Consider the following 55,822-nt stretch of genomic DNA (forward strand, 5'->3'; position numbering starts at 1 on the left):
GCCGGATCAACGAAGAGCCACCCAAGTGATCACCAACGCCGAACCCTAACGGCAATCAGCCGAACCGATCACCACAGACATAGAAGCGTCTTGCAATTGGTGCCCCGGCAAAACCGGCCAAACGCCCCCGACGAGGGCCGCAAGTGCAAGATCAGCGGCGCGAGGGCGGGGTGGGATCAGGGGGTGGTGCGCAGCCGGTCGTCGAGTGCGGCCAGGTCCGGGACGAACCACACCTGGTCGTGCCGGTTCGACTCGGCCACCAGCGCGCGCAACGCGCCGCTGCGCTCCAGGTGGGCGGAGATGTCACCGACGATCGCCAGGCGCAGCCGGTAGTTGACGAACTTCTGCATCACGTCACCGGCGAAGCGGGTGCCGAGCGTGAAGAAGTCGGGGTCGAGCCGCTCGGCCGGCACCGCGACCACAGTCGCGCCGAGGAACGCCGCGCCGATCAGGTCCAGCGCGTCGCGCTCGGTGGCGATCGGCGGGCCGTCCGGGTCGCAGACCAGCACCTGCTCGCCGGCGCGCTCCTGCATCAGGTCAGCCACGGCCGCGCTCCCCGCCGCCGAGCAGGCCGTTGCCGCCGTCGAGCACCCCGTCGAGCAGGCGCAGCAGGTCGGCGGTGGCGGTGAGATCGCCCAGGATCATGATGGTCATGCGGTGCCGCTCCTCGTCGTGGACCGTCTGCACGCGCAGCGGACGGTCCGGGTCGTGGTGGGTGTTCACACCGGCCAGCACCAGCGTGGCGAGCCGGTCGGCGGCGGCCCGGTCGACGCCGTCGAGCCGCACGACGCTCGACACCTCCGCCCCCGGCGCCGAGGGCGGCGCCGGGCGGCCGGTCAGCGCGTCCAGGTCCGCGCGGGCGATCCGGTACTGCTTGCCGATCCGCGTGGCCCGCAGCCGCCCGGAGCGGATGTAGCCGCGCACGGTGCGCACGTGCAGGCCGAGCAGGTCAGCGACCTGATCCACCGAGTACATGTCGTTACTCATCGCACCCTATCTTAGCGATGATGGGGAACGATAGGTAATTTCACCGCCCGGCCATGTCTGCGCCACCCGGGCCGGGCATACTGCCCGCGTGCAGCCCCGTCACGGCTACCTCGACGCGCCCGCGCCGCTGGCGTTCGCCCACCGCGGCGGCGCGGCCGACGGCGACGAGAACACCGCCGCCGCGTTCGCCCGTGCCGTCGCCCTGGGCTACCGGTACGTGGAGACCGACGTGCACGCCACCGCCGACGGCGTACCGGTGGTCTTCCACGACCCGACGCTGCGCCGGGTCACCGGCGAGCCGGGTCGCATCGCGGATCTGCGCTGGGCCGACCTGGCCTCGGTACGCGTCGGCGGCGCCGCCCTGGTGCCCCGCCTGGACGAGGTGCTCGGCGCCTGGCCGCAGGTGCGGTTCAACATCGACGTGAAGTCCGACGGCGGCGTGACGCCCACCGTCGCCACGGTCACCCGGGTCCGCGCGGGCGGGCGGGTGCTGCTCGCCTCGTTCAGCGACGCCCGGCTGGCCCGGCTGCGGGCGCTGGCCGGGCCGAAGGTCGCCACCAGCCTCGGCATGCGCGGCGTGGCCCGGCTGCGGCTGGCCTCGCTGCACGGACGGCCGCTACGGCTGCCCCCGTCGGTGGTGGCCGCGCAGGTGCCCGTCGCCTTCGGGCGGGTGCCGGTGGCCGACCGGCGGTTCCTCGCGTACTGCCACCGGATCGGGTTGCAGGTGCACGTCTGGACGATCGACGATCCCGCCCAGATGCACCACTTACTTGATCTTGGTGTGGATGGCATCATGACCGATCACGTCAGCGTGCTCCGTGACGTCTATCGCAGTCGCGGCCACTGGGCCGCCTGAGCCCCCGAGGACGACCCCCGATGGCCGATACGGTCACCCCCGCCGTCGCCGACCCCGCCGGACCGGGCAGCACCCGCCGCGAGCGCACCGGCTGGTACTTCTACGACTGGGCGAACTCCGCGTTCCAGACCACAGTCATCACGGTCTTCCTCGGGCCGTTCCTCACCACGGTCACCGAACTCGCCGCCGGTTGCGAGCTGGGCGCGGACAGCTGCGACGGCGCGGTGTACCCGCTGGGCATCAAGGTCGCCGCCGGCTCGTTCTACCCGTACCTGATCTCGCTGTCGGTCTTCCTCACCGTGTTCGTGCTGCCGGTGATCGGCGCGATCGCCGACCGGTCGGCGCACAAGAAGCGGCTGCTCGCCGCCGCGGCGTTCACCGGCGCCGGCGCGACCATCGCGTTCGCGTTCGTCACCGGCGAGCGCTACCTGCTCGGCGGCGCGCTGTTCCTGATCGCGAACATCTCCTTCGGCGCCGCCGTGGTCGTCTACAACTCGTTCCTGCCGCAACTCGGCGGTCCCGACGAGCGCGACGGCATCTCCAGCCGCGGCTGGGCCATCGGCTACCTCGGCGGCGGCCTGCTGCTCGCGCTGAACCTCGTCGCGGTCACCATGCTCAGCGAGGAGGGCAACGCCCAGCGCACGCTGGACCTGGCCCGCTGGTCGATCGTGTCCGCAGGCGTGTGGTGGGCCGCGTTCACCCTGGTGCCGCTGCGCTGGCTGCGGGAGCACCCGACCGAGGCGGCCCGCCGGGGCGGCAGCGGCGTCAACGTGCTCACCGACGGGTTCCGGCAGCTCGGGCGCACCCTGCGGGAGATCAAGACGTACCCGCTGACGCTGTACTTCCTGCTCGCGTTCCTGGTCTTCAACGACGGCATCCAGACCGTCATCACCCTCGCCAGCCAGTACGGCACCGAGGAGCTGCGGCTGGAGCAGAGCACGCTGATCGTGACGATCCTGCTGGTGCAGTTCCTCGCCTTCGGCGGCGCGCTCGCCCTCGGCGCGCTCGCCAAACGCATCGGTGCCTGGAAGACCGTGCTGCTGTCGCTGGTGCTCTGGACCGGTGTGATCATCGCCGCGTTCCGGCTGCCGGCCGAGGCGCCCGTGCCGTTCATGATCCTCGGCGGCTGCATCGGCCTGGTGCTCGGCGGCAGCCAGGCGCTGAGCCGGTCGCTGTTCAGCCAGCTCATCCCGGCCGGCAAGGAGGGCGAGTACTACGGCTTCTACGAGATCAGCGACAAGGGCACCAGCTGGCTCGGCCCGCTGGCATTCGGCCTGGTCTTCCAGCTGACCTCGTCGTACCGGGTGGGCCTGGTGTCGCTGCTGATCTTCTTCGTGGTCGGCTTCGCGCTGCTGGCCGCCGTGCCGATGCGCCGGGCCATCATCGCCGCCGGGAACACCCCGCCCCGGGTGCTCTGACCCGCCGCGCCCCCGTGGATCATCGGGGGCCTGATCAGGCGGCGTCGATGGACTAGGCTGCCCCGACGTGACCGACGACGCCGCCCCCACCTGCCTGGCCCGCCCCCTGCCGGGGCCCGGCGACGACCGGGCCGCCGGCTGCGCCGCCGCCCGCGGCGTCGACGGCCGGCCGCTGCACGCCGCCGCGCTCAAGTTCTTCTGGGGACCGATGGACTGCGGCAAGTCCACCATGGCGTTGCAGATGAACCACAACCACGCCCGGCAGGGCCGCCGCGGCCTGGTCACCACCCGCATCGACCGCTCGCTGGGCCCGCAGGTCACCACCCGCATCGGCCTGGCCCACGAGGCCGTCGAGGTCACCGACGACCTCGACCTGCGCGTCCTGGTCCGCGACGCGTGGGCCGAGGGGGTACGCGTGGACTACCTGATCTGCGACGAGGCCTCGTTCTACAACCTCGAACACATCGAGCAGATGGCCGAGCTGGTCGACCGGTTCGACGTCGACGTCTACGCCTTCGGACTGGCGACCGACTTCCGCTCCTGCCTGTTCCCCGCGGCGCAGCGGCTGTTCGAACTGGCCGACGAGGTGGCCCGCATCCAGGTCGAGGTGCTGTGCTGGTGCGGCCGGGAAGGGCTGCTCAACGCCCGCGTGGTCGGCGGCCGGGTGGTCCGCGAGGGCGCGCAGGTCGTCATCGGCGACACCGTGGACACCGCCGACGTGCGCTACCAGGTGCTGTGCCGGCGCCACTACCGCTCCGGGGACCTCGGCCCGCGTGGCTGAGCGTCAGAACGGGTCTCCGCACACCCGCCAGCCGCCGCCCTCCGGCACCACAGGCAGCTCCCGCTCCTCGCTGCCGCCGCCGTCCCGGTTGATCCGCACGACCACCGTGCCGCGCGGCCGGCCCGATCGGGTCGCCACCGACACGTCGACGATCTCGTAGCCGCTGACCTGCGGAGGCGTCCGCACCCAACTGCCGAAGCCCGACTTGCTCCACCTGCCCCGGGCCTCGGCGCACAGCCGCTCGTACGCCGCGTCGGTGTCACCGGCCGCGACGTCGCGGAAGAACCCGTCGGCGGTCTCCCGCACCGGCCCGTCGGCCTGGAACACCACCTGCGCGTTCCACGCCGCCAGCCCGGCCACCCCGATCAGGCAGGTGCCCACGCCGAGACCGGCGATCAGCACGCCCGCGCGTAGCGGGCGGCGACGCCGGGCCGTGTGGTGCCACTCCCGCTGCCTGCCCATCACTGTCGACGGTAGGCAACCGGACGGTGACGCGCAGCCGGTTACGACGCGCGCTCGTACCGGACAGCAAACGGCGGGCATCGGCGGCAGACTGTCCGCATGACAGCTCATGCCGACATCGCCATGATCAGTATCGACAGCTCCGACCCGGCCGCGCACGCCGCTTTCTACGCCAAGGCGCTGGGATGGGAGATAACCCACAGCGAGGCCGAGTACGCCATGATCGTCAAGGACGGCCCGGCGATCGGGTTCGGCCTGGTGCCCGGCTACACGCCGCCGGCGTGGCCGGACGAGAGCGGCGACAAGCGTTACCACCTGGACCTCTACGTCGACGACGTGGCGGTCGCGGAGAAGGACCTGGTGGCGGCCGGCGCGACCCGGCCCGAGTTCCAGCCCGGCGGCGAGCGGTGGACCGTGCTGCTCGACCCGATCGGGCAGCCGTTCTGCCTCTGCCCCCGCCCCCAGGGCTGACCGGTCGGCGCAGCGGGCCGCAGTGCTCCGCGGCCCGCTGCGCGGCTGGTGGCGGTCAGCCGCGGCGGCGGGCCCGCGCCGCCCAGATCGCGTACGCCGGATCCCGGTCCAGGTTGTGCCGGTCCCGGTCGTAGCGGCGGGTGGTACGCGGATCGGCGTGCCCCATCGCGTCCTGCACGTCCTCCAGCGGCACCCCCTCGGAGCGGGCCGTGGTGGCGAACGCGTGACGCAGCGAGTGCGGCGACAACTTCGCCCACGCGGCGATCCCGGCCCGCTGCGCGAGGCGGCGCACCAGCCGGAACACGGCGTGCCGGTCCAACCGGCCGCCGGTGGCGGTGACCAGCAGCGGACCGGTCAGCTCCGGCACGGTGACACCCTGCGCGGCGGCCCGCACGGCCAGGTAGGCGTCGACCGCGTACGCGGTGCCCGGGGTGAGCGCGCGCCGGCGTACCTTGCCGCCCTTGCCGACGAAGCGGATGCTGCGGTGACCGCGCTCCGTGCCCAGGTCGGACACGTCCAGCGCGACCAGCTCCCCCACCCGCAGCCCCAGGTCGGCAAGCAGCGCGACGGCGGCCCGGTTGCGGGCGGCGGCCGGGCCGGTGTCGGCCTCGGCGGCGGCGATCAGCGCGTCGACCTCGTCGGGGGTCAGGCCGACGGTGGCGGAGTGGTCCCGGTCGACGCGCGGCCGGTCCGCCGCCGACACCGGGTTGGCGGGCACCGCGCCCAGCTTGACCAGGAAGTCGTACCAGCTCGACAGCGCGGACAGCCGCCGCGCGACGGTGGCCGGGGTGAGCGGACGGCCGGCGCGGCCGCGGGGTGTGGACTCCAGTTCCCGGCCGTAGGTGTTGACGTCGAGGAAGGTGGCCCGCAGCGGGTCGACTGCCTGCTCGGCGCACCACGTCAGCCATCCGGTGACGTCGCGGCGGTACGCGTCGCGGGTGTGCTCGGACAGCCGCCGGTTGCGCAGCCACGCCTCGGTGACGTCGGCCGGACCGGCGGGCAGGGCGGCGGGGCGGGCGCGGGGCAGCACCTCGGGGCGAAGCATGTGAGAAAGGTTCTCAGCCGGCGGGGTGTTTGGCGACGAGGCGCGCTGACCGCCGGTACGCCGAAGGGGGTCGGCCGGCGCTCCGGCCTCCCCCGCTTCGGGCGTGACGTGCTCAGGCGGTGGTGAGCTGACGGTGGCCGTTGCTCTCGGCGGGCGTGCTCACAGTGATCCGGCGCGGCTTGGCGCGCTCGGCGATCGGGATGCGCAGCGTCAGCACGCCGTTGTCGTAGCCGGCCTCCAGCCGGTCGGTGTCGAGCGTGTCGCCCAGGAACAGCTGCCGGGTGAACGTGCCCATCGGGCGCTCGGCGGCGACCAGTTCGACGTTCTCGCCGGTCGGGCGACGGCGCTCGGCGCGGACGGTCAGCACGTTGCGCTCGACGGTGCAGTCGATGCTGTCCGGGTCCACGCCGGGCAGGTCGAACGCCGCGTAGAAGTGGTCACCGTCGCGGTACGCGTCGAGGTGCATCACGGCGGGCCGGGCGGTGGTGCCGAAGAACTGCTCGGCGATCCGGTCGATCTCGCGGAACGGGTCGGTACGCATCAACATGACTCTTGCCTCCTCGGTTCTCCTGACCCAAGGTCTCAAGTTGAGTCCGGGTGACTCAAGTTCCTGGTTCTGTTTTAGCGCGCCTGCGCCGCGTCGTCAACTCGTCCCGCGAGCGCCTTCTCGAACCAGTGCTGGGCGTACGGGCCGCTGGTGAACGCGGGGATCTCCCGGTAGCCGTGCCGGGCGTACAGGGCCCGTGCCTCGACCAGGTCCGAGCGGGTGTCCAGCCGGATCCGCGTCGCCCCGCCCCCGGTCGCGTACGCCTCGATCGCGGCGATCAGCGCCGCCCCGCCCCCGGCGCCCCGGTGCTCCGGGCGCACGTACACCCGGGTCAGCTCGGCCCATCCCGGCTGCCACCTCAGCCCGGCGCACCCGGCGAGCCGGCCGTCGCGGCGGGCGAGCACCAGCAGCCCGGTGGGAGGGGCCAGGTCGTCGCTCGGGTCCTCGGCCAGCGCGGCGTCCACCTCGCCGGGCCGCTCCGGACGGCCGTACCAGCGGCTCACCATCTCCGCCATGTACTCGCGCAGCATCAGCGCCGCGTCCGGCCCGTCCGGGCGCACGACCTGCGTGCTCCAGCCCGTCACGGGCCGGTCCGCCAGTAGACGCCCTGCTCGCGGGTGAGCAGCATGTCGTCGATCAGGTAACGGCGCAGCGTCACGTGGTCGGCGTCGCCGCCCTCGCACCAGCGGCGCAGCGCGTCGTCCACCTCCCGTTCCGGGTAGCGCCGCCCGGGTTCGAAGGTGCGTTCGGTGATGTGCTCCAGCAGCACGCGGCGGCGCCCCCGCTGCGCGGGCAGCCGGGTCAGCGCGCCGTCGCGCAGGAACGTGCGCAGGATCGTCTCGCGCGGGTTCGCGGCCGGCGCCGCCGGGGATGCCGCACCGGCCCGCGCGAACTCGCGCAGCCGCCCGGCGTCGACCCGCAGCCCGTCACCGTCGTCGGTGAGCACCCCGGCGTCGGTGAGACGGCGGACGGCCACTGCGGCGTCGCGGGCGGGCAGGCCGGTACGGGCCACCACGGCCGGCACGTCCCGGGCGCCGAGCACGATCGCGGCGAACACGGTCCGGCGGCGCTCGTCGGCGAGCGCCCCGGCGAGGGCTTGAGCGGTCATGGCGGGCAGCCTGTCAGCAACCCGCCGGATCCGGCGAGGCGTTTTCCGGCCGCCGCTCCCCGGGTCGCCACGGCGGACGGCGGCCCGGCCGGTCCCCGACACCGACCGGCGCGACCGGTGCGTCCCGGCAGGTCAGGCCGCGAAGTCCACCTCGGCGGCCTCGACGGTGCCGGCGGTGCGCCCCGGAGCGGTCTGGAAACTCCAGTAGAGGTTGGTGTGGGCGATCACCTGCGCGGGCGGCGGCGCGCCGTAGGCGGACAGGTCTTCGGTGGTGTGCGCGTCGGCGACGAGCGTGGCGTCGTAGCCGCGGGTGAACGCCCCGTGCAGCGTCGACCTGATGCACGCGTCGGTCTGCGCGCCGGTCACGACCAGCCGGCCCACCCCGGCGGCGGCGAGCACCGGCTCCAGGTCGGTGTCCTCGAAGGAGTCGCCGTACGCCTTGTGCACCAGCGGCTCGTCGTCGCGGCGCGACAGCTCCGGCACGATCCGCCACTGCTCACTGTCGGGCGGCAGGTCGTCGCTGCGGTGCTGCACCCACACCACCGGGACGGCGGCGTCGCGGGCACGGTCGACCAGACCGGCGATGGTGGCGACCACGCGGTCACGGTCGTGGGCGCCGCCCACCACACCGTTCTGCACGTCGACGACGAGCAACGCGGTGTGCGGACGGCCGGTGAGCGTGGTCATGGCGACTCCTCGGGTGGTGACGGTCCCGGTCAACCTAGCCCCGGCCACCGACACTCCCGGGCCGCGCTCACAGCCGCCGGTGCATCACGTGCAGCCCGACCCGTCCCCGCTCCGGGTGCGCGAACGCCTCCGGCACGGTGCCGATCACCGTGAAGCCGAGCCGCCGGTACAGCTCCACCGCCGCCGTGTTGGTCTCCACCACGGCGTTGAACTGCATCGCGGCGAAACCCTGCCGCCGGGCCCAGTCCAGGGCCTCCTCGCACAGCGCCCGGCCCACACCCCGGCCGCGGGCGTCCGCCGCGACCATGAAACTCGCCGTCGCCACGTGCGACCCCGGCCCGGGCCGGTTCGGGCCCATCTTCGCGGTGCCGCGCACCGCGCCGTCGCGGTCCACCGCGACCGAGGTACGCCCCGGCGGGCGCTCCACCCACACCTCGCGCACCGTCTCCGGCGGCCACCGCGGGTCGTACGGGAACGTGTCGGCGGCGGTGATGACGTCGGCGAGGATCGGCCGGACCTGGGCCCAGTCGGCGTCGGTGTAGTCACGAATCAGCATCGGCGCGCACGCTAGCCGCCGCCCCGGCCGTCCGGCCACCGGTTTCCGCCCACCCGGCCGAGGGCGGCGGGGCATCGGCGGGCCACCCGCCGGGGCCATCATGGACGGGTGGCCGAATCAGTCGCCGACATCGATCGGAGCGAGGCCGCCGCACCCGGTGGCCCGCCGCCCGCCGGTCCGCGTACCGCCGCGCCACTGGTGGTGGGCGCGGTCCTCACCGTCGTGCTGCTGTCGCTGGCCGGCCGCTACGGCTACCACCGCGACGAGCTGTACTTCCTGCTGTGCGGCCGGCACCTCGACTGGGGCTACGTCGACCAGGGGCCTCTCGTGCCGGCCCTGGCCCGGCTGGCGGACACGATCGCGCCGGGCAACCTGGTGGTGCTGCGTACCCCGTCGGCGTTCATCGGCGGCGCGGCGGTGGTCCTGGTCGCCGCGATCGCCCGGCAGTTCGGCGCCGGCCGCGTCGCCCAGACGGCTGCGGCGGTGCTCGCCGCCGCCTCGGGCATCGTGCTGGCCGGCGGCCACCTGCTCAGCACCACGAGCGTCGACCTGCTGGTGTGGCTGGCCGCCGCGCTGTGCGTGGTGCGGATGCTGCGCACCGGCGACACCCGGTGGGCGCTCGGCGCCGGGCTCGCGCTCGGCGTCGGCCTGCTCAACAAGCCGCTGCCCGCGCTGCTCGGCGTGGGCCTGGTCGCGGGTCTGCTGATCGCCGGGCCGCGCCGGCTGCTGCGGGACCGGTGGGTGCTCGCCGGCGCGGGAATCGCCGCGCTGCTCGCCGTGCCGTACGCGGTGTGGCAGGCCGCGCACGGCTTCCCGCAGCTCGACGTCGCCGCGTCGATCGCCGACGGCGACAGCTCCTACAGCGGCCGGATCGACGCGGTGGTGCTCCAGTTCCTGATCATCAGCCCGTTCGCGGTCCCGGTGTGGGTAGCCGGGCTGGTGGCGCTGCTGCGCCGGCCGTCCTGGGCGGCGTACCGGTCGCTGGCCTGGGCGTGGATGGTGGTGGTCGCGATCGTGGTGGCGGCCGGTGGCAAGGGCTACTACGACGCGCCGCTGCTGCTGGTGCTCACCGCCGCCGGGGTGGTGCCGGTCGTCGCGTGGGCGCGGCGGGGCGCGGCCCGGGGCCGGCAGGCGCTGCTGGTCACAGCCGCCGTGCTGATGGCGGCGAGCAGCGCGGTGCTGCTGCTGCCCACGCTGCCGGCCGACCGGCTGCCCGGGTTCGTGGTCGCTGTGAACTACGACGCGGGCGAGACCATCGGCTGGCCCGAGTTCGCCGACTCGGTGGCCGCCGTGCACCGCGCGCTGCCGCCGGCTGAGCGCGACCGGGCGGTGGTGCTGACCGGTAACTACGGCGAGGCCGGGGCGCTGGCCCGCTACGGTCCGGCCCGGGGCCTGCCCCGCGGGTACTCCGGGCACAACAGCATGGCCACGTTCGGCCGGCCGCCCGACGACGCCGACGTGGTGATCGTCGTCGGCTGGTCCCGGCCGGAGCCGCTGCGTGCCTGGTTCACCGAGGTCACCGAGGTGGGCCGGGTCGACCAGCGGGTCGACGTCGACAACGACGAGAACGGCGAGCCGATCTTCCTCGCCCGGGGCCTGCGGCGTCCGTGGTCACAGATCTGGGACACCGAGGTACGCCACGGCTCCTGAGATACTTGCCGCCATGCTCTGGGGAGTCAGCGGGCCGATCTTCCTCCTCGACTACCTCGGCGCGGTCGCCGTGGCAGTCGTGATCGCCGTGGCGGTACGCGAACTGACCGGCCGCCGTACCCGTGGTGCGACGCCCGACCGGGTCGAGCTGGCGTACCTGACCGACCGGGCGCTGCTGGCCTGCCAGGTCGGGGTGGCCGCGCTGCGCCGCGCGGGCGGGGTCGACGTCGGCGAACTCGCCACCCTGCACGCGCAGGGGCCGCCTCCGGCTGGTTCGCCCGCGCTGGTGCGCGCCCTGCACACCGCGCTGCGCCGCCCGCAGACCTGGGCGGCGGTGCTCGCCGATCCCGCAGTGGGCCGGGCGCTGCGCCGTACGGTCGGGCGGCTGGTCCGCGACGGCTGGCTGCTCACCCCCGGGCAGCGGCGGCGGATCGCGCTGGGCACGGTGCCGCTGTTCGCGGTCGCCGCGGTCGGACTGACCCGGCTGGTGGACAGCGCGGTCGAGGGGCGCTCGGCGGGCGGCCCGGCCTCGGTCGCCGGGCTGCTGCTGTGCTGCCTGGCCACCGCGCTGGGTGGCTGGTGGCTGACCGAGGTGCCGGAGACCGGCGCCGCCGCCCGCCGGTTGCTGCGGCGGCTGCGCCGCGAGCACGCCGACCTGGACCCGGAGCGCCGCCCGGTCTGGCAGGGCCGGGACACCGACACGCTGCTGACCGGGATGGCCCTGTTCGGCCCCCGGCCGCTGCTCGCCGTGGACCCGGCGTTCGCCGTGCAGGTGGGCGTCGACCCGGAACGGGACCGCCCGCGCCCCGACCGCAAACCGGCCCGCCGCTGACCAGACCTCTCATTTCGGGTCGATCATGAGGTTGACGGCGTTCCGTGTCCGGTTTGCCCGGCACAACTTCATGATCGACGGAGGGCAGGCAGGCCGGGGCGCCGGCCGGGTTTCCTTGTCTTGAGCGCCGGGAAGGCTCGGGCATGGCCGAGACATTCGTGAGCGAAGACCTGAAGACACTGCAGGCGATTGCGCGCGGGGCCGGGATACAGGAGGTCGACCGCCTGTCGCCGGACCAACTGGTCGAGGCGCTGCGCCGCGCCGGGGTGACCGACGGTACGCAGGACCAGTGGCCGCCCCAGCCGATCGAGGACCCGGCCCACCTGGCGGGGCTGCCCCGCAGCTCGCTGAAGCAGGGCGACGAGAGCACCGGCGGCCGGGCCGCCGAGGAGTCGATCGGCGCCATGCCCGGCGAGTCCGGCACGGAGATCAACGACCGCACCGAACGCTGACCGTACGCGAGGAAAGGGCCGCCCCCGGTGTTCCCGGGGGCGGCCCTCCACGCTCGACCGGACGCGGTCAGTGCATGCCGGCGGCGGCAGCCGCCTCCTCGCGGGCCCGGCGCTCGTCGCCGCTGAGCGTGTTCAGCGGCTTCTCCTTGATGAACAGCACGACGATCAGGGCGAGCAGCGCGAACGGCGCGCCGATGAGGAACATCTCCGACGTGGCGATGCCGTAGACGTCCTGCACGATCCGCAGCACCGGCTCCGGCAGGGCGGACAGGTCCGGCACCTCGGCCGAACCGCCGCCGGCCGCGACCGGGCCCAGCCGCTCCACGGTCAGCGAGGTCACCCGGTTCGCCAGGACCGCGCCGAGCGCGCTCACGCCGACCGCGCCGCCCATGCTGCGGAAGAACGTCAGCACCGAGGTGGCCGCGCCGAGTTCGGCGGCCGGTACGTCGTTCTGCGCGGCCAGCACCAGGTTCTGCAGGAGCATGCCCACGCCGACACCCAGCACCGCCATGTACACCGACAGCACCGGCACGCTCGTGTTCGCGTCGATGGTGCTCAGCAGCAGCATGCCGACCGTCATCACCGCGGCGCCGGCGACCAGGAACATCTTCCAGCGGCCGTACTTGGTGATCAGCTGACCCGCCACGGTCGAGGAGACCAGCAGGCCGAGGACCATCGGCAGGCTCATCAGGCCGGCCGCGGTCGGCGACTTGCCCAGCGAGGTCTGGAAGTACTGCGACAGGAACACGGTGCCGCCGAACATCGCCACGCCCACGAGGATGCTCGCGATCGTGGTGAGACTGACGGTGCGGTTACGGAAGATGCCGAGCGGGATGATCGGCTCCTCGGTGCGGGACTCGACGAACACGGCGAGCGCGAGCAGCGCCAGCCCGCCGCCGACCAGCAGCGCGGTCCAGCCGGACGCCCAGTCGAACTTGTTGCCCGCCAGCGACGACCAGATCAGCAGCGTGGACACGCCCGAGGTGATCAGGAGGGCGCCGAGCCAGTCGATGCGGACCTTGCGGCGCACCACCGGCAGGTGCAGCGTCTTCTGCAGCAGGGCGATGGACAGCAGGCTGAACGGCACACCGATCAGGAAGCACCAGCGCCAGCCGAGCCAGGACGTGTCGACCAGGACACCGCCGATCAGCGGGCCGGCGATGGTGCCGACACCGAACACGGCGCCGAAGATGCCGGCGTACCGGCCCAGCTCACGCGGCGGGATCATGGCCGCCATGACGATCGTGGCGAGCGCTGTCATGCCGCCCGCGCCGATGCCCTGGATGACCCGGCTGAGCAGCAGCACCTCGACGTTCGGGGTGAAGCCGGCGACCAGCGAACCGGCCACGAACAGGCCGAGGGACAGCTGGATGAGCAGCTTCTTGCTGTAGAGGTCGGCCATCTTGCCCCACAGCGGCACCGTCGCGGTCATCGCGAGAAGCTCGCTGGTGACGATCCAGGTGTAGACGGTCTGGCTGCCGTCGAGGTCGGCGATGATCCGGGGCAGCGCGTTCGCCACCACCGTCGAGGCGAGGATCGCCACGAACATGCCGACCATCAGGCCGGACAACGCCTGGAGGACCTCCCGGCGTGACATCCGCGTACCCGTCTCGGCGGGCGGAACAGTGGCGGTGGTCATCGAACTCCTTGTCGTGTGCACCGGCGAGTGGCCGCGCGACGGCGGCGGCCGGTAGGAACGGCTCAGGCCGAGGCGTACGGATCGGGCAGGCCGGCGGCGACGGCGGCGAACGCCTCGGCGGTCAGTTCGCGCAGCGTCGTCGTGTCGGGTCGCTCGACCCACTGCATGAGGGCCGTGCGGAAGACCGCGCCGGCGACAGTGGTGACGAGCGTCGGGTGGCCGTGGCACGGGTCGACGCCCAGCCGGGCGGCCACCGCCGCGACGATCACCTGCTCGGTCTCGGCGTTGCCGCTGATCAGCCGCGGAAGAAGCGACGGGTTCGCCGCGATCACCCGCAGGCGCAGCAGCCACACCTCGCGGTCGGCCTCGACGGCCTCGACCACGTCGTCGAAGGCCAGCCGCAGCGCGTCGAACGCGGACAGCTCCGGCGGGGCGGCGACGATGCGGGCGGCAAGCACCTCGCGGTCGGTCGGCTGGTCGCCGAGCAGCGCCTCGTCCTTGCTGGGGAAGTAGTTGAAGAAGGTGCGGGCCGACACGTCGGCGGCCTCGCTGATCTCCTCCACCGTCACCTGGTCCAGGCCGCGTTCGGCGACCAGGCGCAGCGCGGCGGCGCTGAGCGCGGCGCGGGTCTGGCGCTTCTTGCGGTCACGCAGGCCGGGGCGGCTCTGATCCGGGGTCACGCGACGACACTACGAGCAATCTTGCAGACAGTGCAAACTTTTAGTGAGTGAAGTGACGGGCGCCGCATCGCACCGGCGCCGGAAAACGGGTTGAGGGCGGTTCCGGACTTCCCGTACGTTTCCCGCACTCCTGTCGCAGCGAAGAAGGACGACTCCGCGTGACCCCTCCTGCTCTCTAGAACCTGACACGTTCCCCACGCCTGTAGCCGGCCGTTGCGCGCCGGCTCCCCGGGCTGCCCTCGCGCGCCCGGCCACAGCGTCCGAGGCCGCGCGTGATCGGCCTCGCGTCAGGTCTTCAGAGATCAGGTCTCCATGTCATCCCAACCGCATATCGTGCTGCCCTGGGTCGTACGCCGGACCCGCCTTCCGCTGCTGTCGCTGCGCTGCGCCGTCTGCCGGGCCGAGTCGGCCACCGCCGCCAAGGGCCGGTTCCGCGTCAACGCCAACGGCAAGCTGCTGGACGTGTGGCTGCTCGTCCGGTGCGTGTCCTGCGACCGCACCGTCAAGCTCACCGTCCGCGAGCGGGCGACCGTCAGCTCGTTCGATCCCGCCGAGCTGCACGGCCACCACGTCAACGATCCCGCCCTGGTGGCGGCCACACTGCTGGATCCGGCGTTCGCCCGGCGCTGCCGCTTCACCCTGGACTGGACGGACGCGTGGACGCTGGACGCGCCCACGGTGCCGCTGGACCGGTGGCCGGTCCAGGTGGACGTCACCTTCGAGGATCCGGTGCCGGTACGCCCGGACCGGCTCATCGCTCGCCGGTTCGGCCTCACCCGGTCCGAGGTGCTGCGCCGGGTCAAGTGCGACATCCCGCTGAAGCGTCCGACGAGCACCGCCTTCACCTTCACCGTGCTGGCGGAGGACTGACCGGGGCGTGGTTGCGGCGGCACCCGGCCGCCGCGACCACGCATCACCCGCCGCTCGCCGTGGCGAGTTCGGCCTCGATCAGATCGGCGGCCCGGTCGGCGCCGCCGACGGCGCGGGCCTGCCGCTTCAGCTGCGCACTACGCGCCACCACGGCGGGGTCCGCGGTGAGGGCGAGCAGCGTCTCGCGCAGCTCCGCGGCGGTGACGGTGGCCGAGTCGACGACCCGGGCGACGCCGAGGGATGCCAGCTGCTCGGCGTTCGCGAACTGGTCGGCCGCCTGCGGTACGGCGATCATCGGCGTCCCGCAGTAGAGACCTTCGCTGCTGCCGCCCATGCCGGCATGGGTGACGAAGGCATCCGCCTGCTCCAGTACGGCCAGCTGCGGCACCCACCGGTGCACCTCGACGCTGTCCGGAACGGGGCCGAGCTCGGCGGGATCGACGTGCTTGCCGATCTGGAGAACCGTGTGCCAGCCGGGCAGGTCACCGAACGCGGCGATGCAACGGCGGTAGAACTCGGGCTGCCGGGTGAAGGCGGAGCCGAGCGAGACGAGCAGCACCTTGTCTGCGCGCTCCGGTCGTACCCAGGAGCCCTGGTCGGAGCGGTCGCCCAGGACCGGGCCGACGAAGCTGTAGACCGACCGGTCCACGCGGTCGGCGTTCGGCTGGAGCGCCTCCGGCGGCAGGACGAGGCTGCGCACCGGCCGCCCCTGGAACGCCATGCTGTCGGTGACCGACGAACCCTCAGCGGTCAGCCACGCCGTGAACCGCTGGTAGTAGTCGGCGCCGCGCGGATCTGCCCGCATCGCCTCCACGGCGGGTGCCATCTCCTGCTCGTAGCCGTCCCAGGCGACGAACGTCGAGGACAGCTGGACGGCCGGAATCCCCCACTGCTCGCCGAGCAGCCGCGCCGGCGCGCCGGCGATGTCGTAGAGGAACAGGTCCGGCCGGTCGTCGGCGTAGGCGGTCCGTAGCTGCGGCAGCATGGCGACGGCGTCGTCGAGGAAGAGCGTGAGCTGCGCGATCGGGTCGTCGATGCCGGCGCCGCCGTCGGCGGGCAGCGTCGAGGCGTACGGCTTCAGCTCCGCGCCGGTGGTCCGGACGACCTCGGCGAAGGCGGGATCGTTGGCGTAGGTGACCCGGTGGCCGCGCCGCACGAGGGCACTGATGATCTCCAGGCTCGGGTTGACGTGGCCGTGGAACGGAATGCTGACCATGGCGATGTGCGGCACGTGATCTCCTGATCTCCACTGAGACGAGACGTCGCGTCTCGCTTGCCAAAGAAAAGCACGAGGTGACCGCGCCCGTCAAGACGCTACGTCTCGTCTCGCTGTAGGCTGTCGCTGTGACTCCGCAGCCCACCCGCCGCAACGAGCAGTCCCGCCGCGCGATCCTCGCCGCCGCGCTGGAGCTGCTGGCCGAGACCGGCTATCCGGCCCTGACCGTCGAGGCGATCGCCGCCCGCGCCGGAGTCGGCAAGCAGACCATCTACCGCTGGTGGCGCGGCAAGGGCGCGGTCATCCTGGACGCGCTCGCCGACGACATGCCGGAGGTCATCGCCCTGCCCGACACCGGTGACCTGCGGGCCGATCTGCGTGAGGTGCTCCGGGCCACTGTCGCCGAGTTCGCCGATCCGCGGCTGTCCGCGACCACCCGTGCCGTCACCATCGAGACTCTCGCCGACGAGGAGCTGGCCGACCAGGCGCGCGACCGGCTGCTCCGCCCCCAGCTGAACGCCGTCCGCGTACGCCTGGAGGCCGCCCGCGAGGCCGGCCAGGTACGCCCCGACGCTCCCCTGGACCAGGTGGTGGAGCTGCTGTTCGGCCCGCTCTACCACCGCTGGCTGCTGCGCAACGGCCCACTGACCGACGACTACGCCGACGGCATCGTCGACCTGGTCGTCGCCGCCGTCACCCCGTCAACGAGCACCCGCGGCTAGCCAGTCGTCGAAGCTGGTCGGCGCGATGCGTACGCCGTCGCCCGGCAGCAGCACGTTGCCGGACATCGAGGTGCCGAACACGCCCGACCACGTCGGAACAAGCCGGATCCGGCGGCCCCGCGCCTCGTGGGTGCGCCGGGCCATGTCGACGAGATCCTCCGTCGCGGGTCCGGCGATGTCGGCGTGGTGTCCCTGCGGTTCACCGACGGCGACCTCGGCGAGGATGTCGGCGACGTCCCGGGGTGCGATCGGCTGCACCAGCAGCGGTGCGACGGTGGCGACGCCGTCGCGTTCGGTCCAGCCGGTGACCATGGCGGCGAAGTCGTGGAACTGGGTGGCCGGGACGATCGTCCACGGCACCGGCCCGCCTGCTACCAGTCGCTCCTGTTCCCGCTTGCCCGCGTAGTGGGCGTTGTCGTCGACCCGGTGGATGCCGACGATCGACAGCAGCACGTGGTGCCGTACGCCGGCGCGTCGCTCGGCCGCCAGCAGGTTGCGCGTGAGGCCGCCGAGGTACGCAATCGTCTCGGAACGATCGCCTGCCGCCACGTTCGTCGTGTCGACGACCGCCTCTACGCCGGCGAGCGCCTCGTCCAGCCCGGTGCCCGTCGTCAGATCCACGCCCAGAGAGCGGCTGATGCGCACGACGTCGTGGCCCTGCCGCTCCAACGCGGCGACGGTCAGTGCCCCGATCCGGCCCGTCGCTCCCGCAACCGCGATCCGCATCGCCATCTGCCTCCTCTCGGATGCGTCCGCCTCACCGTAGTCGGCGAAACGGGCCGAGGCGCTCCCGCATCGCGTGCGCGCACATAACTGTCATTATGGTGCACCACCTATTCGTCCTATTTGACCGCTCGTATTAGGCAATTGGTGTTACCGGTAATCCGGTAATTAGCGTCGGCGAAACCCTCGGCGAGCCGGACGGTGGCAGCTCCCGCACTGCTCGACAATCCACGTGTGGCGAAGACTTCCCTCGCGCGACAGACGGCCGGCTTGCCTCCCGCACTGCACTACTACGTGGTGTACGACGATGTCGGCGCGCCGGAAGGGCTGTTGGTCGAGGAGTTCCTGCTCGCGGCGGACCACTCCTCCGCCGGGCTGGTGAGCGGTGGCTGGACTCGTTCCGAAGGCCGCTGGCACGAGGCGTCGGCCACCAGCCGGCGCCTACGCGTGGACGCCGCGTTGCGCAAGCGGGTGACGTCCGTCGGCCGGTCCGCGGCGGCGGCGCTCTATCGGGACCTCTGCGGTGAGGACCTGCCGGACGAAGGCGCGCTGCGGGAGTACTTCGGCACCCCTCCGGCTCCGCCGCCGTCCCCCTTGCGGTTGAACGACTCCGGGCCCCGGCCAGGGTTCCGCGAGACGCGCGTCTACCGGATCCTGTTCGCCGGCGAGTTGAGCCCGGACGGTCTCGCGGCACTCAGCGAGGCCTGGCAGATGCCGATCACCGGCGACCCGGCGGATCCCGAGACGCGCATCCTGGGCACGGTACGCCGTCAGGTCTCCGGCGACGCCTTCCGCTGGGATCTGCTCCGGGTCGCCGCAGGTGCCGCCTGGGCACTGGACGTGGCCTGCGACCTTCTCGGGGAACGCGACGAAGCGGTCGGTGTGCTGCTGCACGGTCTGACGACGCAGGTGCGCCGGCAGGGGATGGTTCCCGTCACGGTCGACCGGTTCCGCTGACGCCCCGCCGGTGAACTCAACGGCCGCGCGCCCTACCTCGCGAACGGCCTGATCACCTCGAAGGGCTCGGGGAACCGCACGGGGATCCGGGTCTCCTCACTCTTACGGTCGAGGAACGCCTTCGTCACGGCGAACCTGTCGAAGATCGCCGGCAGCGGGCGCAGCCTGCGGTCCAGCGACACGAAGAAGTTGTCCCAGTGGATCGGCACGATGAGGCCGGGCCGCGTCGCTTCCACCACGTGCCGCCAGTAGTCGCTCTGGAACCGCTGCGGCTGAACCCCCAGGGCGCCGATCGCGAGGTAGAGGACGTCGACGTCGAGTCCGTCGAACTTGCCCGGCACGAAGTTGGCACTCGGATGGATCAGCAGTGAGCCGCCGGGGTGGGTGATGAGGAAGGACAAGCACCCGCCGTCGCGGTAACTGCTCGCCCGTACCGGCGGGACCAGCGGCTCCTCGATCGTGCCCGGAAACCTGTTGTCCGGGCTGTGGACGCCGGCGAGCACGCGCACGGTGAACGCACCGATCCTGTGCTCGTCGCCGTCCGCGATGCACGTCATCGACTCCTCGGCGAGACCCGCGCCGCGTCCCATGTTGAGAGTCGACGCGGAGCCGAACAGCCGTCCGCCGAGATGCTTGACGACCTCGGGGGCATCCATGGCGTGGTCGTAGTGGGAGTGGGAGACGAAGAGGGCGTCGAGAAGGGTGACGCCGGCTCGGGAGAGAGCGCGGGTGATCCGCCCGAGGTCGGGGGCGACGCGGCCCAGTGCGACGCGGAGCAGTGAGGGCCTGCTCAGGAAGCCGTCGATCAGGATGCCGGACGTCCCGTCGGACAGGTAGACGGTCGTGGTGCCGAAGAAGACGGCTTCGACAGACGCCCCGCTGGAGCCCATGCGCAGATGGTAGTGCGCCCATGGGCTCCAGCGGCGGTACCGCGGGGGCCGAGGATCAGCGCGCCGAACTCGCCGGGGAGTCGGCGCCGTCGAGCGCCCCGGCGCCCCGGGTGCTGCGCAGGCTCCACCCGATCGACACCGCGATCGTCACCACGATCACGCCGAGGGTGACCGGGATGGGCAGCTTGCCGACCGGCGTCTCCGAGAGGATCAACTTGACGCCCGCGAAGGCGAGCAGGACGGCCAGGCCGTAGTGCAGGTGCACGAAGCGGCGCAGCAGCCCCGCGAGGCAGAAGTAGAGGCTGCGCAGGCCGAGGATGGCGAAGGCGTTGGCGGTCCAGACGATGAACGTGCTGGTGGTGATGGCCAGGATCGCGGCGACACTGTCGACGGCGAAGATCAGATCGGTGGCCTCGACCGCGATCAGGACCACGAACAGCAGAGTCGCCACCCGCTTGCCGTCGACCCGGGTGAAGAACCTGTCGCCGTGATAGGCCGGGTCGGTCGGCATGACCTTGCGGACCAGCCGGACGACGGGGTTGCGGTCCGGCGGGGTCTGCTCGTCGTGGCGGAACGCCATCTTGTATCCGGTGTAGACGAGGAACGCGCCGAACACGTACGCGGTCCAGAAGAACGTCTCGAGCAACTCGGCGCCGACGAAGATGAAGACCAGCCGGAAGACCAGGGCGCCGATGACACCCCAGAACAGCACCTTGTGCTGGAACGCGGCCGGCACGGCGAAGTAGGTGAAGATCAGCGCGAAGACGAAGACGTTGTCGATCGACAGCGCCTTCTCGATCAGGTAGCCGGCGTAGTAGGTGCCGGCCACGTCACCGCCCTGCCAGGCCCAGAGGACGACACCGAAGAGCAGGCCGGCGGCGATCCAGATGCCGGACCAGACCGCTGCCTCACGGAAGCCGATGACGTGGTTGTCGCGGTGCAGGAACAGATCGACGGCGAGCATCGCCGCGATCGCCAGCATGAGTACGGCCCAGATCCACCAGGACACGGACATGACGAAGGGGACCTTTCGCCCGGGGCCGGCACACCCGAGGTGTTCCGGCGCTGCTGGACGAAGGTCTCCCCGGGCCACCCGTAGCGGTGGCTGCACCGCCGGGATCCGGATGGGCCGGGCCCGTACTGACGGCGGTGCGTGGATCGTCGGGTACTCCCCCTCGAACTACGATCGATTATTCACGAAGCACAGTTCGTGCGTCAAGGGGGAGCCGGCCGTCGATAGGGTGACCGGATGGACGAAGACGCACGACGCCGGCACTCGTCGTCGTTCGGCGCGGAGGCCACCGCGTACGCCGAACACCGCCCGGACTATGCGCACACCGCCCTGCGATGGGCCCTCGAACCCGCACCCGGCGTGCGGGTGCTCGACCTCGGCGCGGGCACCGGCAAGCTCACCGCCACCCTGGCCGAGGTGAGCGACGACGTCACGGCCGTGGAGCCGGACCCGGCGATGCTCGCCGAACTCCGCCGCACACTGCCGGACGTACGTGCGCTCGCCGGCAGCGCCGAGGCGATCCCCCTGCCGGACTCCTCCGTCGACGCCGTCGTTGCCGGCAATGCCATGCACTGGTTCGACATGGCCGTGGCCGGGCCGGAGATCGCCCGGGTCCTCGCGCCCGGCGGAGTCCTGGCCGGACTGTGGAACGTCGTGGACGACCGGGTCGACTGGGTTGCGGGGCTCGCGGCGGTCAGCGGAAGCGCCGCCATCGGCCCCCGGGACACGCCCGCGAGCTGGCGCGCCGCGACGGCGACCATGCACCTGCCGAAGACGGGCGAGGCCCGGTTCGGCTCGCCCGAGCAGGCGGAGTTCCCGCACGGGCAGCGCCGTACCGCCGATTCGCTCGTGGCGACGCTCGCCACCCGGGCCGGGATGCTGGTCATGCCGGAACGGGAACGCACGGAGGCGCTCGACCGCATCCGCGCCTACCTGGCGAGCCGGCCGGAGACGGCCGACGGGGAGTTCACGCTCCCGATGCTCACCTGCGTACTGCGGGTGCGGCGCAGGTGAACGGCGCGGACGTCCGGTCCGCCGCCGCCGCGATGACCGCCGTGCTGCGGCCCACCGCCGGCCGCGACTGGACGGTACGCGCGGGCGACCTGGACTGGTCCTGCTGGACCGCCGCCGCGCACGTCGCGCACGACCTGGCCGCGTACGCCGGTCAGGTGTCCGGCCGGCCCGACGGCGGCTACCTCCCGTTCGACCTGCGGGTACGCGCCGACGCCGCGCCCGCCGAGGTGCTCACTGTCGCGGCGGCCGCGGCCGGGATGCTCGCCGCCACCATCGACGCGGCGAGCCCGGACGACCGGGCGTGGCACTTCGGGCCGTGCGATCCGGGCGGGTTCGCCGCGATGGGCGTGGCCGAGATCCTGCTGCACACGCACGACCTGACCCGAGGGCTCGGCCTGGACTGGTCGCCACCTGCCGAATCGTGTGCCCGCGTGGTGCGCCGGCTGTTCCCCGACGCGCCGGGCGGCGACCCGGTGCCGGTGCTGCTGTGGCTGACCGGCCGCGCGCCGCTCGGCGACCGGCCGCGGCGTACCGCGTGGACCTGGCAGGCGGCGCTTCCCTGAGCGCTCTCAGCGACGCCACCAGCGCCAGCGACGGCGCGGGCGGGCCGAGGCGGCACGCTGCGGCTCCGGTGCCGTGACGCCCGGCGCGGCGTGTTCCCGATCGGCGCGCCAGCGGCGCACCGCCTCGTCGACGTTCACCGGGCGGACCACCACGCGTGGCCCGGTCGGGGTACGCAGCCAGGCCACCACCTCGGTGTTGAGCGCCGCCACGTACGACCGGACGGCCTCCTCGGTGGGCAGGTCGCGCAGCTCGGCCGGGAGCTGTTCGATGCGGCGGCGCAACTGGAGCGGGGTGGGCAGCAGCAGGTCGGACGGGATCTGCTCGCGCTCCATGAAGCTGCGGATCCACCAGCCCTCGTCGTAGGGCATGTCACGCCCCGGGATGGGCTTGCCGGCGCCCGGCAGGTTGTCGAACTCGCCGCGCTCCTGGGCCGAGCGGATCTGCGCCTCGACCGCGGCCTCCCAGTCTGTCGTCACCGCCGTCACCTCCCGTACCCACGGTATCCGCCGCCGTCCGACAAGGGTCAGCGTCGCGCGGGGCCGGGCTGTTCCCGGGCGCCGGGCAGGACTGCGGCGTAGCGTGCCCCCGGGGAAAGGGGTGACGGCGTGCGCGACTGGCTCATCGGACTCGCGGTGGCGGCGGCCTGCCTGATTGTGAGCTGGGCGGTCCTGGTACTGCTGGCCCGGCGCCTGCCGCCGGGGATCCTGCGCGATCTGGCCGCGTTCGTGCCCGACTGCGTGACAGCGGTACGACGGCTTCGCCGCGATCCGCGGGTGCCCCGCCGTGCCCGCGTCGCGATCGTGGTCGCCGGAATCTGGGTGGCCAGCCCGATCGACCTGATCCCGGAGTTCCTGCCGGTGATCGGCCCGCTGGACGACATCGTGGTGGTGGCGCTCGCGTTGCGCTACGCCGCCCGGCAGGTGCCCCGGCAGGTGCTGCTCGACGCGTGGCCGGGCGAGCCGCGGCTGCTGCTGCGCCTGCTCGGCCCGTGAGAGCAGCGGCGGGCCGGTGTCAGGGCAGGTGGCGGACGTGCCGGTGGCCGTCCCGGGGGAACGGCGCGCGGGCCGGCAGCACCTCGGCGAAGACGTACCCACTCTTCTCCGCCACCCGGCAGGAGGCCGGGTTGTCGACCTGGTGCAGCAGCTCCAGGCGGGTCAGCCCGGTGGCGGCGAACCGGGCGAACGCCCACGCGGTGACCGCCTCCACCGCCCGTGGCGCGACGCCCCGCCCGCGTGCCGGCGCCGCCGTCCAGTAGCCGATCTCGGCGGACGGGCGTCCCGGGCGGACATCCTTGAGCACCACGCAGGCCGCCACCCGGTCCTCCTCCAGCACCGCGAACATGAACCGGTGCCCTGCCGCCCAGCCCTGGTGGCTGCGACGCAGGAACACCTGCGCCTGCGCCGGACCGGTCACCGGATGCCTGGTCCAGGCGCGCAGCACCGGATCCCGGTACGCCTCGATCAGCGCGCCGGCGTCGCCGTCGCGCCACGGGCGCAGCAGCAGGGCGGGTGCGGTCGGGGTGGCCGGCGCGGACAGCACGATCGACATGCGGCAAGTATCACCGCCCTCGACCCGATCACGTGACCCGCGCAACACCCCACCAGCGCCCCACGGGCACCCGTGGACGGCGGCAACCGGCGTAGGGTCCGGTTCACGGTCGGCAACGGGGAGGCGACGTGGTCACTGTCGGCGCGGTCCTGGGAATCGCCCTTGTGGCGCTCGGTCTGGTGCTCACACCCGGGCCGAACATGGTCTACCTGGTGTCCCGGTCGGTGACGCAGGGGCGGCGGGCCGGGCTGGTGTCGCTGCTCGGCGTGGCCGTCGGCTTCCTGGTCTACCTGGCCGCCGCAGTGGCCGGTATCGCCACCGTGTTCGTGCTGGTCCCGCCGCTGTATACGGCGGTGAAGCTGGCCGGCGCGGCTTACCTGCTGTGGCTGGCCTGGCGGACGCTGCGCCCCGGTGGCACGTCGGCGTTCACCCCGGCGCCGCTGCCGCCGGACCGGCCCCGGCGCCTGTTCACCATGGGCCTGGTCACCAACCTGCTCAACCCGAAGATCGCCATCCTGTACGTGTCGCTGCTGCCGCAGTTCGTCGACCCGGCGCGCGGGCACGTGGCGGTGCAGAGTCTGCTGCTCGGCCTGACCCAGATCGTCGTGGCGCTGACCGTGAACGCGCTCATCGTGCTGAGCGCCGGTTCGGTGTCGGCGTTCCTCACTCGCAGGCCGGGCTGGGCGCGCGTGCAGCGGTGGGTGATGGGCACGGTGCTGGCGGCGCTCGCGGTGCGGATCGCCGCCGACCGCTCCCGCGCCGCCGTCGCCACCCCCTGACCCGGGTACGCACCTCAGCGCCCGAGGACGTCCCACCACCAGAGCCGCGTCACGGGGTCTCCTCGCGTACCACCGCCACGCCGCCCGGCGCCACCGTCAACTCGCCGTCGACAGCCGCGCCGGTGAGCAGTTCGAACCCGGCAGCCGGCACCCGCTGCGGCCGGTCGGTGTGGTTGAGCAGGTAGAGCACCCCGTCGTGGCGGCGTACCGCCTCCACACCCTCGGGCGCGCCGGGGCAGGCCGGGGCCACACCGGCGAGCCGGGCCGCCTCCGCGAGCAGCCGCCGGTACGTGTCGTCGTCGGGGCGGGTGGAGACGTACCAGGCGTACGCGTCGCCGACCCGGTTCCGGGTGATCGCGGGACGGCCCGCCGGCACTCCCCCGGCGTACGCGCTGACCGTCTCCGCGCCGGCCGGGTGCACCGTCTCCGACCAGATCCGGCCGGTCCCGCCGCCGGTCAGCGGCACGTGTTCGTCGTCGGCGAGGGGGTGGAACTCCTCCACCCGCACGCCGAGCAGATCCCGGTACGCGCCCGGGTAGCCGCCGAGGCGTACCCGGGCGTGCTCGTCGGCGACGCCGCTGAGCCAGGTCACCAGCAGATGCCCGCCGCCGTGGACGTGCCGGCGTACCCAGTCGACTGTGGCGTCGGAGGCGAGGTAGAGGGCGGGGAGCACGAGCAGCCGGGCGCCGTCGAGCGGAGCGCCGGGCGGCACCACGTCGGCGGTGACGCCCGCGTGCCACAGCGCCCGGTGCACGGCGGCCGCCTCGCCGGGGTGGTCGAGTCCGTCGCGGGGCATCCCCGGGTGCCGCAGCGCCCAGCCGCTCGCCGCGTCGTACGCGATGGCCACCGCCGCCTGGACGCGGCCCGGCGCGGTCCCGGCGAGCCGGCCCAGCGCGGCGCCCAGGTCGGCGGCCTCGCGGAACACGCGGGTGTCCGGCCCGGCGTGCGAGACGACTGCGGAGTGGAAGCGTTCCGCGCCGCCGGCCGGTGCGCGCCACTGGAAGAACATCACCCCGGCGGAGCCGCGCGCGACGTGGGCGAGGCTGTGCCGGATCATCCGGCCGGGTTCCTTGGTGTGCATGCGCCCGGCGGTGTGGATCTGGTTGGGCGCGCTCTCCATGAGCAGCCACGGCACCGGCCGTCCGGCGCCGTGGCGGGCCCAGCCGCGGGCCAGGTCGGCGGCGAACGCGGTCTGCTCCTCGCCGCCCAGGTCGGTGGCGGACGGGTAGTGGTCGATCGCGACCAGGTCGACCTCGCGCGCCCAGCGGGCGTGGTCGACCGGCACCCAGTCGCCGAGCACGTAGTTGGTGGTGACAGGAACCGCCGGGTTCGCCGCGCGCAGCAGGTCCCGTTGCTCGGTGTACGCGGACAGCAACGTGTCGGACCAGAAGCGGCGGAAGTCGAGCAGCTGGCCGGGGTTGGCGAGGTACTGGGTGGCGCGGGGGGTGCCGACCTGCGCCCAGTCGGAGTAGTGCTGGCTCCAGAAGCTGGTGACCCAGGCGTCGTTCAGCGCGTCGAGGTCGCCGTACCGGGTGGTGAGCCAGTGGCGGAACGCCGTCTCGGCGTGCGGGCAGTGGCAGGTGGTGCCGTACTCGTTGTGCACGTGCCACAGCGCGAGCGCCGGGTGGTGTGCGTAGCGGGCGGCGAGCACCTCGGCGATGCCGCGGGCGGCGTCCCGGTACGCGGGCGCGGCGGCGCAGTAGGTGTCCCGGCTGCCGTGGTGCAGGCGTACGCCGTCGGCGGTGAGCGGCAGGGCGTCCGGGTGGCGCAGCGAGAACCAGGGTGGCGGCGACGCGGTGGGGGTGGCCAGGGCGGCCCGGATGCCGCCGGAGTGCAGCAGGTCCAGCACGTCGTCGAGCCAGTCGAGTGTGTAGCGGCCGGGTTCGGGTTCCAGCCGGGACCAGGCGAACACGCCGACGGTGACCAGGTTGACCCCGGCGGCGCGCATCAGGGCGACGTCCTCGCGCCACACGTCGGGCGGCCACTGTTCCGGGTTCCAGTCGCCGCCGTAGCAGAGCCGGCCGTCGTCCCACAGCGCTTTAGTTGGCATCCCGGCCAAAATAGGAACAGGTGAGACGGAAAGTCAATGCCGTCGATCATTGACAGTTAGTTGGGCTTCCAAAGAAACTGGCGGGACCGCCCGTGGACGCCGCGAGGAGACGCCCATGCCGTACCGCCCGCCGCTGGTCCCGTACGAGACGTTCGTGGCCGACCCGCCCGACCTGCCGGTCCGCGCCCCCGGCGAGGAGGGCGCCGACGACGTGCTGCGGGCCGAGGTCGCCGCGACCGATGCGCACGGCGTCACGCTCACCGCGACCTGCGCGTCCGGCCGCACGCTCGCCGCGCGCGTCGAGGCCGCCGGGGACGGGATCATCCGGGTACGCCTCGCCGACGACCTCTCGGTCCGCAGCCGGTCCGCACGGGCACTGACGCTGGTCCACCCGCAGCCGCACCCGGCCACGGTGACTGTCACCGACGGGCGCGTCCGGGTGGGTGCCGGTGGCGTGGTCGCCGAGGTGCGCCTGGACCCGTGGGGGTTGCGCTTCCTCACCCCCGACGGTCGGCTGCTGCTAGCCGCCGACGGCGGCACCCGGGACATCAGCGGTCGCCGCCGCACGCTGCCGCTCGGCCGCTCCACAGTCGACGGTGAGCCGGTGGCCTGGCACGAGAGCTTCGTCGCACCCGGCGACGAACGGTTCGTCGGCTTCGGCGAGAAGTTCACGCCGCTGGACAAGCGCGGCCAGCGACCGCTGATGTGGAACTTCGACGCGTTCGGCGGCGAGTCCGACCGCTCGCACAAGAACGTGCCGTTCTACCTGTCCGACCGCGGCTACGGCGTCCTCGTCGACAGCGGACTGCCGGTGCAGTTCGACGTGTGCGCGAGCACCCACAGCAGCGTGCAGATCCTCGTCCCGGACGACCTGCTCGACTACTACGTGCTGGCCGGGCCCACCCCGGAGCGGGTGCTCGACCGGCTCGACACGCTGACCGGGCGGCCGTACCTGCCGCCGAGATGGGCGTTCGGCGCCTGGATCTCGTCGGGCTTCTTCCCGGACAGCCAGCAGCGCGTGCTGGAACGGGCCCGGCGCATCCGCGAGCGGGACATCCCCTGCGACGTGCTGCACCTCGACTGCTACTGGCAGGTCGCCGGGCACTGGTCGGACCTGCGCTGGGACGCCGACGCCTTCCCCGACCCGGACGGCATGCTCAAGGACCTCACCGAGCAGGGCTTCCGGGTGTGCCTGTGGATGAACCCGTACCTGATGACCGGCAGCCCGCTCTACGCCGAGGCCGAGGCCGCCGGGTACTTCCTGCGCCGCCCCGACGGCGGCACGTACGTCGCCGACACCTGGCACGGCAGCTACCCGGAGTGCGCCATCGTGGACCTCACGAACCCCGCGGCGGTGCGCTGGTTCCAGGGCCTGCTGCGGCCGCTGCTGGCGCAGGGCGTCGCGGCGTTCAAGACCGACTTCGCCGAGGGCGTACCGGCCGACGCGGTGGCGCACAACGGCATGACCGGCGTGGAACTGCACAACGTGTACGCGCTGCTGTTCAACGACGCGGTCGCCGACGTCACCGAGGAGGTCGCAGGGCACCGCACGGTGTGGGCGCGCTCGTCGTACCTGGGCGGGCAGCGGCACAGCGCCCAGTGGAGCGGCGACGTCAACGCCACCTGGCCCGGCATGGCCAGCACGCTGCGCGGCGGCCTGTCCCACGGGCTGTCGGGCGTGCCGTTCTGGAGCCACGACACCGGCGGTTTCCACGGCACCCCCGAACCGGACCTGTACGTGCGCTGGACCCAGTTCGGCGCGCTCTCCCCGCTGGTACGGCTGCACGGCACCACCAGCCGCCTGCCGTGGGAGTTCCCGCCCGAGGCGGAACGGCACGCGGTGGACGCGCTGCGGCTGCGCTACCGGCTGCTGCCGTACCTCTGGTCGGCGGCGGTGGCGAGCGCCCGCACCGGCGGCCCGATGCTGCGGGCGCTGCTCGTCGACACCCCGGACGACCCGGCCGCCTGGACCGCCGACCTCCAGTACCGCCTCGGCCCCGACCTGCTGGTGGCGCCGGTGCTCGACCCGTCGGGCGAGCGTGCCGTCTACCTGCCGGCGGGCGACGACTGGCTCGACGCGTACACGGGGCAGCGGCACCCCGGCGGCCGGCACCTGCGGGTGAGCGTGCCGCTCGATCGGCTGCCGCTGTACGTGCGGCACGGCGCGCTGATCCCCACGGTGGCGCCCGCGGCGACGGTCGGGACCGGCGCGTTCCGGGACGTCACGCTGGTGGCCTGGGGCGGCGTGGACGGCGTGGACGGCGTGGTGCACGACCCCGACGGCGACACCACGATCACCGCCGTGCGCGACGGGGACACGCTGCGTGTACGCGTGGACGGGCCGCTGGACGTACGGCGGGTCAGCGTGGTCGGTGAGGATCCGCCGCGCCGGGTGGTGCTCGACGGCGAGCCGGTCCCGGTGACGCCGTTCGCGCCGTGGTTCGGCGGCGGAGACCGGCCGGCCGGAATCTCGCCCATTTAGTTTAAGCTGTAGCCGAACTCGGGCCGGGCGCAGGAGGCGGGCAGTACGTGATCAGCATCGACCGGCCGACGGCCGACCTCGGCGACGTGCGGGTGACCAACCGGGCCGCCGTGCTCCGGCACGTCCGCCGGCATGCCCCCTGCTCCCGGGCCGACGTGGCCGCGCACACCGGGCTGAACAAGGCCACCGTCTCCAGCCTGGTCGCCGAGCTGATCGAGCACGGCCTGCTGCGGGAGACCGGGCTGACCGAGAACCGGGTGGGCCGCCCGGCCACCATGCTCGTGCTCGACGGCTCCCGCTACGTCGGGCTCGGCCTGCGCGTCGGCGCGGACGAACTGGTGGCGGTCGCCGCCGGACCGGGCGGCGACCCGGTGCTCACCTGGCGACGGGCGTTCCCCGCCGCCACCGCCGGTCCCGAGGAGACGGTGAAGGCGCTCGCCGCGCTGGTCCGGCGCGCCGTCACCCGGATCGGCGCCGACCGCACCGTGCTCGGCCTGACCGTTGCCGTACCAGGGCTGGTGGATCCCGACGGCGACGTGCCGGCCGCCCCGGCGCTGGGCTGGCGCGGCGTGCCGCTTGCGGCGTCGGTGCGCCGCGCGCTACGCGACCCGGGTTTCCCCGTCGCCGTCGACACCGAGGCCAACCTCGCCGTGCTGGCCGAGCGGCGGCACGGCCCGTACGCCGCCACCACCGATCTGGTGCACCTCACCGGCGGCCCGGCGATCGGCGCGGGCCTGATCAGCGGCGGCCGGCTGCTGCGCGGCGGCCGGGGCTTCGCCGGGGACGTCGGGCACCTGCCGCTGGCCGCTGACGGCCCGGCCTGCGACTGCGGGCGGCGCGGCTGCCTCACCGCGCTGCTCGGCGTGGACGCGGTGATCCGCCGGCTGCTACCAGACGCCGGGCCGGTCACCGACCACCTGCCGGAGATCGAACGGATCCAGGCCCTGGCCCGCGCCGGGGACGAGCCGGTACGGACCGGGCTCACCGAGATGGGCCGGCTGCTCGGGCAGGCCGTGTCGGTGCTGTCCGGGCTACTCGACCCGGAGGCGGTGGTGGTCGGCGGTCACCTGGCGGCGCTCGCGCCGTGGCTGCTGCCGGCCGCCCACGCCGAACTCGCCGCCCGCACACCGGTCCCACCCGGCGTGCGGCTGGAGGCCAGCACGCTCGGGTCCGCAGCCGGCGCGCTGGGCGGGGCCACCGCCGCAATGGCCACAGTGGAGGCGGGACGCCTGCCCGCCGGATGACCCCTTGACCGCACCCGCCGGAAGGTGTCAACCTCGGTAGCGCCGCGTTCCGGGACCGGGCAACCTGCGAAGCGGCGTGTTTTTCGGCGGTTGTCGAAGCGCTTCACCACCGCTCCGGGCCGACACCGCCGACCCCCACCACCACCCCTTTTCGCGTACGCGCCGCCGCATCACCGGCTCGTTAGTCGAAGCGCTTCGACGAACGAGCGGCAGCACGTACGCCGACCGGAGGCGCCCACCATGACCGACCCCGTCCCCCACCGTCTCGACGACCTGCTGGCCCGGCTCACGCTGCCGGAGAAGCTCGGCCTGCTGCACCAGTGGCAGGCGCCGGTGCCCCGGCTCGGCCTGCGCGCGTTCCGCACCGGCACCGAGGCGCTGCACGGCGTCGCGTGGCTCGGCACCGCCACCGTCTTCCCGCAGGCGATCGGCCTGGCCGCGACCTGGAACCCGGACCTGATCCGGGCGGTCGGGGCCGCCGTCGGCGACGAGGTGCGGGTCAAGCACCGGGCCGACCCGGACCGCGTCGGTCTCAACGTATGGGCGCCGGTGGTCAACCCGCTGCGCGACCCCCGGTGGGGGCGCAACGAGGAGGGCTGGTCCGAGGACCCGTGGCTGACCGGCCGGCTCGCCACCGCGTACGCGCTGGGGCTGCGCGGCGACCACCCGATCCGGCTGCGGACCGCGCCGACGCTCAAGCACTTCCTCGGCTACAACAACGAGACCGACCGGGCCACCACCTCCAGCGACCTGCCGCCCCGGGTGCTGCACGAGTACGAGCTGCCCGCCTTCCGCGCTCCCCTGGCCGCAGGCGCGGCGGTGGCGGTGATGGCGTCGTACAACCTGGTCGACGGCGTACCGGCGCACCTGAGCCCGCTGATCGAGGGTGAACTGCGCGGCTACGCCGACGACGAGATCATGGTGGTCGGTGACGCCGGTGCGGTCGGCAACATCGCCGGCGTGCAGGAGTACCTGCCCGACCACGTGGCAGGCTTCGCCGCCGCGCTGCGTGCCGGCATCGACAGCTTCACCGAGGACGACGAGGACACCGCCCCCACAGTGGAGCGCCTCACCGAGGCGCTGGCGCGCGGACTGATCGAGCCCTCCCACGTGGACCGGGCGGTACGGCGGATCCTGTCCGTGCGGTCGCGGCTGGGCGACCTGGCCCCGGACCCCCACGACGACGTGCCGCCGGACACGCTCGACAGCCTCGCCCACCGGGAACTCGCCCGCGAGGCCGCCCGCCAGTCGGTGGTGCTGCTGCGCAACGACGGCCTGCTGCCGCTGCGCCCCGGCACCCGGGTCGCGGTGCTCGGCCCGCTCGCCGACACCGTACTCACCGACTGGTACAGCGGCACCCCGCCGTACACGATCAGCCCGTACGCCGGGTTGCTCGGACGCCTGCCCGAGGTGACCACCCACCCCGGCACCGACCGGATCACCCTGCACGTCGGCGACCGCGCGGTACGCCACGACGGCGGCCCGCTGGCGCTCGGCGACACAGCGGCCGAGTTCGACGTGGTCGACTGGGGGCAGGACGTGGTGGCGCTGCGCGCCGTGGACACCGGCCGGTACGTCGGCGCCGACGACACCGGCGCCCTCGTCGCCGACCGCGACGGACCCGGCGGCTGGGTGGTACGCGAGACGTTCCGCCTGCACCACCGGCCCGACGGCACCGCGCTGCTGCACCACCTCGCCACCGGTCGGCACGTCGGCGTCGCACCGGACGGACGGCTGAGCGTCGCCACCGGCGACCCGGCCGTGTTCACCGTGACGCTGCTCGTCGACGGGGCCGCCGCTGCCGCCGCGCTCGCCGCCGAAGCCGACGTGGCGGTGGTGGTGCTCGGCAACCACCCGATGGTCAACGGCCGGGAGACCGAGGACCGGGCCGACCTGGCGCTGCCCACCGGCCAGGCCGAGTTGCTGCGGGCCGTGCACGCCGCGAACCCGCGTACCGTGCTGGCGCTGACGAGCAGCTACCCGTACGCGGTGGGCTGGGCGCAGGAGCACGTGCCGGCGGTGCTGTGGAGCGCCCACGGTGGACAGGAGCACGGCAACGGGCTGGCTGACGTGCTGCTCGGCGCCGCCGACCCGGGCGGGCGGCTCACCCAGACCTGGTACGCCGACGCCGCCGAACTGCCCGACCTGCTCGACTACGACGTCATCGGCGCCGACGCCACGTACCTGTACCACCGGGGTGAGCCGCTGTACCCGTTCGGGCACGGGCTCAGCTACGCCACGTTCGACTACGCTGACCTCCGGTTGAGCACCACCACGGCGCGCGCCGGCGAGGAGGTGGAGGTGAGCGTCGAGGTCACCAACACGGGCCGCCGCCCGGGCACCGAGGTCGTGCAGCTCTACACCCGGCAGCGGCGCTCCCGGGTCAAGCAGCCGCTGCGGCAGTTGCGCGACTTCGCCCGCGTCACGCTCGACCCGGGCTGCGCCGCCCGGGTGACGCTGCGGCTGCGTACCGCCGACCTGGCCTGGTGGGACGAGACCCGCGCCGCGATGGTGGTGGAGGACGCCGTCCACTCCGTGCTGGTCGGCCGGTCCGCGCGGGACATCCGGCTCGCCGGCGCGCTGACAGTGACCGGCGGCGACGCCACCGCCGAGCCGGCGGGCTCACGAGTGGGGGCGGTCCGGTGAGCGGGCGGACCCCGGGTGAGCAGGTCACCATCGCCGACGTGGCCCGGCACGCCGGAGTGGCCGCCAGCACCGTGTCGTACGTGCTCAGCGGCAAACGCACCATCTCGGCCACCACCCGGGGACGGGTGCTCGCCAGCGTCCGCGCGCTCGGCTACCACCCGCACGCCGGGGCCCGCGCGCTGGCCAGCCGCAAGGCCAACGTGATCGCGCTGGTGCTGCCGCTGCGTACCGGCATGCAGGTGCCAGTGGTGATGCGGTTCGCCACCGCCGTGGTCACCACCGCCCGCCGCTACGACCACGACGTGCTGCTGGTCACCGCCGACGAGGGACCTGCCGGGCTGCACCGCATCGCCGGCAGCGCGCTCGTCGACGGCGTGCTGCTGATGGACGTGGAGCTGGAGGACTCCCGGGTGCCGCTGCTGCGCGAGCTGGCGCTACCCGGCGTCCTGATCGGACACCCTGCCGACAGCACCGGGCTGGCCTGCGTGGACCTCGACTTCCGGCGCGCCGGTGAGCTGTGCGTGGAACACCTGGCCGCCGCCGGGCACCGGCGGATCGCGCTGCTCGGCGCCCCCGCCGCGGTCTACGACCGGGGCACCGGGTTCGCCCACCGCACCCGCGCCGGGGTACGCGCCGCGGCCGAGCGGCTCGGCGTCGACGCGGTGACCCGGCCCTGCGAGGAGGGACCGGCCGCGGTACGCCGGGACCTGGAGGCGCTGCTCGCCGACCACCCGGACGTCACCGGGCTGGTCGTGCAGAACGAGTCGGCGGTCGGGCCGGTGCTCGCCACGCTGCCGCTGCTGGGACGCCGGGTGCCCCGCGACGTGTCGGTGGTCGCGATCTGCCCGGACGAGCTGGCCGAGCAGTCAGGGCTCACCTGCGTGCCGGTGCCCGCCGAGGAGGTCGGACGGCAGGCGGTGGCGTTGCTGATGCGGCGCCTGAACGGCGAGCCGGTGCCGGAGGTGACGCTGCTGGAACCGCACCTCACCGTGCGGGACACCAGCGCCGGCCGGTGACGGCGCACCGCATCCACGACACCGTACCGGCCGACGACTGGACGGACGCGTTCCTCACCGGCAACGGCGAGCTGGGACTCATGGTCCACGGGCGGCCGCACGCGGAACGGATCGTGGTGAACCACCACCGGCTCGTCCTGCCGAACGGCACCCGGGACGCCCGCGCGCCCGAGCTGGCCGGCCGGATGCCGCACATCCGCGCGCTGGTGCTCGCCGGACGCCGGGCCGAGGCCGCCCGGCTGCTCACCGGCGGCCGGGAACTGGAGTGGACCCAGTCGTTCCACCCCGGGTACGCGCTCACAGTCGACGCCGCGCCCGGACCGGTACGCGACTACCGGCGCGACACCGACTTCACCACCGGGGAGGTGACCGTCGACTGGTCGGGCGGGCGGCGGCGCTGCTTCGCCTCCCGCGCCGACGACGTGGCGGTGCTCCACCTCGACCAGGGCGACTGCGTGGTCGGGGCGACGGGTGAGCTGCCCGGCAAGCCGGCCGACGTGGTCTACGAGCACGCCGCGTACCGCCGCGACGGGCTGGTGTTCCTGCGGGTCCGCGCCCGCTATCCGGACGCCGGCGGCGCGTACGGGTTCGAAGGGCTGACGTTGCTGCGCGGCGACGTGACCGTCGACGGCGACCGGGTGCGGGTACGCGGACCGGCGCTGCTCACCACGCTCGTGGACCGGCCCGGCGCGCCGCCGTGGCGTACCCGGGCCTCGGAGGGGCGGCTCGCCGCGCTGACCGGCGACTACGACACGCTGCTGGCGCGGCACGTGCTGCGCCATCGCGGCCCGTACACCCGGGTCGGCCTGGACCTCGGCGTGCCCGCCGCCGACCGGGCGCTACCAGTCGGTGAGCTGCTGGCCCGGCAGGCCGCCGCGCCGGACCGGCTGGACCCGGCGCTGCTGGAACGGCTGTTTCACTCCGGCCGGTACCTGCTGTTCAGCGCCAGCGGGGTGCTGCCGCCCCGGCTGACCGGGCTGTGGCTGGGCTCCTGGGACGCCGCGTGGGCCGGTGACTTCACCACCGACGCGAACCTGAACCTGCAACTGGCGGGCGCGAACGTGGGCGCGCTGCCGGAGGTGACAGCCGCGCACGCCCGGCTGGTCGCCGCGCAGGTGGACCACTGGCGCGCCAACGCCCACGCGGTGTACGCGGCGCGCGGGCTGCTGGCACCCAGCCGCACCGACGGCGAGCACGGGCACCTGTTCCACGTCCACCCCGACTGGCCGTTCACCGCGTGGCTGGCCGGCGCGGACTGGCTGCTGCACCCGCTGCACGAACACCACATGGTCACCGGTGAGCCGCTGGGCGAGGTGGCCGGCTGGCTGGCCGAGGTGGCGGACTTCTTCGCCGACGTGCTGACCGTCGTGGACGGGCGGCCGGCGCTGGTGCCGTCGTACTCGCCGGAGACCGGCCCGTACGACGACACCGGCCGGGTCGCGCCGGTCGCGGTCAACGCCACGATGGACGTCGCCGCCGCCCGGCACGCGTTGCGGCTGGCCGCCGAGGTGACCGGCACGGACCGGTGGGCCGGGGTGCGGCCGCCCGGCTACCTGGTGGACGGGCGCGGCGCGCTGGCCGAGTGGGCGTGGCCGGGCAGCACCGGCGACGAGGACCACAGGCACGTCAGCCACCTTTATCCGGTGTGGCCGCTGGACGAGATCGACCCGGACGACACCCCGGAGCTGGCCGCCGCCGCGCACCGGGCGCTGACGCTGCGCGGCGACGAGAACCGGTCCGCGCACGGCAGCCTGCACCGGGCGCTGGCGGCGGCCCGGCTGCGCGACGGCGAACTGGTCGCGGCGAACCTGCGCAAGATCCTCGGCGCGGACATTTTCTTCCGGTCGCTGATGAGCGCGCATAACCCGGGCCGGACCACGTACAACGCCGACGCCGCGCACGCGCTCCCGGCGGTGCTGATCGAGTCGCTGGTGCAGTCGCGCCCGGGAACGCTGCGGCTGCTCCCCGCGCCGCTACCGGGCCTGCCCTCGGGCAGGCTGCGCGGCATCACCTGCCGGGGCCGGGTCACCGTCGAGGAGCTGACCTGGACGCCGGGGCAGGTGCGGGCGCGGCTGGTGTCGCCGGTGGCGCAGCGCGTAGTCGTGCACGCGCCCGGCGGCCGCCGTGCGGTGACGCTGGCCCCGGACCGGCCGTACGAGATGGTGTTCGGCTAGAGATTGTCGGGCTGGTGCAGCGCCGGGTGGCTCTGTCCCGGCGCGGCGTACCAGGGCGGGGCGTCGTCGGTGAGCGCGGTGCCGATCCGCAGCCGCGCCCAGTCGTCCAGGTCGGGCAGCGCGTCCGGCGCGAACCAGGCCACCGCCAGCGACTCGTCGCCGTCGGCCGCCGGTGCCCCGCCGACCGCCCGGCAGCGGAACCAGATGTTCAGGTATTCGCAGGCGTCGCCGTTGGGGTAGACCACCGGGTGGGTGGCGACACCGGCGAGCCGGTCGATCGCCACCTTCACGCCCGTCTCCTCGTGGACCTCCCGCACCAGCGCGTCGGCGGGCTGCTCGCCCGGGTCGACGGTGCCCGCCGGGACCGACCAGCGGCCGTTGTCGCCCCGGCGGGCCAGCAGCACCCGCCCCGCGTCGTCGGTGACCACGCCGCTGACGCCGTACAGCATGAGCAGGTCGTGGCCGACGTGGCGGCGCAGCCGGGCGATGTAGGGCGAGACGGCCATGGCGAGCAGGCTACCGGCGGTCCTGCCGGTGCCGCCGGACCATGCCCTCGGCCAGCGCCGCGCCGTCCAGGTCACCGGCGGCCAGCCTTGTGGCGACGGTACGGCGCACCATCCGGTCGGCCAGCGCCGGAGCGTGCCGGGCCAGCGCCAGTTCGATCCGGCCGCGCCGGGTGGTGGCGACGTCCCGTGGCGCGCGCCGGGCGGTCGCGGCGCGCAGGATCGCGGCCACCACCCCCTCGACCGGCTCCGGGCGGGACACCCCGCTCAGCGACAGCCCGGCCGCCACGGTGCTGTCGTGGATCGGGGAGGCGACCATGCTCGGGTAGACGACGCTGACGCCCACGTGGGTGCCGACTTCGTGGCGCAGCGCGTCGGCGTACGCGACGAGCGCCCGCTTGCTGACCCCGTACGCGGCGGCCAGCGGCAGCGGCAGCACCGCCATCCGGCTGGCCACGAAGATCACCCGGCCGCGGGCCGCCTCCAGGGCCGGCATCGCGGCGGCTGTGGTGCGCCAGGCGGCGAGCAGGTTCACCTCGATCTGGCGGCGTACCACCTCGTCGGGCGGCAGCTCGGCGGGCGCGGGTCCGCCGACACCGGCGTTGTTGACGAGCAGGTCCAGCCCGCCGAGCCGGTCGACGGCCGCGGCCACCGCCGGTGGCGTCGCGGCCGGGTCGGTCAGGTCGACGCCGAGCACCGGCGGTGTGACGTCGGGGTCGGCGTGCAGGTCCAGCCCGACCACGTGAGCGCCGGCGGCGGTGAGCGCCGCGCCCAGGTGCTGCCCGAACGTGCCCCGGGCGCCGGTGACGAGCACCCGCCGTCCGGCCAGCCCGCTGCCACGGCCCGGCGCGTTCACTCCGGTCCGCTCACGGCCTGCCGCGCTCATCGGGCCGCTCCGGCGCGGCGCCGGCCGGCGGCCAGTTCGCGGCCCAGTTCGGCCAGGTAGACGTCGAAGTCGACGCGCATGTGCGGGCGGCGCTGCCCCCACCGGGCGGTGGCGGCGCGCAGCTCGTCGCGGCAGGCGGCGGCCTGCCGGGCCGGATCCGGTGGCGTCCAGGTGCCGGCCAGGCGCGCGGCCACCAGCCGGGCCTGCGCCTCGACCAGGGGGAACGCCGCGCCGGTGGACTGCATGAGCCCGACGAACGCCAGCCCGGGGGCGTCCAGGTGGAACACGTGCCGGTACAGCGGCAGCCGGTCGGCGCCGTCGCCGAGCAGCGCCGGGTCGAGGAACGGCACCTCCACCCGGTAGCCGGTGCACCAGACGATCAGGTCGATCTCGTCGTGGCGGCCGTCGGTGAACTCGACCCGGTCGCCGTCGAAGCGGGCGATGCCGGGCCGGGCCTGGATGTCGCCGTGGGTGATCCGGGACAGCAGCGCGTCGGACAGCGTCGGGTGGTCCTGGAGGAAGCCGTGCGCCGGTGCGGGCAGCCCGTACCGGGTAGGCGGGCCGACCGCAGTGGTGATCATGGTCTGGCTGATCCGCTGCCGCAGCCGCCACGGCAGCCGCCGGGCCAGCGCGCCGTTGAGCGTGTCCGACGGGCGGCCGAGCAGGTACTTGGGCACCACCCACACGCCGCGGCGCAGCGACAGCAGCGTGCGTTCGGCGGCGTACGACGCGTCGACGGCGATGTCCATGGCCGAGTTGCCGCCGCCGACCACGAGGACCCGTCGCCCGGCGAGCTGTTCCGGGCCGCGGTAGTCATGGCTGTGCATCTGCTCGGCGGTGCACTCGCCCGGGTACGGCTCGGGTCGCTTCGGCACCCGGTTGTGCCCGTTGGCGACCACCACCGCCTCGACGTCGACCTCGACCGGGCCGTCCGGGCCGGTGGCCCGCACCCGCCAGCCGTCGCCGGTGCGGGTGACCCGCTCGACGGTGTGCCGCAGCCGTACCGCCTCGCGCAGCCCGAACCGGTCGGCGTAGTCGCCGAGGTAGCCGGCGACGCGGGCGTGGTCGGGGTAGTCGGGCCAGTCGGCGGGCATCGGATGGTCGGCGAACTCGGTGCGCCCCTTGCTGGTGTTCAGGTGCAGCGTCCGGTACGCGGGCGAGCCGGGGGCGCCGTACACCCAGAGGCCGCCGAGCGTGTCCGCCGCCTCGAACGCCACCGCCGGGACACCGGCGTCGGCGAGCGCCTTGAGCGTGGCCAGCCCGGCGGCTCCGGCGCCGACGACAGCGACCCTGGGTGTGGCCATACCCGCCTCCTTAATCCAACGACTGATGGATAATCCCTGGAGCGCGGGCCGGCGTCAAGGGCGGGTGTCTCCCGGGCCGCCGGCGTAAAGGGCGTCGAGGAACCGGTGCACGAACGCCCGGAACTCCCGGCGCTCCCGCGCCCCCGAGCCGGCCCCGGCGGCGAGCGCCACCACGTGCCCGTGCACCGCCCAGACCAGGGAACGCACAGTCACGTGCGGGGTCGGCTCGGTCAGCGCGCCGGCCCCGGACGCCGCCACCAGCAGCTCCTCGACCAGCCCGTACAGCGGGGCGGCGTAGCGGCGGTCCAGCTCGCCGTGCCGCTGCGGCTCCAGCCAGCGGCGCAGCCACAGCGCGGTCGTCTCCGGCCGGTCCTCCAGGAAGTCGACGAACACGTCCACCAGGTCGTGCAGCGCCCGCAGCGCGTCCTGCGGGCCCGCTGCCAGGGCCGCCCGGGCGCGTTCCCCTGCTGCCTCGATGACCTCCCGCTCGGCGCTGAACACCCGGGCGAAGCAGGCCTCGTAGAGCTGCGCCTTGGTGCCGGTGTGGTGCACGACGGTGGCCGCGTCCACGCCCGCCGCGGCGGCGACGTCGCGGACGCTCACCGCGTCGAAGCCCCGCTCGGCGAACAACGCGGTGGCGGCGGCGAGCACCAGGTCACGGGTCGGCCGCTGGTCGTCGCGGCGGGGCCGGCCCGGACGGCGGCGAGGCATGGTCATCCGGCCATTGTTACCCCTACAATCCAGCAACCGTTGGATTGGGGGCGGCGCGCCCCGAGGACAGGAGACCGCCATGACCGGGCTGGATCAGCGCTCCGACGCGGTCACCCTGCCGCGCGGCCCGCTCGTCGGGTTCGCCACCGGCTCACTCGGCATGGGCGTCTGGGTCACCGTGCCCGGGCTGCTGCTGCTCTACTTCCTGACCGACGTGCTGGCGGTCGCGCCGTGGCTCGCCGGGCTCACGCTGCTGCTGCCGAAGATCGCCGACGTGCTGCTGCACCCGTGGATCGGGCACCGCTGCGACGTGGAGCAGGCCCGCCGGGGCCACCGCCGCCGGCTGCTGCTGGCCGGATGCGCGCTGCCGCTGGCGTTCGCCGCCCTGTTCGCGGTGCCCGGCGACCTCACCGGCGCCGCCGCGGCCGGCTGGGTGGCGGTCTTCTTCGTCGCCGGCAACCTGCTGTTCGCCGCGTACCAGGTGCCCTACCTGGCGACCCCGGCGGACCTGCGGATCGGCTACCACGAGCGGACCCGGCTGATGGCGTTCCGGATGGTGGTGCTGACGCTCGGCATCCTGGTCTCCGGACTGCTCGCGCCGCTGCTGGCCGGCGGCGACGACGCCACACGCGACGGCTACCTGCGGATGGGCGTGGTGCTGGCGGCCGGGATGCTCGCCGCGATGCTGGTCGGCGTCGCCGGGATCGGCCGGCTGCGCCGCACCGCCGCCGACACGGCCCCGCCGCACGGCCCGGGCGGGTGGCGGGCGCTGGCGGCGAGCCTGCGGGACCGGCAGTTCCGCTGGCTGGTCGGCGCGTACCTGGCCATGTCCACCACCACCCACCTGGTGCTCGCCGGGGTGCCCTACTACGCCGAGTACGAACTGGGCCGCCCCGGACTCACCACCGTGCTGGTGGCCGCGTTCGTCGCACCCGCGCTGCTGGTCACCCCGGGCTGGCTGGCGGTGGCGCGGCGGATCGGCAAGCAACGTGCCCTGCTCGCCGGGCAGGCCGCGTTCGCCGCCGGGTCGCTGGTGCTGGCGATCGGCCGCCCCGCCGGACTGCCGGTCCTGGTGGCCGCCGTGGCGGTGCTCGGGGTGGCGTTCGCCGGCATGCAACTGCTGCCGTTCTCGATGCTGCCCGACGTGATCCGCGCGGCAGGCGGCACCGAGCGGGCCGGCACGTACACCGGGGTGTGGACCGCCACCGAGGCCACCGGCGCCGCGCTCGGCCCCTACGCGTACGCGCTGTGCCTCGCCGCCGGCGGGTTCGTGGCCTCGACCGCCGGGCAGACCGTGACCCAGTCCCCGGCCGCGCTGGACGCGCTGCGCTACGGCTTCGGGCTGCTGCCCGCCGCCGTGATGGTGGTCGCCGTGCTGCTCCAACGCCGCTACACCCTCGACGGCGCGGCCCGGGCGGACGCCGCCGGATAGACTTCGCCCCCGATGGACGCCGAGCCCGCCACCGACACCCGACCCTGCGCCCACTGCGGACGCGACGTGCCGCAGCGCGTCGGCGCGGGCCGCCCTTTCCGCTACTGCCGGGACAACGACGGCGCCTGCCAGCGGGCCGCCCGCAACTCGCGGATGCGTCACCGCAACTCCCCCGGCCTGCCCGGGCAGGTGGCGCGCACCTGGGAGGCGGTGGACCGGCTCGACCAGATCGTGGAGACGCTCACCGAGGCGCTGCACGCCGAACTGTCACCGGCCGGTGTGGAGCGGCAGCTCGCCGAGCTGCGCGCGGAGACGTCGGCGCAGGTCGCCGCCGCGCACGCCGAACGCGACGAGGCCCGCCGTGAGGCCGAGGACGCGACCGCCGCGGCGGCCCGCGACCGGCAGCAGGCCCGCGCCGCGTACGCCGACCGCGACACCGCCGCCGACCGCGCCGAACGGGCGGAGGCCACCGCGTCCGCCGCCGCCGAGCGGGTCGCCGCGGCCGAGGACGCCCGCGACGCCGCGCGCGCCGAGGCGGGTGCCGCGCAGGCGCTGCGGGTGCAGGCCGAACGCGACCGCGACGCGGCCCGGCACGAACTGCGCACCGTACGCACCGAACGTGACGCCGAACGCCGCCGCGCGGCCGAGTTGACCGCCGAGCGGGACGCCGCCCGGGCCGACGCCGAGCGGGCCACCCGATCCGCCACCGAGGCCCTGGACCGGGCCGAACAATCCCGCGCCGAGGCCGACCGGGCGCGCGCCGACGCGCAGGCCGCCCAGGGGCGGGCCGCCGAGGCGGAGCGCGCGGCCCGGACCGCCGCCGAACGTGCCGACGCCGAGGCCGCCGCCGCGCGGCAGGCCCTCGCCGAGCGGGACCGCGCCGTCGCGGCACGCGCCGACGCGGAGGCGGCGCTGGAACGAGCCCGCGCCGAGGCGAGCGCGGCGATCGAGGCCGTCCGTGCCGAGGCTGCCGCTTCCGTCGAGCGCGCCCGTGCCGACATGGCCGCCGCGGTGGAGCAGGCTACGGCTCGTACCGCCGAGCGGGATGCGGTCGCCGCGGAGCTGGCCGACGCGCGGCGGGCCGCGAGCGCCGCCGAGGCCCGGGCGGCCGACCTGGCCGCGCGGACGGCGGTGATCGAGGCCGACCGGGACGCCGCGCAGCGCCGGGCCGGGCAACTCGCCGACCAGGTGAGCGATCTGGCGACGGCGCTGGCGCGGCTCGGCACGCGTACCGGCTGAGGCGGCCACGGGCTGGGAACGGGGCAGCGCCGCACCCGGTCGGGCGGCGAGGATCGGGGCATGGGAAAGACGTACGAGCGCATCGACGGGCGGCTGCGGGACTTCATCGAGGCGCAGCCGATGTTCTTCGTGGCCACCGCCCCGCTGTCCGGTGACGGCACCGTCAACCTCTCCCCGAAAGGGCTGCGCGGCTGCTTCGCGGTGCTCGACGAGCACACCGTGGCGTACCTGGACTTCGCCGGCAGCAACGCCGAGACCATCGCCCACCTGCGGGAGAACAGCCGGATCACGCTGATGTGGTGCGCGTTCGCCGGCCCGCCGAACATCGTGCGGGTGCACGGGCGCGGCGAGCCGGTGTTCCGCGACGACCCGCGCTGGTCCGGCCTGCTGGCCCACTTCCCGGACATCGACCCGGGTCCGCACGGGCTGCGGGCGATCATCGTGGTGCGCGCCGAGCTGATCCGGGACACCTGCGGCTACGCGGTGCCGTTCATGACCTACGACGCCGACCGTGACCTGCACGAACGGCGGTTCGCCCGGGAGGACGACGTGTCGCTGAGCGCGTACTTCGCCGGCAAGGACCACGTCGCCACCAGCATCGACGGGCTGCCCGGCCTGCCGTTGCCGCTGCCGCCGACCCCGGCGGGGTGAGCGCTGTCAGTGGATGCCGGCCATCAGGTGCCGGATCTGGCGGGTGAACATCACCGCGGCCAGGCCCAGCACCACCGAGGCCAGCCCGAAGGTCAGGAAGTAGACCGGCTGGGACCAGGTGCCGGCCAGCCGGGCCACCTGACCGCCGATGGCGTCGCCGACGGCGGTGGCGAGGAACCACAGGCCCAGCATCTGGCTCGCGTACTTGACCGGGGCGAGTTTCGTGGTGGCGGACAGGCCGACCGGGCTCAGGGACAGCTCACCGGCGACCTGGATCGCGTACACCGCGACCAGCCACAGCGGTGAGACCAGGTCGCCGCCGACGGCGGCCTGCGCGGCGGCGGCCATCAGCACGAACGACAGGCCGTTGAGCACCAGGCCGACGGCGAACTTCGTGGGCGTGGACACCCGATGGCCGAGTTTGAGCCACAGCGCGGCGGCCAGCGGCGCGCCGATGATGATGAGGATCGGGTTCACCGACTGCAACCAGGACGCCGGGAACGTGAACCCGCCCACCGACCGGTCGGTCTGGTCGGCGGCGAAGATGTTCAGCACCGACCCGGCCTGGTCGTAGATGAGCCAGAACGAGGCGGCGAACAGGAACAGCCACACGTACGCCTTCATCCGGCTGCGTTCGGTGCCGCTGATCTCCCGGTCGGTGAGGATCCGCGCGAAGTAGCCGACTGTCACCAGCACCGTCACCACTGTGAGCAGGTTGACCACCGTGTCGACGGTGAACCAGCCGGCCACCAGCAGCACCAGCAGGACGGCGAGCACCACGACGCTCGCCACGCCGACGCGGGTCAGCGCGCGCCGCCGGTCGGCGCCGAGCAGCGGGTCCGCCGGGCGGGCGCCGGCTTCGCCGAGGTTGCGGCGGCCCAGCACGTACTGGAGCACGCCGAAGGTCATGCCGACCGCGGCGGCGCCGAACCCCAGATGCCAGTTGATCTTCTCGCCGAGGAAGCCGGTGATCAGCGGCGCGATGAACGCACCCAGGTTGATGCCCATGTAGAAGATGGAGAACCCGGCGTCGCGGCGCGGCGAGTCCCGCTCGTACAGGTCACCGACCATGGTGGAGATGTTCGGTTTGAGCAGGCCGGTGCCGAGCACGATCAGCGCCATGCCGGCGAACACGCTCCACCCGGTGGGGATCGCCATCACGTAGTGACCGGCGGCGATCACCACGCCGCCCCACAGCACGCTGCGCCGCGCGCCGATCAGCCGGTCGGCGACCCAGCCGCCGGGCAGCGCCATCAGGTAGACCATGGCGTTGTAGGTGCCGTACACGGCGTTGGCGCTGGACTCGCCGAGGTCCAGCCCGCCGTCGGCGACCGCGGCGGTCAGGTACAGCACGAGGATCGCCCGCATGCCGTAGAAGCTGAACCGCTCCCACATCTCGGTGAGGAAGAGCGTGGACAGCGCGCGGGGGTGACCGAAGAAGGTCTTCCCGGCTGGTGGTCGGGCCCCGACCGGCGCGTCACTGCTCATCGTCACCTCCGGCACGCAAACAGGTGGGTAACATCCCCGTTGACAGGCGAAACACTCCACCGATTCGGCCCGGCCGGGGACGACCCCGCCGGGCAGCTGTCATGGCCGGTTACCCTTGACACTCCCGACCCGCGTACGGCCCTGCCGCCGCGGGCCGGGGAATGGGCGAGCGGTGACCGGTCGTTACACCTGAAGACCAGCACCACGAACGAGGGGAAGTCGATCATGGGCGAGCGCATGCTGCGCGGTAGCCGGCTGGGAGCGGTCAGCTACGAGTCCGACCGCAACACGGAGCTCGCGCCGCGTCAGACCCGCGAGTACCTCTGCGCCAAGGGCCACCAGTTCGAGGTGCCGTTCGCCGTCGACGCCGAGGTCCCGACGACCTGGGAGTGCAAGTTCGACGGCAGCGTGGCCCGTCTGGTCGACGGCACCGAGCCGGAGCAGAAGAAGGCCAAGCCGCCGCGTACCCACTGGGACATGCTGCTGGAGCGGCGCTCGATCGCCGAGCTGGAGGACATCCTCGCCGAGCGGCTCCAGGAGGTCCGCACCCGCCGCGGTCGTGCCTGAGCATCTCCCGCAATGACCGAAAACGCCCCCGGGATCACCCGGGGGCGTTTTTCGTTGCCCGGGCAGGCACGGCCCCGCCACTTCGGGGAGGTGGCGGTATCGAGCGTGCCTTGATGGCGCCACCTCCCCGAACTTGTGCCGATCATGGGAGGGCGGGTTGGTTGTGGGTGGCTGATCCGCCGCGCGTGGGCCGATCCGGGTGCCGGGCCGGTGAACGGGCCGCCAGCCCGGGGAGGCGGCGGGGTCGGGCGCGGTCTGATGGCACCACCTCGGCGAAGTGGAGTCGATCAAACTGACGGCGCAGCGGGGCGCGTCAGCGGTCGACGATCTCGCCCTCGATGGCCTTGCCCGGGTCGGTGACCGGCTGCGGCGACGGCGCGGGACCAGGCGACGGGGCCGGCGCGGGCTCCGGGGTCGGCTGCGGCGCACCCCGGTACACGCGCACCCGGCGCGGCCCGAACAGGTCACCGGCGACCATCGACGACACCCGGCGCTCGGTGGCCCGGCGCACCCCGCCACCGGCCAGCCGGCGCAACGGCGGCACCAGCAACAGCAGGCCCACCACGCCACTGACCAGGCCCGGAAGCGCCAGCAGCAGCGCGCCCAGCAGACCGACAAGCCCATCGGTCACCTCCGGGCCCGGCGGCCGGCCGGCCTGCGCCGCCGCGCGGAAGCCGCGCCACGCCCGCATGCCCTCGCGGCGCAGCAGCACCAGACCCAGCAGGGACGCCCCGAACACCAGCAGCACCGCCACGCCGAACCCGACGGCCCGGCCGACCAGCACGAAAACGGTCAGCTCCAGCAGCGCGAGCAGCAGCAGGGCCGGTGGTACGTACTTCAGTCCTCGGCGCATCTCACCTCATCAGCCCGGGGTCATCACGCCCCTCAAGCATGACACGCCCTCGCTCAAGGCCAGCGCGCGAGCGCATCCGGGCGGGCGGACGCGGTCGCCAGGCGGTCCCGCACCCCCCAGCGGGTGACCCGCCACAGCGCCTCCGCCACGATCAGCGGGCTCATCTTGCTGTCGCCGTGTTCCCGCTCGGCGAATGTGATCGGCACCTCCACGATCCGCACCCCGGCGCGGTGCGCCAGCCGCGACAGCTCCACCTGGAACGCGTACCCCTGGGAACGCACCGAACCCAGGTCGATCGCGTCCAGCGCGCTGGCCCGGTACACCCGGTAGCCGCCGGTGGCGTCGCTGACCGGCATGCCCAGCGCCAGCCGCGCGTACAGGTTGCCCACCCGGGACAGCAGCAGCCGCCGCCACGGCCAGTTCAGCACCCGCGCGCCGCGCGTCCACCGGGAACCGATCACCACGTCGGCGTCGCGGGCGGCGTGCAGCAGCGCCGGCAGGTCCTCCGGGGCGTGCGAGCCGTCGGCGTCCATCTCCACCACCGCGTCGTAGCCGCGTGTGCGCGCCCAGGCGAACCCGGCCAGGTAGGCCGCGCCGAGTCCTTCCTTGCCGGCCCGGTGCAGCACGTGCACCCCCGGGTCGCCGTCGGCGATCGTGTCGGCGATCGCGCCGGTGCCGTCGGGGCTGTTGTCGTCGGCGACGAGGACGTCCACCGCCGGCGCCGCCTCGCGTACCCGGGCGACGATGCGCCCGACGTTGTCGGCCTCGTTGTAGGTGGGGATGACCACCAGGACCCGCCCCACCCCGGGATGGCCGACCGTCCGCCTGTCGGCTGCCACGCCCACCGTCGCACCGCCTCTCGTCGGCTCAGCCGGGAGCGACCTCCCGGCGGCGGCGCAGCACGGCCGCACCGGCCAGGGCCGCGACCGCCAGCGCCGTCAGCGCCACCTCCGGCCACACCCCGGCAGTGGTCGCCGGGGTACGCCCGTTACCGAGTTCCATCTGCCGCACCACCACCGCGGCGGTGTTGAACCCGGTCGCACCGTCTACCCGCCCGTCCGGGGAAACGAACCCGGACACACCGACCGTGGAGGCCATCAACGCGGCCCGGCCGTGCTCCACGGCCCGCAGCCGCACCATGGCCAGCTGCTGGCGGGCCTCGGCCACGTCGAACGTGGCGTTGTTCGTCTGCACCACCAGCAGCTGCGCGCCGCCGATGACGGTGTCCCGGACGATGCCGTCGTAGGCGACCTCGAAGCAGATCACGTCGCCGAGGACCGCCGGGCCGGTGTTCAGCACGCCGGGACGGTCACCGGCTACGAAATCGGACCGGACCCGGTCGACCTGGGAGCTGACCTTGCGGGCGACGGAGCGCAGCGGCACGTACTCGGCGAACGGCACCGGATGCCGTTTCGTGTACACCTGGTCCAGATCCGGGCCGGTGCCCGGCCGCCACAGCAGCCCCGCGTTGCGCACCTCACCCCGGCCGGGCCCGACCAGCACCGCACCGACCAGGATCGGCGCGCCGATCGCGTCGGCCGCCTGGGAGATCCGCTCCCCCGCGCCCGGGTTGCGCAGCGGGTCGATGTCGCTGGAGTTCTCCGGCCACACCACCACGTCCGGACGGTCCTGCCCGCCCTCGGCGACCCGACGCGCCAGCTCCAGCGTCGCGTCGACGTGGTTGTTCAGCACCGCCTGCCGCTGCGCGTTGAAGTCCAGCCCGAGGCGCGGCACGTTGCCCTGCACGATCGCGACTGTCACGGTGTCGCCCGCGCCGCGTACCCCGGTCGGCACGGCCGTACCGGCGGCGAGCAGCGCCACCAGCGCGGCGGTGAGCCCGGCGACGGGCCGCCACTGCCCGGGCGCACGCCGCCAGTCCCGCCACGCGGCGGTGACCAGCAGCCCACCGGCGACCGCGACGGCGAACGTGACCAGCGGGGCGCCGCCGAGCGCCGCGAGCTTCAGCAGCGGCGACGTGTCCTGGCTGAACGCCAGCCGCCCCCACGGGAACCCGCCGAACGGGGTGCGGTCACGCAGCGCCTCCTGCCCCACCCACAGCACACCGGTGAGCAGCGGCCACGCCGCCCGGTGCCGGTCGGCGAGCGGCGACACCCAGGCGGTGGCGGCGCCCAGCAGCGCCAGATAGGCGGCCTGCAACAGCGACAGCAGCGCCCACGGCAGGTAGCCGGTGTGCAGGTTCGTCCACTCCAGCAGCGGCGCGAACAACGCCACCCCGGTCAGGAAGCCCAGCCCCGCGCCGGCGCGCAGCCGCCGCCGGTGCACCGCGGCGGCCAGCAACGCCACACCGACCGGCGCGAGCGGCCACCACCCGTACGGCGGGAACGCCAGCAGCAGCGCCACCCCGGCCAGCACGGCGGCCGGCACGGCGAGCGTCAGCGGCAGGGGACGCGCGCCGCCGTCACCGGGTGCCCCGTCGGTGGCACGCGGCTGTTCCCGGTCCAGCGTCGTCACCGGCTTCTCCCCACGATCACGGGCCGAAGGCTACCCGCCCGTACCGGTCGTCGGCCCGCGCCCCTGCGCCGCCGATCGGACAACAGCGCCCCGGCGGGCGGAGCCCGCTGCCATGCTCGGCAGCATGAGCGCTGAGCGGGGACGAGGTCGCATCCTGCCGACACCGCGGCCCTGCCCGAGTCGCCCCGGCAGACCTGGGCGACGTGGCTGCCGCTGGCGTTGTGGCTGGCCGCGCTCTGCATCGAGTACACCTCGGGGGGCCTCGCCCCCAGCGCCGGGCTGACAGTCGTGTCCGCCGCCCACTGGGCGGAGCGGTACGCCCTGATCCTGCTCATCGCGCTCGGCGAGTCGATCATTTCGCTCGGGCTGGGGCCGAAGCTGAGCGCCGGCCTGCCGGCCACGTGGCCGGTGATCGTGGCGTCGGTGCTCGGCGTCACCATCATCGCGGCGCTGTGGTGGCTGTACTTCGACAGCCTGGCGCCCGCGCTGGAGCAGCGGCTGCACCGCACCCGCGACGTCCGCGCACGGGCGGCGCTCGCCCGCGACGCCTACGCCTACCTGCACCTGCCGCTGATCACCGGGATCATCCTGTTCGCCCTCGGCCTCAAGCGTTACCTCGCCGTCATCTCCCACCCGCGCGGTGATCCCTGGCGGGAACACGCCGCCGCTCTGGACAACCGGGTGCTGTTCGCCGGGTTGGTCATCTACGTGTCGGGGCTGCTGGCGCTGGGGGTGCGCGCGACGCACCGGATCTCGGCGGTACCCACCGCCGTGGTGGTCGCGATGGCTGTGGGACTGCCGTGGGCCGGCCGGCTGCCTGCGGTGGCCGCGCTGGCGATCCTGGCGGTGGCCAGCGTCTCGGTGGTCCTGCTGGGCCTGCGGTCGAGTGACCCGTGGCGCAGCCGGGTGCGCCGGACCGCGTTGGACGAGCAGGTCGCCGCCGAGCAGGAGCAGTCCGAATGGCGGCGGCACCACCTGTGACCGGCGGGTGGGGAGTGTGGGCGCCACCGGCGACAGGCGACAATCGGGCGCATGCGGTTCGGTGTGCTGGGCGCGACCCAGGCGTACGCGGCCGACGGCAGCGTACTGCCCGTCGCCGGCGGGCGGCTGCGCGCGCTGCTGGTGCTGCTTCTCCTCGACGCCGACCGCACCGTTGCGCCGCAGCGCCTCGTCGACGGCGTGTACGGCGACCGGCCGCCCGAGCAGGCCACGAACGCGCTGCAGTCGCAGGTGTCGCGGCTGCGGCGGCTGCTGCCCGGCGCGCACATCGAGTTCGGCCCGGCCGGCTACCGGCTGGCGGTGGATCCGCAGCGGGTGGACGTGCACCGGTTCACCGGGCTGGCCGCGGCCGGGCGGGCCGCACTCGCCGCCGGTGACCCGGCCGGCGCAGCGGCGCTGCTGCGCGACGCGCTCGGCCTGTGGCGCGGCGAACCCCTCGCGGACGTGACGGACGCGCCGTTCGCCGACGCCGAGGCCGCCCGGTTGCGCCAGGCACGCCTGGCCGCGGTCGAGGACCGCGTCGAGGCGGAGCTGGCGCTGGCGCTGGCCGGGGCGCCGCTGATCGCCGAGCTGCGGGACCTGGTGGCGGCGCATCCGCTGCGGGAACGGCTGCACGGGCAGCTGATGCGGGCCCTGCACGGCGCCGGCCGCCGCGCCGAGGCGCTCGCCGTCTACGCCGACGCCCGCCGGGTGCTCGCCGAGGAACTGGGCACCGACCCGTCGGCGGAGCTGGTCGCACTGCACACGGCGCTGCTACGCGACGACGCCGCACCGCCCGCCCGGCTGCCCAGCCCGCTCACCAGTTTCGTCGGCCGGGAACCGGAACTGCGGCGGGTCCACGAGCTGCTGGGCGCGGCGCGGCTGGTCACCCTGCACGGCCCGGGCGGCGCCGGCAAGACCCGGCTGGCCACCACCGTCGCGTCCGGCCACGACGGGCCGGTGTGCCTGGTGGAGCTGGCCGCTGTGGCACCCGGCGCGCCGGTCGCGCCCGCGGTGCTGGCCGCGCTGGACCTGCGCGACGCCGGCCTGCGCACCCCCGGCGGCCCCGCCGACCTGACCGGCCGGCTGGTGGCGGCGCTGGCCGACCGGCGGCTGCTGCTGGTGCTGGACAACTGCGAGCACGTGATCGACGACGCGGCCCGGCTGACCGGCCGGCTGCTCGCCGCCGCGCCCGGGCTGCGGGTGCTCGCCACCAGCCGGGAACCGCTGGGCCTCACCGGCGAGGCATTGTGCCCGGTCGGCGGGCTGCCCGCCCCGGACGGGCCGGCCGCACCGCCGGCGGCCGCCGCGTACCCGGCGGTGCGGCTGTTCACCGACCGGGCCGCCGACGTGTCGCCCGGGTTCACCCTCGACGACGCCACCACCCCGGCGGTGCTGCGGATCTGCCGTACCCTCGACGGGCTGCCGCTGGCCCTGGAGCTGGCCGCGGCGCGGCTGCGGGCCCTGCCGGTGACGCAGGTCGCGGCCCGGCTGGACGACCGGTTCCGGCTGCTGCGCCGCGGTGACCGCACCGCGGCGCCCCGCCACCGCACGCTGGAGGCGGTCGTCGGGTGGAGCTGGGACCTGCTCGACGAGCCGGAGCGGCGGCTGGCCGCCCGGATGAGCGTGTTCGCCGGCGCCGCCGACCTGGCCGCGGTGCAGGCGGTGTGCGCGCCGGACGCCGGTGACGTCCTCGACGTGCTCACCGGCCTGGTGGACAAGTCGCTGGTGGAGGCCACCGGCGGGCGCTACCGGATGCTGGAGACGATCCGCGAGTTCGCGGCGGCCCGGCTGGCCGAGCACGGCGAGACCGGGCGGGTGCGCGACGCGCACGCCGCGTACTTTCTGGACCTGGCACAGGCCGGCGACGTGGCCCTGCGCGGCGGCGGCCAGGAACGGTGGCTGCGCCGCCTCGACGCCGCCCGCGACGACCTGCACGCGGCGCTGCGGCACGCCGAAACCACCACCGGGTTGCGGCTGGTCGCGGCTCTGGCGTTCTACTGGTGGCTGCGGGGCCTGCGCGGGGAGGGCGCCGCGCTGGCCCGGCGACTGGTCGACCGGCTCGACGGCCCGCCCGACGGCGTGGCCGAGGAGTACGCGCTGGGCCTGCTGATCGCTGCGCTCGCCGGTGGCGGCGAGCGCAGCGAGGTCGACGCCGCGTCGCGGATCCTGTGGACCCTGGCCCGGCCGCCCCGGCATCCGTTCCTGCTGTACCTGTCCGGCATGGCCAGCGGTCCCCCGTCGCCGCAGGACGCGGCAGCGCTGCACGAGCAGGCCGTCCGGGACCGGCTGCTCGGCACCGACCCGTGGAGCCGGGCACTGGGCCTGCTGGGCACCGCGATGGTCAGTCTCCTGCACGGCCGTCACGCCCAAGCCCGCGCCGACCTCGACGGTGCGCTGGCCGGCTTCCGGGCCCTCGACGACCGCTGGGGCATGATCGTGACGCTGTCCACCCACGCCGAGGCCGCCTACCGCACCGGTGACGTCGCGTCGGCGGCCGCGCCGATGGCGGAGGCCCTGGAGCTGGCCGAGCAGCTCGGCTCCACGCTGGACCTGGCGGAACTGCTGCGGACCCGCGCCGACGGGCGGCTGGCAGCCGGTGACCTGACCGGCGCGGCCGAGGACTTCCGGCGGGTGCGGCGCATCGCCGGGCCGGCCGGCGCGCCGGAGCTGGTCGCCGCCGCGTACCTGGGGCTCGGCGAGATCGCCCGCCGCGACGGCGACCCGCAGCGGGCGCGGACGCTGTGCGAACGGGCGGTCGCGGAATGCCCGTCGGGCTGGTTCGGCGCCGATGTGGTGCGGCTCGCGGCGCTGGTGACGCTCGGGCAACTCGCCGACGCCACCGGCGACCCGGCTGCGGCCCGCGCCCACTACCGGCAGGTCCTCACCGCCGGCGTCGGCGTGTGGGACGTGCCGGTGGTGGCCGCCGCCGCGGACGGGCTGGCCGGGCCGCTGCTGCGCGACGGCGACCACGAGTCGGCGGCCCGGCTGCTGGGCGCGGCGGCGCTGCTCGCAGGCACCGGCGCGGCAGACGCCCCGGCCCGCACACCCACCGCCGTCACGCTGCGGGAACACCTGGGTGAGGCGGCGTTCGCCACCGCGTACGCCCGGGGCGCGGACCTGCCCCGGCAGCGGGCGCTGGCGCTGGTCGACGGGCGCTGACCGGCGCGGCGCCGCCCGGTGCGCGCGCGGTACGCGCCCGGTCAGCGCCGCCGGTGACGCTGACTCCCATGACCGACGACGCGACGGCCGTACTGGCCGACGGGATACGAAAAACGTACGGACGCACCACCGCCCTGGACGGCTTCGACCTGGCCGTTCCGGCCGGCACCGTGTACGGGGTGCTCGGCCCGAACGGGGCGGGCAAGACCACAGCGGTGCGGATCCTCACCACGCTGCTGCGTTTCGACGCCGGCCGGGCCAGGGTGGCCGGGTACGACGTCGCCACCGACCCGGACCGGGTGCGTGCCGCGATCAGCCTGACCGGCCAGTACGCGGCGGTCGACGAGGTGCTCAGCGGACGGCAGAACCTGGTGCTGTTCGGGCGGCTGCGGCGGCTGTCCGCGCGCCGGGCCCGCCGCCGCGCCGAGGAGCTGCTGGACCGGTTCGGTCTGACCGAGGCCGCGGACCGGTCGGCGGGCGGCTACTCCGGTGGGATGCGCCGCCGCCTGGACCTGGCGGCCAGCCTGGTGGTGCCGCCGCGGGTGCTGTTCCTCGACGAGCCGACCACCGGCCTGGACCCGCGCAGCCGCAACGGCCTGTGGACGGCGGTGCGGGAACTGGTCGCCGACGGCACCACTGTGCTTCTGACCACCCAATATCTTCAGGAGGCCGACCACCTCGCCGACCGGGTGTGCGTCATCGACGCCGGCCGGGTCGTGGCCGAGGGCACCCCGGAGCAGCTGAAGGCCCGCATCGGCGCCGACCGGCTGGAACTGGTGGTCCGCGACGCGGCGGACCTGCCCGCCGCGGCGGCGGTGGTGGAACGCGCCACCGGCGCGACCGCGACTGTGGACGCCGAGCTGCGGCGCGTCGACGCGCCGGTGGCCGACCGGATCGCCGTGCTCACCGCCGTGCTGCGGGCCCTCGACGACACCGGGATCGCGGTGGACGACGTCCTGGTCCGCCGCCCGACGCTGGACGAGGCGTTCCTACGGCTCACCGGCGGTCACGCCGACGCGCAGCGGGTGGGGGTGGCGTCGTGAGGGCGCTTGCCGACGGGTGGCTGATGGCCGGGCGGAACATGCGGCACGTGGTTCGTGCCCCGGAGGAGATCATCCTCTACTTCAGCCTGCCGATCATGTTCGTGCTGGTGTTCGGCTACGTGTTCGGCAGCGGCATGTCCGTGCCGGGCGACGGCAGCTACCGGGAGTTCCTGCTGCCGGGCGTGTTCGTCATGACGATGCTCTACGGCCTCGGCGCGACCGCGTCGGCCATCGCTGTGGACGCCGGCCGGGGCGTGGTGGACCGGTTCCGGTCGCTGCCGATGGCCCGCTCGGCGCTGCTGTCCGGCCGCGCGAGCGCCGACCTGGTACGCGCGTGCCTGGAGATGACCACGCTGGTGGTGTGCGGGCTGCTGGTGGGCTGGCAGTGGCGCGAGGGCGTCGGCCCGGCGCTGGCCGCGGTGGCGCTGATCCTGCTGCTGCGCGTCGCGATGACCTGGGTGGGCATCCTGTTCGGGCTGCTCGTGCCGAACCCGGACACGGTCGCGGTGGTGGTGTTCCCGCTGGCGTTCCCGCTGACCGCGCTGTCCAACGTGTTCGTGGCGCCGGAGCTGATGCCGGACTGGCTGGGCGCGATCGCCGCCTGGAATCCGCTGTCGGCCACAGTGGCGGCGGCCCGGGACCTGTTCGGCAACCCGGGCCTGGGCGGCGACTCGTGGCCGGCCCGGCACGCGCTGGAACTGGCGGTCGCCTGGCCGCTGGCGCTCATCGCGGTGGCCGCCCCGGCGGCGGTGCGCCGCTATCGGCGGCTGGGCCGCTGACGAGGGCCGGCCGCTGACGGGGGTATCGGGGGGATGAAATCGGGGCGCGGCCTAAGCCGCGCCCCGATGCTCCCAGGCCCTTCCCGGCCGGTGGGGCGAAGACGATCGGCGCCGACCTTCGGACCGACCCGACGTGGACTGGCTGCCCCCGCCTGGCCGTTGTCTACTGGCCGTGCCTCTCACCCTGCCCGTACACCGGTAACCGCGGCCGGTTCGCGCCGCCCCGCCGACCCCCGCCCGCTGGACCTGGCCGCCGCAACCTTCCGGTCGCTCGGCCAGCGGACGAAGGGACGAAGCGAACAACAGCCGCTTCCCGTGGTAGGACTCAAAGACGGTACGGCGTAGACCCCCGCCGCTGTCAACCCACCCGGGCCTGTCGTGTGTTGCGACACGGCGTGTCGCGTCGGCGCGTCTCGATTCCTGAGGCTGATTCAGGCGCCGAGATGGTGCCGCAGCATCGCCGCCGCCGCACCCGGATGCTCCTCGGCGAGCAGCCCGGCGGCGGCCAGCACGTAGTCCACGTCGACGACCGGCCGGGCCGCCCGCGGCAACGCCCACCCCCCGGCGTGGTCGGTCAGCACCGCGTCGAGCACCGCCGCCGCGTCGCCCGGCTCGGCGTGCCGCAGCACCCCACCGGAGCCGACGAGCAGCTTCACCTCCCGCAGGTCCCGCCCGGCCCGCTCCCCCGTCGCCGCACCCCGCGCGTGCCGCCGCAACGCCACAGTCGCCGCCAACGAGGCGATACGCCGGTCCACGGCCCGCTCGCCGTCACCGGCGGGCAGGAACCCCGGGTCGGCGGCCCGTACCGCCGCCGCGACCGTCAGCTCCGCCTCCTCGGCCGCGTCGAGCAGCCGCTCCTCCACCGCGGCGCGCACCACACCCGGCGCGCTCCACCGCATGCCCAGGTCACCCTCGACGGTACGGGCCCGCCACAGCGTCCCGGCGACCTCCTGACTCGGGCCGCTGTCCCGCTCGTCGGGGGTGAGCACCGAGTACACGTCGGTGGTCGCGCCGCCCACGTCCACCACTGCCAGGTCACCGCCGAGCGTCCCGGCCAGGACCTCCACGCCGGTGAGCACCGCGTCGGGGGTGGCCGCGCGGACCAGCCGCGCGAACCGCGTACCCCGGGACAGCTTCTTGCCGCCGATGACGTGCCGCAGGAACACCTCCCGGATCGCCGCCCGCGCCGACGCCGGCTCCAGCACCCCGATGCGCGGCAGCACGTTGTCGGCCACCGTCACCGGCACACCCGCGCCCGCCAGCAGCGCGTGCAGGTCGGCACGCACGTCGGCGTTGCCCGCCAGGACCACCGGCACCCGGAAGCGGGCCTTCGCCAGCCGCGTCGCGTTGTGCGTCACCGTCTCGGCGTCGCCGCCGTCGGTGCCGCCCACCAGCAGCACCACGTCCGGGCGGGCCGCCCGCAACGCCGCCACGTCCACCCCACCGAGCCGCCCGGCCGCGACGTGCACCACGTTCGCGCCCGCCGACAGACCGACCCGCCGGCCCGCCTGAGCGGTCACCAGCGGCTCGTAACCCACCACCGCCAGGCGCAGCCCACCCCCCGCCGACGAACACACGTACCAGGGCACCTCAGCGACCCCGGCCGACGCGGTGGCCGCACCGACCGCGGCGTCCAGGCCGTGCAGCACATCCGTGCCCACCGTGGTGGGCGCCGA

Annotated in this window: 54 protein-coding genes (1 of these 54 cut by a window edge); 27 read left to right on the top strand and 27 right to left on the bottom strand. The window is 74.3% G+C overall.

Annotated features, from left to right (window positions below):
• Nucleotides 1-176: 176 nt before the first annotated feature.
• Both FB454_RS26405 and FB454_RS26410 read right to left on the bottom strand, forming a co-directional pair.
• Nucleotides 177-545 carry a DUF4180 domain-containing protein gene (locus tag FB454_RS26405; protein ID WP_114920407.1) on the bottom strand — a complete coding sequence of 123 codons (369 nt, stop codon included), beginning with the start codon at nt 543-545 and terminating at the stop codon, nt 177-179.
• Entirely contained in the window at nt 538-987 is a 450-nt protein-coding gene (locus FB454_RS26410; protein WP_486485460.1) for a helix-turn-helix domain-containing protein, read from the bottom strand. The genes FB454_RS26405 and FB454_RS26410 overlap by 8 nt, the downstream gene beginning before the upstream one ends.
• A gap of 88 nt (nt 988-1,075) precedes the next feature.
• On the opposite strand from FB454_RS26410, the gene FB454_RS26415 reads away from it, so the two are divergent.
• The 3 genes from FB454_RS26415 to FB454_RS26425 all read left to right on the top strand — a co-directional run bounded on the left by FB454_RS26415 (nt 1,076) and on the right by FB454_RS26425 (nt 4,042).
• Entirely contained in the window at nt 1,076-1,843 is a 768-nt protein-coding gene (locus FB454_RS26415) for a glycerophosphodiester phosphodiesterase family protein (protein WP_013286331.1), read from the top strand.
• Between the two features lie 20 nt (nt 1,844-1,863).
• Entirely contained in the window at nt 1,864-3,261 is a 1,398-nt protein-coding gene (locus FB454_RS26420) for an MFS transporter (protein ID WP_013286330.1), read from the top strand.
• Nucleotides 3,262-3,355: 94 nt separating this feature from the next.
• Complete coding sequence (locus tag FB454_RS26425) at nt 3,356-4,042, top strand: thymidine kinase (protein WP_369830071.1); 687 nt, start codon at nt 3,356-3,358, stop codon at nt 4,040-4,042.
• 3 nt (nt 4,043-4,045) lie between these two features.
• Here FB454_RS26425 and FB454_RS26430 read toward each other — a convergent pair whose 3' ends face one another.
• Nucleotides 4,046-4,504 carry an Rv0361 family membrane protein gene (locus FB454_RS26430; RefSeq protein WP_145823708.1) on the bottom strand — a complete coding sequence of 153 codons (459 nt, stop codon included), beginning with the start codon at nt 4,502-4,504 and terminating at the stop codon, nt 4,046-4,048.
• A gap of 99 nt (nt 4,505-4,603) precedes the next feature.
• Here FB454_RS26430 and FB454_RS26435 point away from each other — a divergent pair, with 99 nt between their 5' ends.
• Nucleotides 4,604-4,975, top strand: a complete 372-nt coding sequence (locus FB454_RS26435; RefSeq protein WP_013286327.1) for a VOC family protein — start codon at nt 4,604-4,606, stop codon at nt 4,973-4,975.
• Between the two features lie 55 nt (nt 4,976-5,030).
• On the opposite strand, the gene FB454_RS26440 is transcribed toward FB454_RS26435, so the two are convergent.
• The 6 genes from FB454_RS26440 to FB454_RS26465 form a co-directional block, all read right to left on the bottom strand.
• The gene (locus FB454_RS26440; protein WP_013286326.1) at nt 5,031-6,020 is read right to left on the bottom strand and encodes a tyrosine-type recombinase/integrase; all 990 of its coding nucleotides are present in this window, start codon (nt 6,018-6,020) and stop codon (nt 5,031-5,033) included.
• A gap of 112 nt (nt 6,021-6,132) precedes the next feature.
• Nucleotides 6,133-6,567: an Hsp20/alpha crystallin family protein gene (locus FB454_RS26445; RefSeq protein ID WP_013286325.1), complete on the bottom strand. Its 435-nt coding sequence runs from the start codon at nt 6,565-6,567 to the stop codon at nt 6,133-6,135.
• A 74-nt stretch (nt 6,568-6,641) separates the two neighbouring features.
• Nucleotides 6,642-7,151: a GNAT family N-acetyltransferase gene (locus tag FB454_RS26450; RefSeq protein ID WP_486485461.1), complete on the bottom strand. Its 510-nt coding sequence runs from the start codon at nt 7,149-7,151 to the stop codon at nt 6,642-6,644.
• Nucleotides 7,148-7,675, bottom strand: a complete 528-nt coding sequence (locus FB454_RS26455; RefSeq protein WP_013286323.1) for a DUF2087 domain-containing protein — start codon at nt 7,673-7,675, stop codon at nt 7,148-7,150. Before FB454_RS26455 ends, FB454_RS26450 begins: the two co-directional genes overlap by 4 nt.
• Nucleotides 7,676-7,807: 132 nt before the next feature.
• Entirely contained in the window at nt 7,808-8,362 is a 555-nt protein-coding gene (locus FB454_RS26460; RefSeq protein WP_013286322.1) for an isochorismatase family protein, read from the bottom strand.
• 67 nt (nt 8,363-8,429) lie between these two features.
• Nucleotides 8,430-8,918, bottom strand: a complete 489-nt coding sequence (locus FB454_RS26465) for a GNAT family N-acetyltransferase (RefSeq protein WP_013286321.1) — start codon at nt 8,916-8,918, stop codon at nt 8,430-8,432.
• Nucleotides 8,919-9,026: 108 nt separating this feature from the next.
• Between FB454_RS26465 and FB454_RS26470 the strand changes: the two genes are divergently transcribed.
• From FB454_RS26470 to FB454_RS26480, 3 genes are all read left to right on the top strand, one after another.
• Nucleotides 9,027-10,568 carry an ArnT family glycosyltransferase gene (locus tag FB454_RS26470; protein ID WP_145823709.1) on the top strand — a complete coding sequence of 514 codons (1,542 nt, stop codon included), beginning with the start codon at nt 9,027-9,029 and terminating at the stop codon, nt 10,566-10,568.
• Between the two features lie 13 nt (nt 10,569-10,581).
• Nucleotides 10,582-11,400: a TIGR04222 domain-containing membrane protein gene (locus FB454_RS26475; protein ID WP_013286319.1), complete on the top strand. Its 819-nt coding sequence runs from the start codon at nt 10,582-10,584 to the stop codon at nt 11,398-11,400.
• A gap of 143 nt (nt 11,401-11,543) precedes the next feature.
• Complete coding sequence (locus FB454_RS26480; RefSeq protein ID WP_013286318.1) at nt 11,544-11,852, top strand: hypothetical protein; 309 nt, start codon at nt 11,544-11,546, stop codon at nt 11,850-11,852.
• 67 nt (nt 11,853-11,919) lie between these two features.
• On the opposite strand, the gene FB454_RS26485 is transcribed toward FB454_RS26480, so the two are convergent.
• Together FB454_RS26485 and FB454_RS26490 are read right to left on the bottom strand one after the other, a co-directional pair.
• Nucleotides 11,920-13,491, bottom strand: a complete 1,572-nt coding sequence (locus FB454_RS26485; protein ID WP_123110140.1) for an MDR family MFS transporter — start codon at nt 13,489-13,491, stop codon at nt 11,920-11,922.
• Between the two features lie 62 nt (nt 13,492-13,553).
• Nucleotides 13,554-14,171 (bottom strand): acyl-CoA-like ligand-binding transcription factor, encoded by a 618-nt coding sequence (locus FB454_RS26490; RefSeq protein WP_030272272.1) that lies wholly within the window; start codon nt 14,169-14,171, stop codon nt 13,554-13,556.
• Nucleotides 14,172-14,504: 333 nt separating this feature from the next.
• On the opposite strand from FB454_RS26490, the gene FB454_RS26495 reads away from it, so the two are divergent.
• Nucleotides 14,505-15,041, top strand: a complete 537-nt coding sequence (locus FB454_RS26495; protein WP_235437602.1) for a DUF1062 domain-containing protein — start codon at nt 14,505-14,507, stop codon at nt 15,039-15,041.
• Nucleotides 15,042-15,084: 43 nt separating this feature from the next.
• On the opposite strand, the gene FB454_RS26500 is transcribed toward FB454_RS26495, so the two are convergent.
• Entirely contained in the window at nt 15,085-16,257 is a 1,173-nt protein-coding gene (locus FB454_RS26500) for a macrolide family glycosyltransferase (protein ID WP_486485467.1), read from the bottom strand.
• A 128-nt stretch (nt 16,258-16,385) separates the two neighbouring features.
• Between FB454_RS26500 and FB454_RS26505 the strand changes: the two genes are divergently transcribed.
• The gene (locus FB454_RS26505; protein WP_013286313.1) at nt 16,386-16,979 is read left to right on the top strand and encodes a TetR/AcrR family transcriptional regulator; all 594 of its coding nucleotides are present in this window, start codon (nt 16,386-16,388) and stop codon (nt 16,977-16,979) included.
• Here the strand turns inward: FB454_RS26505 and FB454_RS26510 are convergent.
• Complete coding sequence (locus tag FB454_RS26510; protein ID WP_145823767.1) at nt 16,959-17,705, bottom strand: NAD(P)H-binding protein; 747 nt, start codon at nt 17,703-17,705, stop codon at nt 16,959-16,961. The genes FB454_RS26505 and FB454_RS26510 overlap by 21 nt on opposite strands.
• 231 nt (nt 17,706-17,936) lie before the next feature.
• On the opposite strand from FB454_RS26510, the gene FB454_RS26515 reads away from it, so the two are divergent.
• Nucleotides 17,937-18,659, top strand: coding sequence for a hypothetical protein (locus FB454_RS26515; protein ID WP_145823711.1), 723 nt, complete (start codon nt 17,937-17,939; stop codon nt 18,657-18,659).
• A gap of 32 nt (nt 18,660-18,691) precedes the next feature.
• Here the strand turns inward: FB454_RS26515 and FB454_RS26520 are convergent, their stop codons facing one another.
• Both FB454_RS26520 and FB454_RS26525 read right to left on the bottom strand, forming a co-directional pair.
• Nucleotides 18,692-19,549 (bottom strand): MBL fold metallo-hydrolase, encoded by an 858-nt coding sequence (locus FB454_RS26520; protein ID WP_013286310.1) that lies wholly within the window; start codon nt 19,547-19,549, stop codon nt 18,692-18,694.
• A 55-nt stretch (nt 19,550-19,604) separates the two neighbouring features.
• A complete protein-coding gene (locus tag FB454_RS26525; protein ID WP_030272281.1) occupies nt 19,605-20,564 on the bottom strand; it encodes a TerC family protein in 960 nt (319 codons plus the stop codon).
• 234 nt (nt 20,565-20,798) lie between these two features.
• On the opposite strand from FB454_RS26525, the gene FB454_RS26530 reads away from it, so the two are divergent.
• Entirely contained in the window at nt 20,799-21,575 is a 777-nt protein-coding gene (locus FB454_RS26530; protein ID WP_145823712.1) for a class I SAM-dependent methyltransferase, read from the top strand.
• A complete protein-coding gene (locus FB454_RS26535; RefSeq protein WP_145823713.1) occupies nt 21,572-22,138 on the top strand; it encodes a maleylpyruvate isomerase N-terminal domain-containing protein in 567 nt (188 codons plus the stop codon). Before FB454_RS26530 ends, FB454_RS26535 begins: the two co-directional genes overlap by 4 nt.
• Nucleotides 22,139-22,144: 6 nt before the next feature.
• Here the strand turns inward: FB454_RS26535 and FB454_RS26540 are convergent, their stop codons facing one another.
• Nucleotides 22,145-22,615 (bottom strand): DnaJ family domain-containing protein, encoded by a 471-nt coding sequence (locus tag FB454_RS26540; RefSeq protein WP_145823714.1) that lies wholly within the window; start codon nt 22,613-22,615, stop codon nt 22,145-22,147.
• A gap of 129 nt (nt 22,616-22,744) precedes the next feature.
• Between FB454_RS26540 and FB454_RS26545 the strand changes: the two genes are divergently transcribed.
• The gene (locus tag FB454_RS26545) at nt 22,745-23,131 is read left to right on the top strand and encodes a YkvA family protein (RefSeq protein WP_013286305.1); all 387 of its coding nucleotides are present in this window, start codon (nt 22,745-22,747) and stop codon (nt 23,129-23,131) included.
• 19 nt (nt 23,132-23,150) lie between these two features.
• Here the strand turns inward: FB454_RS26545 and FB454_RS26550 are convergent, their stop codons facing one another.
• Nucleotides 23,151-23,687 carry a GNAT family N-acetyltransferase gene (locus FB454_RS26550; protein WP_145823715.1) on the bottom strand — a complete coding sequence of 179 codons (537 nt, stop codon included), beginning with the start codon at nt 23,685-23,687 and terminating at the stop codon, nt 23,151-23,153.
• Between the two features lie 128 nt (nt 23,688-23,815).
• Between FB454_RS26550 and FB454_RS26555 the strand changes: the two genes are divergently transcribed.
• On the top strand, nt 23,816-24,466 hold the full coding sequence (locus tag FB454_RS26555) for a LysE family translocator (RefSeq protein WP_071095032.1): 651 nt from the start codon (nt 23,816-23,818) through the stop codon (nt 24,464-24,466).
• Between the two features lie 49 nt (nt 24,467-24,515).
• Here FB454_RS26555 and FB454_RS26560 read toward each other — a convergent pair whose 3' ends face one another.
• Complete coding sequence (locus tag FB454_RS26560) at nt 24,516-26,516, bottom strand: beta-galactosidase (RefSeq protein ID WP_145823716.1); 2,001 nt, start codon at nt 26,514-26,516, stop codon at nt 24,516-24,518.
• A gap of 115 nt (nt 26,517-26,631) precedes the next feature.
• On the opposite strand from FB454_RS26560, the gene FB454_RS26565 reads away from it, so the two are divergent.
• From FB454_RS26565 to FB454_RS26585, 5 genes are all read left to right on the top strand, one after another.
• Nucleotides 26,632-28,998: a TIM-barrel domain-containing protein gene (locus FB454_RS26565; protein WP_145823717.1), complete on the top strand. Its 2,367-nt coding sequence runs from the start codon at nt 26,632-26,634 to the stop codon at nt 28,996-28,998.
• 47 nt (nt 28,999-29,045) lie between these two features.
• A complete protein-coding gene (locus FB454_RS26570; RefSeq protein ID WP_030272292.1) occupies nt 29,046-30,242 on the top strand; it encodes an ROK family transcriptional regulator in 1,197 nt (398 codons plus the stop codon).
• Nucleotides 30,243-30,482: 240 nt separating this feature from the next.
• A complete protein-coding gene (locus FB454_RS26575) occupies nt 30,483-32,888 on the top strand; it encodes a glycoside hydrolase family 3 C-terminal domain-containing protein (protein WP_145823718.1) in 2,406 nt (801 codons plus the stop codon).
• A complete protein-coding gene (locus FB454_RS26580; RefSeq protein WP_013286298.1) occupies nt 32,885-33,904 on the top strand; it encodes a LacI family DNA-binding transcriptional regulator in 1,020 nt (339 codons plus the stop codon). Before FB454_RS26575 ends, FB454_RS26580 begins: the two co-directional genes overlap by 4 nt.
• On the top strand, nt 33,901-36,078 hold the full coding sequence (locus FB454_RS26585) for a glycoside hydrolase family 95 protein (RefSeq protein ID WP_145823719.1): 2,178 nt from the start codon (nt 33,901-33,903) through the stop codon (nt 36,076-36,078). Before FB454_RS26580 ends, FB454_RS26585 begins: the two co-directional genes overlap by 4 nt.
• Here FB454_RS26585 and FB454_RS26590 read toward each other — a convergent pair.
• The 4 genes from FB454_RS26590 to FB454_RS26605 are packed head-to-tail and all read right to left on the bottom strand — an operon-like array spanning nt 36,075 to nt 39,488.
• The gene (locus FB454_RS26590) at nt 36,075-36,584 is read right to left on the bottom strand and encodes an NUDIX hydrolase (protein WP_013286296.1); all 510 of its coding nucleotides are present in this window, start codon (nt 36,582-36,584) and stop codon (nt 36,075-36,077) included. The two genes, FB454_RS26585 and FB454_RS26590, sit on opposite strands and share 4 nt — an antisense overlap.
• Before the next feature lie 10 nt (nt 36,585-36,594).
• Entirely contained in the window at nt 36,595-37,467 is an 873-nt protein-coding gene (locus FB454_RS26595) for an SDR family NAD(P)-dependent oxidoreductase (protein ID WP_013286295.1), read from the bottom strand.
• On the bottom strand, nt 37,464-38,771 hold the full coding sequence (locus tag FB454_RS26600) for a flavin-containing monooxygenase (protein ID WP_145823720.1): 1,308 nt from the start codon (nt 38,769-38,771) through the stop codon (nt 37,464-37,466). Before FB454_RS26600 ends, FB454_RS26595 begins: the two co-directional genes overlap by 4 nt.
• Before the next feature lie 54 nt (nt 38,772-38,825).
• On the bottom strand, nt 38,826-39,488 hold the full coding sequence (locus tag FB454_RS26605; RefSeq protein WP_486485462.1) for a TetR/AcrR family transcriptional regulator: 663 nt from the start codon (nt 39,486-39,488) through the stop codon (nt 38,826-38,828).
• A 73-nt stretch (nt 39,489-39,561) separates the two neighbouring features.
• Here FB454_RS26605 and FB454_RS26610 point away from each other — a divergent pair, with 73 nt between their 5' ends.
• The 3 genes from FB454_RS26610 to FB454_RS26620 are packed head-to-tail and all read left to right on the top strand — an operon-like array spanning nt 39,562 to nt 42,804.
• Nucleotides 39,562-40,914: an MFS transporter gene (locus FB454_RS26610; RefSeq protein WP_091327827.1), complete on the top strand. Its 1,353-nt coding sequence runs from the start codon at nt 39,562-39,564 to the stop codon at nt 40,912-40,914.
• Between the two features lie 12 nt (nt 40,915-40,926).
• A complete protein-coding gene (locus FB454_RS26615) occupies nt 40,927-42,153 on the top strand; it encodes a hypothetical protein (protein WP_145823721.1) in 1,227 nt (408 codons plus the stop codon).
• A 60-nt stretch (nt 42,154-42,213) separates the two neighbouring features.
• On the top strand, nt 42,214-42,804 hold the full coding sequence (locus tag FB454_RS26620) for a pyridoxamine 5'-phosphate oxidase family protein (protein ID WP_145823722.1): 591 nt from the start codon (nt 42,214-42,216) through the stop codon (nt 42,802-42,804).
• 6 nt (nt 42,805-42,810) lie between these two features.
• Here the strand turns inward: FB454_RS26620 and FB454_RS26625 are convergent, their stop codons facing one another.
• Nucleotides 42,811-44,292 carry a peptide MFS transporter gene (locus FB454_RS26625; RefSeq protein WP_013476827.1) on the bottom strand — a complete coding sequence of 494 codons (1,482 nt, stop codon included), beginning with the start codon at nt 44,290-44,292 and terminating at the stop codon, nt 42,811-42,813.
• Between the two features lie 225 nt (nt 44,293-44,517).
• On the opposite strand from FB454_RS26625, the gene FB454_RS26630 reads away from it, so the two are divergent.
• On the top strand, nt 44,518-44,859 hold the full coding sequence (locus FB454_RS26630) for an RNA polymerase-binding protein RbpA (protein ID WP_007070998.1): 342 nt from the start codon (nt 44,518-44,520) through the stop codon (nt 44,857-44,859).
• Nucleotides 44,860-45,172: 313 nt separating this feature from the next.
• Here FB454_RS26630 and FB454_RS26635 read toward each other — a convergent pair whose 3' ends face one another.
• Genes FB454_RS26635 through lnt form a run of 3 tightly spaced genes read right to left on the bottom strand, consistent with a single transcriptional unit; the run spans nt 45,173 to nt 48,175 of the window.
• Entirely contained in the window at nt 45,173-45,712 is a 540-nt protein-coding gene (locus FB454_RS26635; RefSeq protein WP_013286288.1) for an FxsA family protein, read from the bottom strand.
• Nucleotides 45,713-45,765: 53 nt separating this feature from the next.
• Nucleotides 45,766-46,557 (bottom strand): polyprenol monophosphomannose synthase, encoded by a 792-nt coding sequence (locus tag FB454_RS26640; protein ID WP_145823723.1) that lies wholly within the window; start codon nt 46,555-46,557, stop codon nt 45,766-45,768.
• Between the two features lie 22 nt (nt 46,558-46,579).
• Nucleotides 46,580-48,175 carry an apolipoprotein N-acyltransferase gene (gene lnt, locus FB454_RS26645; protein WP_486485468.1) on the bottom strand — a complete coding sequence of 532 codons (1,596 nt, stop codon included), beginning with the start codon at nt 48,173-48,175 and terminating at the stop codon, nt 46,580-46,582.
• A gap of 228 nt (nt 48,176-48,403) precedes the next feature.
• Between lnt and FB454_RS26650 the strand changes: the two genes are divergently transcribed.
• The 4 genes from FB454_RS26650 to FB454_RS26665 all read left to right on the top strand — a co-directional run bounded on the left by FB454_RS26650 (nt 48,404) and on the right by FB454_RS26665 (nt 54,146).
• Nucleotides 48,404-49,165: a low temperature requirement protein A gene (locus FB454_RS26650; protein WP_486485463.1), complete on the top strand. Its 762-nt coding sequence runs from the start codon at nt 48,404-48,406 to the stop codon at nt 49,163-49,165.
• A gap of 51 nt (nt 49,166-49,216) precedes the next feature.
• Nucleotides 49,217-52,324 carry a BTAD domain-containing putative transcriptional regulator gene (locus FB454_RS26655; protein ID WP_145823725.1) on the top strand — a complete coding sequence of 1,036 codons (3,108 nt, stop codon included), beginning with the start codon at nt 49,217-49,219 and terminating at the stop codon, nt 52,322-52,324.
• Nucleotides 52,325-52,392: 68 nt separating this feature from the next.
• Entirely contained in the window at nt 52,393-53,367 is a 975-nt protein-coding gene (locus FB454_RS26660) for an ATP-binding cassette domain-containing protein (RefSeq protein WP_145823726.1), read from the top strand.
• A complete protein-coding gene (locus FB454_RS26665; RefSeq protein WP_013286282.1) occupies nt 53,364-54,146 on the top strand; it encodes an ABC transporter permease in 783 nt (260 codons plus the stop codon). Before FB454_RS26660 ends, FB454_RS26665 begins: the two co-directional genes overlap by 4 nt.
• Nucleotides 54,147-54,577: 431 nt before the next feature.
• On the opposite strand, the gene FB454_RS26670 is transcribed toward FB454_RS26665, so the two are convergent.
• Nucleotides 54,578-55,822, bottom strand: partial view of a glutamate mutase L gene (locus FB454_RS26670; RefSeq protein WP_013286281.1) — the 3' portion only. The gene runs 99 nt beyond the window's last position; 1,245 of the gene's 1,344 nt are visible here — the last part of the coding sequence; its start codon lies off the right edge, out of view — the gene reads right to left on this strand; its stop codon occupies nt 54,578-54,580.

This window comes from Micromonospora sp. CNZ297, from assembly GCF_007827625.1.

What these genes read in the sequence shown, in the direction of transcription:
- FB454_RS26560 (WP_145823716.1), bottom strand. Translation starts at nt 26,516, where the DNA reads ATGCCAACTAAAGCGCTGTGGGACGACGGCCGGCTCTGCTACGGCGGC.
- FB454_RS26625 (WP_013476827.1), bottom strand. Translation starts at nt 44,292, where the DNA reads ATGAGCAGTGACGCGCCGGTCGGGGCCCGACCACCAGCCGGGAAGACC.
- FB454_RS26620 (WP_145823722.1), top strand. Translation starts at nt 42,214, where the DNA reads ATGGGAAAGACGTACGAGCGCATCGACGGGCGGCTGCGGGACTTCATC.
- FB454_RS26525 (WP_030272281.1), bottom strand. Translation starts at nt 20,564, where the DNA reads ATGTCCGTGTCCTGGTGGATCTGGGCCGTACTCATGCTGGCGATCGCG.
- FB454_RS26510 (WP_145823767.1), bottom strand. Translation starts at nt 17,705, where the DNA reads ATGCGGATCGCGGTTGCGGGAGCGACGGGCCGGATCGGGGCACTGACC.
- FB454_RS26655 (WP_145823725.1), top strand. Translation starts at nt 49,217, where the DNA reads ATGCGGTTCGGTGTGCTGGGCGCGACCCAGGCGTACGCGGCCGACGGC.
- FB454_RS26435 (WP_013286327.1), top strand. Translation starts at nt 4,604, where the DNA reads ATGACAGCTCATGCCGACATCGCCATGATCAGTATCGACAGCTCCGAC.
- FB454_RS26485 (WP_123110140.1), bottom strand. Translation starts at nt 13,491, where the DNA reads ATGACCACCGCCACTGTTCCGCCCGCCGAGACGGGTACGCGGATGTCA.
- FB454_RS26575 (WP_145823718.1), top strand. Translation starts at nt 30,483, where the DNA reads ATGACCGACCCCGTCCCCCACCGTCTCGACGACCTGCTGGCCCGGCTC.
- FB454_RS26440 (WP_013286326.1), bottom strand. Translation starts at nt 6,020, where the DNA reads ATGCTTCGCCCCGAGGTGCTGCCCCGCGCCCGCCCCGCCGCCCTGCCC.
- FB454_RS26605 (WP_486485462.1), bottom strand. Translation starts at nt 39,488, where the DNA reads ATGACCATGCCTCGCCGCCGTCCGGGCCGGCCCCGCCGCGACGACCAG.
- FB454_RS26475 (WP_013286319.1), top strand. Translation starts at nt 10,582, where the DNA reads ATGCTCTGGGGAGTCAGCGGGCCGATCTTCCTCCTCGACTACCTCGGC.
- FB454_RS26565 (WP_145823717.1), top strand. Translation starts at nt 26,632, where the DNA reads ATGCCGTACCGCCCGCCGCTGGTCCCGTACGAGACGTTCGTGGCCGAC.
- FB454_RS26660 (WP_145823726.1), top strand. Translation starts at nt 52,393, where the DNA reads ATGACCGACGACGCGACGGCCGTACTGGCCGACGGGATACGAAAAACG.
- FB454_RS26630 (WP_007070998.1), top strand. Translation starts at nt 44,518, where the DNA reads ATGGGCGAGCGCATGCTGCGCGGTAGCCGGCTGGGAGCGGTCAGCTAC.
- FB454_RS26410 (WP_486485460.1), bottom strand. Translation starts at nt 987, where the DNA reads ATGAGTAACGACATGTACTCGGTGGATCAGGTCGCTGACCTGCTCGGC.
- FB454_RS26445 (WP_013286325.1), bottom strand. Translation starts at nt 6,567, where the DNA reads ATGTTGATGCGTACCGACCCGTTCCGCGAGATCGACCGGATCGCCGAG.
- FB454_RS26465 (WP_013286321.1), bottom strand. Translation starts at nt 8,918, where the DNA reads ATGCTGATTCGTGACTACACCGACGCCGACTGGGCCCAGGTCCGGCCG.
- FB454_RS26460 (WP_013286322.1), bottom strand. Translation starts at nt 8,362, where the DNA reads ATGACCACGCTCACCGGCCGTCCGCACACCGCGTTGCTCGTCGTCGAC.
- FB454_RS26530 (WP_145823712.1), top strand. Translation starts at nt 20,799, where the DNA reads ATGGACGAAGACGCACGACGCCGGCACTCGTCGTCGTTCGGCGCGGAG.
- FB454_RS26455 (WP_013286323.1), bottom strand. Translation starts at nt 7,675, where the DNA reads ATGACCGCTCAAGCCCTCGCCGGGGCGCTCGCCGACGAGCGCCGCCGG.
- FB454_RS26480 (WP_013286318.1), top strand. Translation starts at nt 11,544, where the DNA reads ATGGCCGAGACATTCGTGAGCGAAGACCTGAAGACACTGCAGGCGATT.
- FB454_RS26550 (WP_145823715.1), bottom strand. Translation starts at nt 23,687, where the DNA reads ATGTCGATCGTGCTGTCCGCGCCGGCCACCCCGACCGCACCCGCCCTG.
- FB454_RS26635 (WP_013286288.1), bottom strand. Translation starts at nt 45,712, where the DNA reads ATGCGCCGAGGACTGAAGTACGTACCACCGGCCCTGCTGCTGCTCGCG.
- FB454_RS26615 (WP_145823721.1), top strand. Translation starts at nt 40,927, where the DNA reads ATGGACGCCGAGCCCGCCACCGACACCCGACCCTGCGCCCACTGCGGA.
- FB454_RS26520 (WP_013286310.1), bottom strand. Translation starts at nt 19,549, where the DNA reads ATGGGCTCCAGCGGGGCGTCTGTCGAAGCCGTCTTCTTCGGCACCACG.
- FB454_RS26590 (WP_013286296.1), bottom strand. Translation starts at nt 36,584, where the DNA reads ATGGCCGTCTCGCCCTACATCGCCCGGCTGCGCCGCCACGTCGGCCAC.
- FB454_RS26600 (WP_145823720.1), bottom strand. Translation starts at nt 38,771, where the DNA reads ATGGCCACACCCAGGGTCGCTGTCGTCGGCGCCGGAGCCGCCGGGCTG.
- FB454_RS26430 (WP_145823708.1), bottom strand. Translation starts at nt 4,504, where the DNA reads ATGGGCAGGCAGCGGGAGTGGCACCACACGGCCCGGCGTCGCCGCCCG.
- FB454_RS26610 (WP_091327827.1), top strand. Translation starts at nt 39,562, where the DNA reads ATGACCGGGCTGGATCAGCGCTCCGACGCGGTCACCCTGCCGCGCGGC.
- FB454_RS26420 (WP_013286330.1), top strand. Translation starts at nt 1,864, where the DNA reads ATGGCCGATACGGTCACCCCCGCCGTCGCCGACCCCGCCGGACCGGGC.
- FB454_RS26500 (WP_486485467.1), bottom strand. Translation starts at nt 16,257, where the DNA reads ATGGTCAGCATTCCGTTCCACGGCCACGTCAACCCGAGCCTGGAGATC.
- FB454_RS26595 (WP_013286295.1), bottom strand. Translation starts at nt 37,467, where the DNA reads ATGAGCGCGGCAGGCCGTGAGCGGACCGGAGTGAACGCGCCGGGCCGT.